General features: G+C 63.9%; 39 protein-coding genes (1 of these 39 running past the window's edge). 30 read left to right on the forward strand and 9 right to left on the reverse strand.

Annotation, left to right across the window (positions count from 1 at the left end; genetic code table 11):
* From IVA74_RS06680 to IVA74_RS06715, 8 genes are all read left to right on the forward strand, one after another.
* On the forward strand, nt 1-1,199 hold the 3' portion of the coding sequence (locus IVA74_RS06680; RefSeq protein WP_247340921.1) for a basic amino acid/polyamine antiporter. The gene continues 241 nt to the left of window position 1, outside the view; 1,199 of the gene's 1,440 nt are visible here — the last part of the coding sequence; its start codon lies off the left edge, out of view; its stop codon occupies nt 1,197-1,199.
* Between the two features lie 295 nt (nt 1,200-1,494).
* Entirely contained in the window at nt 1,495-2,607 is a 1,113-nt protein-coding gene (locus tag IVA74_RS06685; protein WP_247340922.1) for an AI-2E family transporter, read from the forward strand.
* Nucleotides 2,608-2,615: 8 nt separating this feature from the next.
* Entirely contained in the window at nt 2,616-3,215 is a 600-nt protein-coding gene (locus tag IVA74_RS06690) for a hypothetical protein (RefSeq protein ID WP_247340923.1), read from the forward strand.
* Entirely contained in the window at nt 3,216-3,701 is a 486-nt protein-coding gene (locus IVA74_RS06695; RefSeq protein WP_247340924.1) for a DUF992 domain-containing protein, read from the forward strand.
* Nucleotides 3,702-3,736: 35 nt separating this feature from the next.
* Nucleotides 3,737-4,981 (forward strand): efflux RND transporter periplasmic adaptor subunit, encoded by a 1,245-nt coding sequence (locus IVA74_RS06700; protein WP_247340925.1) that lies wholly within the window; start codon nt 3,737-3,739, stop codon nt 4,979-4,981.
* Complete coding sequence (locus IVA74_RS06705; RefSeq protein ID WP_247340926.1) at nt 4,978-8,106, forward strand: multidrug efflux RND transporter permease subunit; 3,129 nt, start codon at nt 4,978-4,980, stop codon at nt 8,104-8,106. Before IVA74_RS06700 ends, IVA74_RS06705 begins: the two co-directional genes overlap by 4 nt.
* A 137-nt stretch (nt 8,107-8,243) precedes the next feature.
* Entirely contained in the window at nt 8,244-8,828 is a 585-nt protein-coding gene (locus IVA74_RS06710; RefSeq protein ID WP_247340927.1) for an HdeD family acid-resistance protein, read from the forward strand.
* 23 nt (nt 8,829-8,851) lie between these two features.
* Nucleotides 8,852-9,118 carry a twin-arginine translocation signal domain-containing protein gene (locus IVA74_RS06715; protein WP_247340928.1) on the forward strand — a complete coding sequence of 89 codons (267 nt, stop codon included), beginning with the start codon at nt 8,852-8,854 and terminating at the stop codon, nt 9,116-9,118.
* Nucleotides 9,119-9,306: 188 nt separating this feature from the next.
* On the opposite strand, the gene IVA74_RS06720 is transcribed toward IVA74_RS06715, so the two are convergent.
* The 8 genes from IVA74_RS06720 to IVA74_RS06755 all read right to left on the reverse strand — a co-directional run bounded on the left by IVA74_RS06720 (nt 9,307) and on the right by IVA74_RS06755 (nt 17,647).
* On the reverse strand, nt 9,307-10,434 hold the full coding sequence (locus tag IVA74_RS06720; protein WP_247340929.1) for a mandelate racemase/muconate lactonizing enzyme family protein: 1,128 nt from the start codon (nt 10,432-10,434) through the stop codon (nt 9,307-9,309).
* 48 nt (nt 10,435-10,482) lie between these two features.
* Complete coding sequence (locus IVA74_RS06725; RefSeq protein WP_247340930.1) at nt 10,483-11,520, reverse strand: tagatose 1,6-diphosphate aldolase; 1,038 nt, start codon at nt 11,518-11,520, stop codon at nt 10,483-10,485.
* The gene (locus tag IVA74_RS06730; protein ID WP_247340931.1) at nt 11,517-12,476 is read right to left on the reverse strand and encodes a sugar kinase; all 960 of its coding nucleotides are present in this window, start codon (nt 12,474-12,476) and stop codon (nt 11,517-11,519) included. Before IVA74_RS06730 ends, IVA74_RS06725 begins: the two co-directional genes overlap by 4 nt.
* Complete coding sequence (gene ugpC / locus IVA74_RS06735) at nt 12,473-13,546, reverse strand: sn-glycerol-3-phosphate ABC transporter ATP-binding protein UgpC (RefSeq protein ID WP_247340932.1); 1,074 nt, start codon at nt 13,544-13,546, stop codon at nt 12,473-12,475. Before ugpC ends, IVA74_RS06730 begins: the two co-directional genes overlap by 4 nt.
* Nucleotides 13,547-13,552: 6 nt before the next feature.
* Complete coding sequence (locus tag IVA74_RS06740; protein ID WP_247340933.1) at nt 13,553-14,557, reverse strand: zinc-binding dehydrogenase; 1,005 nt, start codon at nt 14,555-14,557, stop codon at nt 13,553-13,555.
* Between the two features lie 7 nt (nt 14,558-14,564).
* On the reverse strand, nt 14,565-15,392 hold the full coding sequence (locus IVA74_RS06745; RefSeq protein WP_247340934.1) for a carbohydrate ABC transporter permease: 828 nt from the start codon (nt 15,390-15,392) through the stop codon (nt 14,565-14,567).
* A 4-nt stretch (nt 15,393-15,396) separates the two neighbouring features.
* Nucleotides 15,397-16,236: a sugar ABC transporter permease gene (locus tag IVA74_RS06750; protein ID WP_247340935.1), complete on the reverse strand. Its 840-nt coding sequence runs from the start codon at nt 16,234-16,236 to the stop codon at nt 15,397-15,399.
* Between the two features lie 109 nt (nt 16,237-16,345).
* Nucleotides 16,346-17,647 (reverse strand): sugar ABC transporter substrate-binding protein, encoded by a 1,302-nt coding sequence (locus IVA74_RS06755; RefSeq protein ID WP_247340936.1) that lies wholly within the window; start codon nt 17,645-17,647, stop codon nt 16,346-16,348.
* A 198-nt stretch (nt 17,648-17,845) separates the two neighbouring features.
* Here IVA74_RS06755 and IVA74_RS06760 point away from each other — a divergent pair, with 198 nt between their 5' ends.
* From IVA74_RS06760 to IVA74_RS06865, 22 genes are all read left to right on the forward strand, one after another.
* Entirely contained in the window at nt 17,846-18,880 is a 1,035-nt protein-coding gene (locus tag IVA74_RS06760; RefSeq protein WP_247340937.1) for a LacI family DNA-binding transcriptional regulator, read from the forward strand.
* A 15-nt stretch (nt 18,881-18,895) separates the two neighbouring features.
* Nucleotides 18,896-19,630, forward strand: a complete 735-nt coding sequence (locus IVA74_RS06765) for an SDR family oxidoreductase (RefSeq protein ID WP_247340938.1) — start codon at nt 18,896-18,898, stop codon at nt 19,628-19,630.
* A 312-nt stretch (nt 19,631-19,942) separates the two neighbouring features.
* Nucleotides 19,943-21,193: an ABC transporter substrate-binding protein gene (locus tag IVA74_RS06770; RefSeq protein WP_247340939.1), complete on the forward strand. Its 1,251-nt coding sequence runs from the start codon at nt 19,943-19,945 to the stop codon at nt 21,191-21,193.
* 130 nt (nt 21,194-21,323) lie between these two features.
* The gene (locus tag IVA74_RS06775) at nt 21,324-22,151 is read left to right on the forward strand and encodes an AraC family transcriptional regulator (protein WP_247340940.1); all 828 of its coding nucleotides are present in this window, start codon (nt 21,324-21,326) and stop codon (nt 22,149-22,151) included.
* Nucleotides 22,152-22,351: 200 nt separating this feature from the next.
* Nucleotides 22,352-23,362 (forward strand): branched-chain amino acid ABC transporter permease, encoded by a 1,011-nt coding sequence (locus IVA74_RS06780; RefSeq protein ID WP_247340941.1) that lies wholly within the window; start codon nt 22,352-22,354, stop codon nt 23,360-23,362.
* A 1-nt stretch (nt 23,363) separates the two neighbouring features.
* Nucleotides 23,364-24,485 carry a branched-chain amino acid ABC transporter permease gene (locus IVA74_RS06785; RefSeq protein ID WP_247340942.1) on the forward strand — a complete coding sequence of 374 codons (1,122 nt, stop codon included), beginning with the start codon at nt 23,364-23,366 and terminating at the stop codon, nt 24,483-24,485.
* The gene (locus IVA74_RS06790; RefSeq protein ID WP_247340943.1) at nt 24,478-25,260 is read left to right on the forward strand and encodes an ABC transporter ATP-binding protein; all 783 of its coding nucleotides are present in this window, start codon (nt 24,478-24,480) and stop codon (nt 25,258-25,260) included. The genes IVA74_RS06785 and IVA74_RS06790 overlap by 8 nt, the downstream gene beginning before the upstream one ends.
* Entirely contained in the window at nt 25,253-27,463 is a 2,211-nt protein-coding gene (locus IVA74_RS06795) for an ABC transporter permease (protein WP_247340945.1), read from the forward strand. Before IVA74_RS06790 ends, IVA74_RS06795 begins: the two co-directional genes overlap by 8 nt.
* A gap of 3 nt (nt 27,464-27,466) precedes the next feature.
* The gene (locus IVA74_RS06800; RefSeq protein ID WP_247340947.1) at nt 27,467-28,300 is read left to right on the forward strand and encodes a phosphoenolpyruvate hydrolase family protein; all 834 of its coding nucleotides are present in this window, start codon (nt 27,467-27,469) and stop codon (nt 28,298-28,300) included.
* Between the two features lie 25 nt (nt 28,301-28,325).
* Nucleotides 28,326-31,220, forward strand: coding sequence for a flotillin family protein (locus tag IVA74_RS06805; RefSeq protein WP_247340949.1), 2,895 nt, complete (start codon nt 28,326-28,328; stop codon nt 31,218-31,220).
* A gap of 9 nt (nt 31,221-31,229) precedes the next feature.
* Nucleotides 31,230-31,667, forward strand: coding sequence for an SRPBCC family protein (locus IVA74_RS06810; RefSeq protein ID WP_247340951.1), 438 nt, complete (start codon nt 31,230-31,232; stop codon nt 31,665-31,667).
* Between the two features lie 5 nt (nt 31,668-31,672).
* The gene (locus tag IVA74_RS06815; RefSeq protein ID WP_247340954.1) at nt 31,673-32,122 is read left to right on the forward strand and encodes an SRPBCC family protein; all 450 of its coding nucleotides are present in this window, start codon (nt 31,673-31,675) and stop codon (nt 32,120-32,122) included.
* Complete coding sequence (locus IVA74_RS06820) at nt 32,119-32,937, forward strand: FAD binding domain-containing protein (RefSeq protein WP_247340956.1); 819 nt, start codon at nt 32,119-32,121, stop codon at nt 32,935-32,937. The genes IVA74_RS06815 and IVA74_RS06820 overlap by 4 nt, the downstream gene beginning before the upstream one ends.
* 5 nt (nt 32,938-32,942) lie before the next feature.
* The gene (locus tag IVA74_RS06825; protein ID WP_247340958.1) at nt 32,943-33,419 is read left to right on the forward strand and encodes a (2Fe-2S)-binding protein; all 477 of its coding nucleotides are present in this window, start codon (nt 32,943-32,945) and stop codon (nt 33,417-33,419) included.
* An 11-nt stretch (nt 33,420-33,430) separates the two neighbouring features.
* Nucleotides 33,431-35,020: a molybdopterin cofactor-binding domain-containing protein gene (locus IVA74_RS06830; protein ID WP_247340961.1), complete on the forward strand. Its 1,590-nt coding sequence runs from the start codon at nt 33,431-33,433 to the stop codon at nt 35,018-35,020.
* Nucleotide 35,021: 1 nt separating this feature from the next.
* Complete coding sequence (locus IVA74_RS06835; RefSeq protein WP_247340963.1) at nt 35,022-36,044, forward strand: molybdopterin cofactor-binding domain-containing protein; 1,023 nt, start codon at nt 35,022-35,024, stop codon at nt 36,042-36,044.
* A 7-nt stretch (nt 36,045-36,051) separates the two neighbouring features.
* Nucleotides 36,052-36,933, forward strand: a complete 882-nt coding sequence (locus IVA74_RS06840; RefSeq protein WP_247340965.1) for a MoxR family ATPase — start codon at nt 36,052-36,054, stop codon at nt 36,931-36,933.
* Nucleotides 36,930-38,051, forward strand: a complete 1,122-nt coding sequence (locus tag IVA74_RS06845) for a VWA domain-containing protein (protein WP_247340967.1) — start codon at nt 36,930-36,932, stop codon at nt 38,049-38,051. Before IVA74_RS06840 ends, IVA74_RS06845 begins: the two co-directional genes overlap by 4 nt.
* Entirely contained in the window at nt 38,048-38,932 is an 885-nt protein-coding gene (locus tag IVA74_RS06850) for an amidohydrolase family protein (RefSeq protein ID WP_247340970.1), read from the forward strand. Before IVA74_RS06845 ends, IVA74_RS06850 begins: the two co-directional genes overlap by 4 nt.
* Before the next feature lie 42 nt (nt 38,933-38,974).
* Entirely contained in the window at nt 38,975-39,823 is an 849-nt protein-coding gene (locus IVA74_RS06855) for an MBL fold metallo-hydrolase (protein ID WP_247340972.1), read from the forward strand.
* Between the two features lie 17 nt (nt 39,824-39,840).
* Nucleotides 39,841-41,415, forward strand: a complete 1,575-nt coding sequence (locus IVA74_RS06860) for an isochorismatase family protein (RefSeq protein WP_247340974.1) — start codon at nt 39,841-39,843, stop codon at nt 41,413-41,415.
* Between the two features lie 3 nt (nt 41,416-41,418).
* On the forward strand, nt 41,419-42,045 hold the full coding sequence (locus IVA74_RS06865) for an NAD(P)H-dependent oxidoreductase (RefSeq protein WP_247340976.1): 627 nt from the start codon (nt 41,419-41,421) through the stop codon (nt 42,043-42,045).
* A gap of 174 nt (nt 42,046-42,219) precedes the next feature.
* Here the strand turns inward: IVA74_RS06865 and IVA74_RS06870 are convergent, their stop codons facing one another.
* Nucleotides 42,220-43,368 (reverse strand): ABC transporter substrate-binding protein, encoded by a 1,149-nt coding sequence (locus tag IVA74_RS06870; RefSeq protein WP_247340996.1) that lies wholly within the window; start codon nt 43,366-43,368, stop codon nt 42,220-42,222.
* Nucleotides 43,369-43,746: the final 378 nt, after the last annotated feature.

Here is a 43,746-nt window from a genome sequence, read left to right on the forward strand (position 1 = left end):
ATGCCAAGGCTGGCTTCGGCGACTATATCGGCTTCGCCTCGGCGGCCGGCTATTGGATCGGATGCTGCCTCGCCGACGTCGCCTGCCTCATCCTGATCAAGGCGACAATCGGTCAGTTTTTTCCGATCTTCGGCGACGGCACGACGCCGGCGGCGATCGCGGCGGCATCCCTCCTGCTATGGAGCGTCCATTTTCTTGTACTGCGTGGCATCAAGGAGGCCGCCGCCCTCAACACGATCGCGACCTACGCCAAGATCATCCCGATCATGCTTTTCATCGGCGTAGCGTTCATCGTCCTCGATTTCGACCTGATCTCCCGGAATTTCTGGGGGACCGAGCAGCCGGGCGCGGTAGCGGTGTTCTCGCAGGTTCGAAGCACGATGCTACTCACGGTGTTCGTCTTTGTCGGAATCGAGGGCGCCAGCGTGTACTCGCGCTACGCCCGTGATCGCTCCGACATCGGATTTGCGACCGTCGCCGGATTCCTGTCCGTTCTCTGCCTTCTCGTCCTCGTGACGATACTATCCTATGGAGTCCTTCCGCGACAGCAACTCGCGGGCCTGCCGACACCCTCGATGGCCGGCGTGATGGAAGCGATGGTCGGGCGATGGGGCGGCATTTTCATCAGCCTGGCGCTGCTGGTCTCGATTCTGGGCAATTACCTGTCGTGGTCGCTGCTCGCGGCCGAGGTGCTGCATTCCGCGGCCATCAACCGCACCATGCCCTCCTTTCTCGCGGTCGTGAACAAACACGAAGTCCCTGTCGGAGCACTGTGGCTCACCAATTGCGTCATCCAGGCCTTCGTTCTGATTACATGGTTCGCAGAGTATGCGTTCACGCTCGCCTTGAAGATGACAAGCGCGATGACGTTGATCCCCTATTTTCTGGTGGCCGCCTACGGCCTCAAGCTGACGTATCTCGGCATCTCCTACCATGCCGGGGAACGCGCCCGCACCGTCGACGGGATCCGCTCGGCGATCGCAACGCTCTACGCAATCGGCATGCTCTACGCGGGCGGTCCAACGTTTCTTCTGCTGTCGTCGATACTCTACGCGCCGGGAACGGTTCTGTTCGTTCTGGCCAAGCGCGAGCGCAAGGAATCCGTCTTCAAGCCGTTCGAGGCGATCATCTTTGCCGCGATCACGCTCGCTGCTTGTGCCGGAGTTTATGCGCTGGCCGTGGGTGCGATCTCGATCTGAGGTGTTGGGACCAAATGGAGGCGAACATGAACGTCCGGCAGGTTTACGGCGCTCTGATCCTAATCGGGTCGATCGCGGCCGCGCAGCCGAGTTTCTCCCAAGCGCAATCGACCGCGTCGACGCCGAAACCCGCAGCGACAGCGCCCGCAGCCGCCACACCAAATACGAATACGAACCCGACCAAGCATCGCCATTGGCGCCATCGCGGCGGCTCGCATCCTCACTATGGCAGCCGCCGTGTTCGTACCTGATGGGCGGATGCGACGGTCCCAGCTGCAATCCCCGAGTTCCCCCGATGAGCGACGTGACGTCCGGACAAGAGCAACTCCACGAGAGCGCGATCCGCAGGACGCCGGCGATCGAACACGGCCCGCGCAGCGTTCTCGCGACGGGTCTCGCTCTGCTCGGCGTAAGCGTGGCCCTCTTTTTGATCTGGAAAACCGTCTCGAGCCTGCTCATCATCTTCGCGGGCGTGCTGTTTGCAGCCCTTCTGGATGCCGCCGCAAGGGCGATTGCGCCTGTCGTCCGCCTCGGTCGCATCTGGCGGCTGACTTTGGTGCTGCTGCTGCTCACTGCAACGGTCGGACTTGGCCTCGTGTGGGGAGCCGGCAAGCTTCCGGAGCAAACTCGTCTTCTGCTGAAGGTCATGGACACCCAATTTGACGTCCTGCAGCAGCATCTTCTGACCTATGGCGTCGATCTGCTCGGTCCCGAATGGGGTCGGGATTTCACGCAATGGCTGGTCTCCGACCAAGGCCGGTTCTTCAGCCACGCCCAATTCGTCCTTGGCGGGGCGTCGAGCTTCCTGACTGGCGTGCTGGTGATCCTGTTCCTGGGCATCCTCTTCGCCTTCGATCCCGATAGCCACCGCGAAAGTCTCGTCATACTCGCGAAGCCGTCCTATCGCGCACGGATGCGCGGCGTGATGGACCAGATGGGAAGCGTCCTGCGGCTCTGGTTCGTAGGACAACTTATCCGCATTGTCCTGATGACGCTGTGCGTCTGGATCGCGCTCTACTGGATCGGGCTGCCTGGTCCCTTCCTGCTTGGTTTGCAGGCGGGCTTATCGAACTTCGTCCCGTATCTCGGGCCGATCGTCGCCGCAATTCCGATCGCGCTCGTCGCTATGCCGCTCGGAGGATCGCCGCTGATCTGGGCCGTCGTCGTGTATACCCTGATCCAGTCGATCGAAGGATACGTGATCGGCCCCCTGATCCAGCGCCAAGCCGTCGAAATCCCCCCGGCCTGGACTTTGGTGGCGATCGTGCTGCTGGGCGCCATGTTCGGCGTCATGGGCATCGCGCTCGCCATGCCACTCGTCGCGGTCGGCCGGGTCGCGATCATCAGGTTCTACGTCGAGGACTATCTCGGCGATCCCCCGCTGATGGTCAACAAGGGACGATCCTGAGGTGCCGCATGAGCGAGCTCGAAGCTGAACGGAACGCCGCAACGGGTCCGCCGTCAATACATCCGGGGATGACCCGCTTGCTGTGGCAGCAGCTGCCCTACATCGCCGCGCTTGTGCTCGCCATTGCGGGCGTCGCCTACACCAATGCTTCGCATCAGCCTCTCGTCGGCTATTGGGAATTCCTTGCCCTTGCCATCGGCGTAGTCTGCGTCATCAACAAGTGGCCCGAGGTCGACGGCAGGGAGGAGCGCTGGCGGCTAATCTGGACCCAGGCGCTGCATTGGGTCGCCGTTCTGGTCGCGATGAACATCATGCTGGTATCCGGAGTTCAGCAGTTGCTGCCGACGCCGGCGACAAGCCTGGTTCTCCTTACCTTGCTCGCGCTCGGGACATTCCTCGCCGGCGTCAGTCTCCAGTCCGCCCAGATCGCCTTCCTCGGCCTTGCGATGGGCATCACGGTTCCGGCGATATCCTGGTTGCAGCAATCCATCATCTTCTTCCTGTTGGGCGCCGTCCTGCTGATTGGCCTCGGTATCACGTTCTGGCTTCGTCAGGACCGCACCCCAGCGAGCTTGCCCGACAACACTGGAAGCCAAACGGAGGCCTGAATGCGCATTAACCTGCTTCTCGCAATCATCTGCGGATTCGCTTTGATGTGCGCCGATGCCCTGCCCGCGCGCGCGGAAACGTTCAGAGTCGGCCGGCTTATATGCGCCAGCACACCACGCGTTGGGCTGGTGCTTGGCTCCGCGCAGGAGCTTCGTTGCGTATTCACGACGACACGCCCGACTCGGCAGTACGTCTACGACGGGCGGATCAGGCGGGTTGGTCTCGACATCGGCGTGACCAGCGCCGGAAGCCTCTCATGGGCCGTCTTCGCCAGGAACTCGCGCGTCGGCCCCGGCACGCTGCGGGGGAGCTACGTGGGCGCGAGCGGCAATGTCGCGTTCGGTCCCGGGCTCGGAGCAAACGTTCTCATTGGAGGCTCTCGCCGGACGATTGCGCTCCAGCCCCTGTCGATCGAGCGATCAATCGGATTGAACCTTGCGGCGGGGATTGCGAACCTGACACTCGGCCCGCGCGGACACCGTTAGCAGCTTGTCCCAAGCCCTGGAGCCGGGAGCGGACAATGGACCTTGCGGAAATTTCGGTCAGGATGCTGGCGGCGAGTTTCCTGACATTCATCGCTGGCGGCATGGCCTTAGCACAGCCAGCCTCCAGCGCTCCGCCTGCTGTCGGCATCGTCGAAGCGATCAAGCGACCGATCACCGAGAGCAGCGAATTTCTCGGGCGGATCGAGGCGGTCAATCGGGTCAATATCGTGGCTCGCGTCACCGCGTTTCTGGAACAGCGACTGTTCGTCGAGGGTGCCGAGCTCAAAAAGGGCGCCCCGCTCTACCGGCTCGAGCGCGGCCCGTTCGAGGCCGATCTTGCGTCAAAGCAGGCGCAGGTGGCCCAGCTCCAGGCGATGCTCGAGAACGCCAAGCTGACGACCGAGCGCGCGCGTACGCTGCTCAGTGGGCCAGCCGGTCAGCAATCGACCTACGACGCAGCGATCGCCAACGAGCGCAGCCTGGAAGCCCAGGTCCAGGCCGCACAAGCACAAGTCAATGCGTCCCAGATCAACCTCGACTACACCATGATCAGCGCGCCGATCGACGGCAAGATCGGACGCACAGCCGTGACTGAAGGCAATGTCGTCGGTCCAAGCTCGGGCGTGCTGACCACGATCGTCAGCCAGGATCCGATGTACGTCACCTTCCCGGTGCCGCTGCGTCAGGCACTCGAACTGCGCGAACCTTATGGACCGCAAGGGGGTCTGGAAGCCGTGGTGATCCGGCTGCGACTGCCCAATGGCCGCATGTATGGCCAATCCGGCAAGCTGAACTTTGTCGACAACACGATCGCCCAGAATACCGACACGATCACGGTGCGCGGCGAGATCGACAACCCGATCCTGCGCGCGCCGTCCGTCGCGGGCGTGACCGTCCACGAACTGACCGACGGCGAATTCGTTACGGTCGTGCTGGAAGGTATCCAGCCCATCGAGGTGTTGGCGGTCCCGCGTTCGGCGGTGCTGTCCGATCAGCAGGGCGACTACGTTCTCATTGTCGGCACCGGCGACAAGGCCGAACAACGCCGTATCCAGCTTGGGCAGTCGACGCCCACCATCGCTTCCGTCATCAATGGCCTCGCCGCCGGCGACAAGGTCATCGTCGAAGGCCTGCAAAGGGCTCGTGCGGGCCAGGCGGTTTCGCCGGGTCCGGCCAGTGCGCTGATCCAGTCGAGCATGAAGGCCGGCGCAAGCGACGCACCCTCGTTGCCAGACCGTGGCGCCTCGACCGCCACGCGCCCGGAGGACAAAAAACCATGATGTCCGCCGTCTTCATTGATCGCCCGCGACTTGCGATGGTCGTTGCCTTCATCATCACCATCGCAGGCGCGCTCGCGCTGACGCGGATCCCGGTAGCGCAGTTCCCGGACATCGTGCCGCCGCAGGTCACGGTCGCCGGCACCTTTCCCGGCGCGTCTGCCGAGGTCGTGGAGACCAGCGTCGCTCAGCCCCTCGAAGCGCAAGTGATCGGTGTCGATCGTGCGCTCTACATGAAATCGACCAGCGGCAATGACGGCAGCTACACCCTGACGGTGTCGTTTGCGCTCGGCACCGACCCCGATATCAACACCGTCAACGTCAACAACCGGGTGCAGAGCGCGCTGTCGCAATTGCCCACTGAGGTACAGCAGCAGGGCGTGACGGTGCAGAAGAAATCGTCGGCGATCCTGCAATTTCTGGTGCTGTACAGCGCCGAAGGTCAGCAGGACCCGCTGTTCATCACCAATTACGCGATCATCAACGTGCTCGACGCGATCTCCAGCACACCCGGCGTCGGCCAGGCTCACCTGTTCGCCAAGATGAATTACTCGATGCGGATCTGGTTCGATACGCAGCGGCTGACCAGCCTCAATCTCACGCCCTCGGACGTGATCGCAGCAATTCGCACGCAGAGCGTCCAGGCGCCGGTCGGCCGCATCGGTGCGCGTCCGATCAGCGACGACCAGCAATTCCAGTTCAACGTGCAGACCCTGGGGCGGCTCGCAACGGTCGACCAGTTCGCCAATATCGTGCTGCGCGCCAACCCGGACGGTTCGACGCTGCTCGTCAAGGACGTCGCCCGGGTCGAGATGGGCGCGCAGAACCTTGACAGCGAAGCGAGGATCGACGGGCGCGCCGCGGTGCCTCTCGCGATCTATCTGGCGCCGGGCGCCAATGCCGTAACGACCGCGCAGGCGGTCGCAGCCACGATGCAGCGGCTGTCCAAGCGATTCCCGACGGGGTTGAGCTATCTCGTGCAGTACGATTCCACGAGCTTCGTACGAGATACGATCTCGGAAGTTCTGCGGACGCTGGGCGAGGCATTCGTCCTTGTCGTGATCGTGGTTTATCTGTTCCTCGGCAATCTTCGCGCGACGGTGATACCGGCCGTTGCCGTGCCGGTCAGCCTGGTCGGCACCTTTGCCGTGTTGCTGATGCTCGGCTATTCAGCGAATACGGTGTCGCTGCTCGCAATGGTGCTCGCCATCGGCATCGTCGTGGATGACGCCATCGTCGTCGTGGAGAACGTCGAGCGTGTGATGGAGGAAGAACCGGATATTTCACCGACCGAGGCCAGCAAGAAGGCCATGAGGCAGATCACGGCGCCGATTGTTGCGATCACGCTGGTGCTGCTCTCCGTCTTCGTTCCGATCGCCTTCATTCCCGGCATTTCCGGCACGTTGTTTCGGCAGTTTGCGGTGACGATCAGCGCCGCCATGATAATCTCGGCGCTCAATGCGCTGACCCTCTCGCCCGCTTTGTGTGCGCTCATCCTACGGCATACCGGACCGCGGCGCGGCATGATCGGACGCGTTCTTGACGGCATCGACTGGATTCGCGACCGCTACAGCGGCGGTGTACGACGTCTGCTGCGCGTGGCGAGCCTCTCGCTCATATTCGCCGCAATGTTCGCGGCCGGCATTTTCGGGATGTCGCACCTGACTCCGACGGGGTTCCTTCCCGAGGAAGACCAGGGCGCCTTCTTCACCTCGATACAGCTGCCGGACGGCGCGTCTGTCGCGCGGACCAGCGAGGTCACCGGACAGATCGAGCGCGTCCTGACGCAGATGCCTGCGGTCGACCACGTCTTGGCCATCATAGGTTTCTCCCTGCTCGACGGGGCGTCCGAGCCCAACAGTGCGCTGGTGGTGACGCGCCTCAAGCCGTTTGCCGATCGCAAGGCGGCCGCGGATTCGGTGCAGGCGTTGATCCGGCAGACTTACGCAGCCGGCGCGCAAATCCGGCAGGCCAATGTGCTACCGTTCAATATGCCGCCGATCATCGGACTCTCGACCTCAGGCGGGTTCGAATACCAGCTCCAGGCGCTGGAAGGACAGGACCCAGCCGCGATTTCCAGTGTCACGAGTGCGTTGATCGAAGCGGCCAATGCCGATCCACGACTGACGCGCGTGTTCTCGACCTTCACCGCGACCAATCCATCGATCTATCTCGACATTGATCGCCGCAAGGCGCAGGCGCTCGGCGTGACCATCAGCGATATCTTCACCGCCCTTCAGGCGACGCTGGGCGGCATCTACGTCAACAACTTCAACCTCTTTGGACGCACCTGGCAGGTCAACGTGCAGGGCGAGGCGCTCGACCGCGCCGACATTTCCGATATCTGGCGCATCTATGTGCGCAACAATACCGGTCAGATGGTTCCGATGCGGTCGCTCGCCGGCATCAAGATCGTAACCGGACCTCAGGTCATCACCCGCTACAACAATTATCGCTCAGTGACGGTGAATGGCAGCCCGGCGCCAGGCGTCTCGTCGGGCACCGCGATAGCGGCCATGGCGGAGGTCTCCAATGCCGTACTGCCCGCGGGCTACAGTTTCGAGTGGACCGGCACCGCCTATCAGGAGCAACAGGCTTCAGGACAAACCGGAGCGGTGCTCGCGCTGGCCGTGCTGTTCGCCTATCTGTTCCTGGTGGCGCTCTATGAGAGCACGGTGATCCCGATCCCGGTGCTGCTGTCCGTCGTTGTCGGCGTGCTCGGCTCTTATATCGGGATCAAAATCGCCGGCCTCGATCTCGATCTGTATGGCCAGATTGGCCTCGTGGTGCTGATCGCGCTTGCCGCCAAGAACGGCATCCTGATCGTGGAATTCGCGAAGGAACGACGAGAAGCCGGGACGGAACTTGCGGAGGCCGCGATCGAGGGGGCGCATATGCGGTTCCGCGCGGTCATGATGACTTCGGTTGCCTTCATTCTCGGGCTGCTGCCGCTGGTGCTCGCAACCGGCGCCGCTGAACTGAGCCGCAGGGCGGTCGGGACCGCCGTCTTTGCCGGCATGCTCGGCGCAAGCTCGATCGGAATCTTTATGGTGCCAATGCTCTATGTGACATTCCAGCGCCTGCGCGAGCGCCTGAAGGCACGATCGGTTCCGGCGCGAACCACCTGACCCGCGCGTCCAGAACGCCGGGAAGCACTTTCCGGCAGGCTTCGGGACACGGCGAATATTCCCGCCGACACATTCAGGGTTTCATCGGATGTCGATGTTGCGCGGCGGCGACTAGCGTTTCCGTGGCGCCAACTTGATTGGCCGCCGGAATGCGGGAGGATGACGTGGCCACCTACGATAGCAGCCCCCAGGTAAAGACCTTTAGTTCTCCATCCCGGTGGACATGCGCGCTCCTTGGCGTCGTGATGATCGCGGCCGGCATCTTGGCGCTGGGCGACATCGTCTTCGCAACGATCATCAGCGTCAAGCTGATCGGGCTTACCGCAATTCTTGCCGGTGCATTCGAGATCATCCACGCCTTCTGGACGAAGGGATGGGGCGGATTCCTGTGGCAGATCCTGCTCGGCGCGCTCTATCTCGCGTTCGGGTTGCTGCTGCTCATGCAGCCGGCGGCCGGTGCCCTCATCCTGACCTCCCTGCTGGGCGCGGTTCTGTTGGCATCGGGCATCATCCGGTGCGTGCTGAGCTTTGCACATTGGCGACAGGGTGGCTGGCTGATGCTGGTTTCTGGCGTCATCGGACTGCTCGCCGGCTTCCTGATCGTGTTTGGCTTCCCGTCCATCAGCGTCTGGGCGCTTGGATTCCTGCTGGGAGTCGATCTGATTTCGCACGGGCTCGCTTGGCTGCTCTACGCGCTGCAATCCCCGCGGAGAGCCGCTTAACCTAACCCGAAGAGGAGAAAACCATGAACGCTCCCACCCGTCGCGATTTCCTCGGTCTCGCCCAGAACGCCGTCGCCGCTGGCGCGGTTGGCGCGATTGCACTTCGCTTCATCGGCACAGCGGAGGCGATGCCGGTCGCGTCCAACCCCGGACCTGCCGATAAGCGGCCCAACTTCGTGACTGAAGCACAGTGGGGTCCCGGTTGGGGGCCTCCGCCGCGCCGGCGTCGGCGCCGATGGGTTTGCTGGTGGCATCGCGGCCGCCGTGTTTGCGGCTGGCGCTGGTTCTAATCGGATCGACCGGTCCGCAAGCATCGAGCATCTGCGCCTATGAGCACCGGCCGTGAGGATCGCCTACTCACCTGGAAGCCCCTGGGCCTCATTGCTCGCTTTCCACGCCTCGAAATCGTGGCCAAAGAAATCGAGCTCAATCAAGAGTGATCCACAGTGGCCAGAAGGCCGACAGATCGCCCGCAAGTCTAACTGCTGCGATAGCGTTCGATATATGAAAGTTCAGGCACTATTCCGAGCCCCGGATCCTGGTCCAATTCAACCGTGCCCTCCCTCACATTGAGGATCGGGCCACAAAACAGATCGCGCAACGGATTGTCATTGGCATCGACTTCCAGCCAGCCGTCGCCACCGATACCGGCGAGAACATGCGCGGACGCAAGCAAGCCGAGGCCGCCGCCGAGATAGTGCGGACAGAAGGCCTTGCCCGCCTTCAGAATGTCGCGAGCCAGTCCAGCGCAGGCGCTGAGCCCGCCCCACTTCGCGATATCGGGTTGGACCACGCCGAGCACGTCTTCGGCCAGGGCTTCCTTGAAGCCTTCGACGCTCGAAATGTTTTCGCCGGCGGCAATCGGCATCTTCGCCTCGGCGCGCAGCTTGTGCCACTCCTCGCGCGGCCGATCGGCCCTGATGGGCTCTTCCAACCAACGCAAATCAAATTCGGCAAGGCGCGGCATCATCTCCAGCGCCTGCGTGACTGACCAGCCTTGATTGGCATCTGTGGCGAGCATGTCGGCACCAACGATCGCGCGCAGTGCAGCCAGATTGGCGAGATCGGTCTCGGCTCCGAACCCGACCTTCAGCTTCAACGCGCGATGGCCGCGCTTGAGCGCGGCTTCGGCTGTTTGCGCGGCGCCGCCGGGATTGATGCCGCTGGCATAGACCTTGATCCTGCGCGACTGCCCGCCGAGAAGCCGCCACAGTGGCAAGCGCTGCCGACGCGCGGAGAGATCCCACAGAGCGAGATCGATGCCCGAAATCGCCTGCGCGAACGGGCCGGGCTCGCCGCATTGAAGCGCAAGCACCTCGGTGCCCTTGGTCAGGACCTCGAATGCCAGCGCGGGACTATCGAACTTGCGCCCTACGAGGCCGGGCGCGAGCACCTCGTTGACGAGCCGTGCGCGATGCTCCGCCCCCGGTGCGGGGAAGTTGGACCAGGCTTCGCCCCACCCCTCGACGCCGTCTTCGTCGACAGCACGAACGAAGACGGCGGGGCGGTTGAGCATTTTTCCGAACGACGTCACCACCGGCGTCGCCAACGGATAGCGATAGCAGAACGCCTCGATCGAGCGGATGGTGAAGCTGTCAGTCGTCATGTTGCAGATCCTGCGAGCGAGATCGGACCACGCTGAACTGCCACCCTCTCAATAGGCGCGCGCGAAGTCACCTTCCTGCTTGATATCAGTGAACACAGGAAAGCGCGCCTTCCACGGCGTGCCTTTGGCCGTGGTCAGTTCGCTGAGCCGTTCGAGCACGTTGAGGCCATCGTTGCGCAGGCTTGCCGACACCGCCGCGCGGTCCGGAAAATTCTTCAGGACGGCATCGAGCCAGATGGTGCGGCCGGCGAGGAAGCCGCCGGCGCCCGCAGCATAGGCGAAGTCGAGGACGCGCTCGAACTTTTCGGGCGCAGCGCCACCCGACAGCAGCACCCAGGGGATGTTGCGCTCGCGGCAGAGATCGCCAATCGAATCGAATTCCTTCTGCGCGGCTTTCGCTTGCGCACTGCCGTCGCGGGCCGGCAGGCTATTGGCCGCCAGCGGGCTCTCCAGCTTGAGGAGATCGACGCAGTATTCCGGCTTGGCAAACTCGCGGACGCTGTCGATGACGAGGCCCGGCAGCTTGCCCGGCGACTCCACGTAATCAGCGCTGTGATTGGCGCTGCCGAGGAACGGATAGACAAGCAGCTCGAGGACATAGGGAATGTCCTGGCGGGCGCAGTTCTCGCCGATCTCGCGGACAAACCGCTTCTGATGTTCGTTCACCGCGGCATCGGCATCCGGCCGGTACCAGGCCAGCACCTTGACGGCATCGCTCCCCATGGCACGGATTTTCTCCACGCTCCAGTTGGTGATTGCGCGTGACTTGCGACCGCCTGCGGTTTCTTCGACGCGATGCTCTTCCAGCGTCATGATCAGGCCGCAGCGCGGCGGCAGCAGATCGATCGCGGCAGGCACCGCGAAATTTGGGTCGAACAGCATCGAGCTGCAATGCGGCGCGAGGTTCTCGACCAGGAGACGCTTGGCCGCCGTCACGTCGGAATATTCGACCTGATCCCGCGCGATGCCTCTTGCTTTCGCGATAGCATCGAAAAGTGGCGGCCGCTGATCCAGCGCGACCATGCGAAAGTGGCCATCCGCGTCTGCGAGCCGTGCCAGGCCGCGGTTCTTTCCAATCGTTCTCATGGCTTCGTCCTCATGAATGCAAGACACTCGTTGATGGTGGGGATTCCGTTGCGGCCGCCGGCGTGGCGGCATTTCATCGCAGCTGTCGCTGCCGAAAACGCCATGGCGGCGCGCACATCGAGGCCGACGCCGATCGCAAGCGCATAGGCGCCGTGGAAGACGTCGCCCGCGCCGGTGGTGTCGACGACATCGACCGCAAACGCGGCCTGCTGGTGCAGTTGGCCATTCTCGTACCAGCTCACGCCCGCATCACCGCGCGTGACGGCGATGACACGGCAGCCGAAGCGCGCGAGCGAGGCAAGAGATTCATCTCTAGCCGAGCCGGCAAAGGATGTGAGCGCGGGTTCGGAGAAGATCGCGTGGTCGGTCAAGGGCAGCAGCCGCTCGAATACGTCGGCATCGGCCACGTCGCCGTCAAGCACCGCGGGAATGCCGCGCGCGCGGGCTTCACGGAACAACGTCGCGGCACCTTCGACCCAGCGCGGATCGGCCAGCACGGAGGATGCGCGGGCGACCGCTTCGAGCGGAAGCCAATCCGCAGCTTCCGGGAACAGGCCACGGAAGTTGACGATCTGCCGCTCACCCGAGCGATCGACGATGATTCCGGAGACGGAGGAGCGGCCATTGGGAAACAGCCGGAAATTATCGACATCGACGCCTTCGGCAACAAAGGCCGAGCGCATCTCCGCGCCCGCGGCATCATTGCCTGCCCGGCCCCAGAACGCGACGGAAGCGCCGAGCTTTGCCACCGCGACTGACGCATTGGCAGCCATGCCTCCGCCAAGCGCGCCGTAGCCGGCGGCCTTGATCTTCTCGCTTCCACCCACGAACAGACGATCGACGCGCCAGACCTGGTCAAGCGCGGACAATCCCAGGCAGACCACCTGCACAGGCCGGGCCCCGGACGCCACGTCCGCCAGCGCCGACATATCTCCGATGTTCGCCGACGCGCTCACCGTAAGACCTGCCCGTTGGTCGCATCGAACAAATGGGTCTTGCCCGCCTGCGGACGCAGGCCGAGACGATCGCCGACCTTTGGCCGCAGGGACGGATCGACCCGCGCGATCGACGACACGCCGGCGAGATCGAAATGGATCAGCGTATCCGAGCCGAGCGGCTCGACGAGCTTGACGTCGATGGCGATGCCGTCGGCGGCATCGGGAGCAATGGCAAAATGTTCAGGGCGAACACCGACGACAGCGCTGCCGGCCTGCCGCAGGCGGCCCGCGGTCTCACCATCCAACGGCAGCGTTGCTCCTCCTTGCGAAAGGATCGCACGCTCCTCGAGCCATTCTACGGCGAAGAAATTCATGGCGGGCGAGCCGATGAAGCCGGCCACGAACTGGTTGGCCGGCCGCTCGTAGACCGTCTCCGGCGTGTCATATTGCTGGATCGTGCCGCTCTGGAGCACGACGATCCGGTCCGCCATGGTCATGGCTTCGATCTGGTCATGGGTCACGAAGACCATGGTGGTCTTGAGCTCCTGCGACAGCGCCTTGATCTCCGCCCGCACCTGCCCGCGCAGTTTTGCGTCGAGATTGGACAGCGGTTCGTCGAACAGGAACGCCTTGGGATTGCGCACGATCGCGCGGCCCATGGCGACCCGCTGGCGCTGACCACCGGAGAGCTCTTTCGGCTTGCGGTCGAGATAGGGCTCGATGTGCAAAAGCGCGGCGGCGCGCTTCACCCGCGCATCGATCTCCGCCTTCGGCGTCCCCCGCAACTCCAGCGCAAACGACATATTGTCGTAGACGCGCATGTGCGGATAGAGCGCGTAGTCCTGGAACACCATCGCAATGTCGCGCCGCGCGGCCTGGACGCCGTTGACGCGCTTGTCGCCGATATAAAGGTCTCCCGATGAAATCGGCTCGAGGCCCGCAATGATGCGCAGCAGGGTCGACTTGCCGCAGCCGGACGGGCCGACGAACACTACGAATTCGTGGTCAGCGATCTCCAGATTGAGATCGGGGATCACGGTGAAATTGCCGTAGCGCTTGACGAGGTTACGGATCGATATCGAGGCCATGATCGTTTAATCCAGCGCCAGAACTGGCTTGATCAACTCGCCCTTGGCGAACCGCGCGAAATTCTCGGGCAGAGCCGACAGGCCGAACTCGCCATCGACGAGCACGCGGTACTCGTCCTTGTACTTGCGCAGCAACTCGACATTCGGCTCGAAGTCCGAGACCGGGAAATAGAAGGTCCGGATCATGTAAAAATCCTTGCGGCGGAACACCTTGCCTTCCTCGATAGTCCAGGGCGCGGCGTTCTCGCCGACCAACACCAGCGCGCCCCGCGGCAGCACGAGTTCGATCCCGAGGTTGCGCGCGGCATGCGCGCCGGAGCATTCCATGATGAGGGCAAAGCGTTTTGACGCATCGCCCTCCGGATGCGCCTTCGCACCGAACGATTGCGCGATCTTCAGGCGCGCCGCGTTCGGATCGGCGACGTGGATGTCGTCGTAGCCGAGCGCACGGAGCGCCAGTACGACGCCGAGACCGACAGGCCCTGCTCCCATCACGAGAACCGGCCCCGCCTCGCCCGGCGGCACCACGCGGCTGACAAAGCGCACGGCGTGGCCGGACGTGCCGATGGTGTCGAGCAGGAGCGGCGCGAGGCTGTCCTCGATATCGTCGGGCACCGGAAGCAGGCAATTTTCCGGCACCGGCACATATTCGGCATAGCCGCCGGGCCTGTTCCAACCGATCAGGCTGGAGACTTCGAGGCACATCTGGGTATCGCCGCGCTTGCAGGCGGCACAGTGATCGCAATGCAAGGGAATATAGACGGCGCAACGGCGGCCATGCAGGCGGTGACCGGGCTGCTCGACGACGCCGAAAATCTCGTGGCCAGCGGTGAACTCGGCGCCCTTGTGCCAGAGCTTGAAGTCCGAACCACACAGCGCGGTGCGCGAGACACGCACGAGGAGCTCGCCTGCCCCGACGTCAGGCATCGCCACACGCTCGATGGTGATGCGGTCGTGGCCATGAAAGACCGCCGCCTGCATGATCGAATTCGGTCGTGGTGATAAATTCATCAGATACCTAGCCTTTCACCGCACCGAGCGTCAGCCCGGACACCAGCCAGCGCTGAACCAGGGCGGCCAGCACCAGCGGCGGCAATGCGATCAACGTCGCCGCGGCCATGAGGGCGCCCCATTGCGTCGAGCCTTCGCCGATGAAGTTGAAGGCCGCCGCGATCAGCGTCTTGGTGTCGCCATTCGAGAGCACCAGCGCAAACAGGAAGTAGTTCCACGAGAATACGAAGGCGAGGATCGCGGCGACGGCGACGCCGGATGCCACCAGCGGCAGCGCGATACGCCAAAGGATGCGCGTAACGCGGCATCCGTCGACCTGCGCCGCCTCGAAGATGCTGCGCGGGATACCATCGAACGACGGCAGCAGTACCCAGATCACGATCGGCAGCGTGATGACGGCGTGGCTGAGGATCAGCGCCGTGTACGATCCGATCATGCCGACCTGCCTGAACATGACGTACCACGGCAGCAGGAACAGCGTGCCGGGCGCCATGCGCGCCGCGAGCGTCAGGATCGCCGGCCACGTAATCCGCGTCCAGGACACGGCGAAAGCGGCGGGAATTCCGAACAGCAGCCCGAGCGCAGTCGAGCCGACGGTGACGATGAGGCTGTTGAGGGCATAGCTCAGGAACGGCGTGGTCTTCGTCAGCTCGACATAGTTATCCAGCGTCGGCGTAAAGACCAGCGTCGGCGGATAGGCCGTCACCTCGAACGATGGCTTGAACGAGGACAGCACCATCCAGACCGTGGGCGCCATGATGATGATTCCGGCCAGCACGAGCTGCACCAGATTGAGCCGCCGGATCCAGCGATCGGTGTTGACTGCGTCCGTCATGGTGTCACCATGCCACGGCGCCGCGAAGGCGGTTGAAGGCGAGCACGGCGCCGAACACGATCGCTGTCAGCGTCAGCATCAGCGCGCTGGCATAGCCGATGTTGAAGAATTCGAAGCCGACCCGGAAGCCATAGATGTTGAGCGTGTTCGAGGCGTTGCCCGGGCCGCCCTGGGTGGTGATGTAGATGATGTCGAAGAAGCGCAGGAGATCGACGCTGCGCAGGATCGCCGCGGTGACGATCGTCGGCAGCAGCAGCGGCAGCGTGATGCGCGGGAACGTCTTGAATGGAGTTGCGCCGTCGATTTGCGCGGCTTCGTAGACGCTCGGTGGCAGGGATTGCAGGCCACCCAGCACGATCAAAGCGACATAAGGAGTCCACTGCCAGCTGTCGATCAGTGCGATGGTCGGAATGACCAGTGACGGCGATGCCAGCCAGTCGGACGGCGGCAGGCCTAACGACTGGAGGATATAGTTGGCCGCACCCAGCGAAGGATCGAGGATCACCAGCCACATCATGCCGGCCACCACCGGCGGCATCATGAACGGCGAGATGAATAGCGAGCGCACGATTCCGGGCAGGCGCTTGGCGTGGAACAGCACCAGCGCGAGCCAGACCCCGAAGACGAGTTGGAGCACCAGCGACAGCACGAACAGCGCAATGGTGATCCACAGCCCGTGCCAGAATTCGTAGTCGGAGATCAGCTTGGAGTAATTGGCGAGGCCGGCAAAGGATTGCTTGCCGGTCGAGGAGAAAGTCTGGAAGCCGAGCCAGATCGTATAGACGACCGGAAACGCGATCATCGCGACCGTGAAGATCACGGCCGGCGCCGAGAGGGCCGACATTTCCAGTCTTTGCCGGTCCCGCGTTATTGTCGCAGCCGCATCAGACATGCGTCCGTGTCCTTGATCGGTTGAGATGCCGGCCGGCACGAAGCCGTCCGGCATCGGGCGTTTATTTCTGTGCGATCAGCGCGTCGAGCGCCTTGTCGGCGTCAGCACAAGCCTGGTCGATCGGCTTCTGCTTCAGGATCAGATCCTGCACGGCCTGGCCGATGAACTCGCGCGACTCGGGGTTGGCGACGATGGGATAGCCGACCTCGGAGGAGCCCTTGGTGGCGAGCACGTCGAGCGCGGCCTGCCATTCCTTGCGCACCGGTTCTTCGTCGATCCACTTGCGATATTCAGGATCCTTGGCGACGGACGGGCGCGGCGGAGCGATGCCCTGGAGCGCCATCTTCTTCTGCACCTCGGGGCTGGTCGCCCATTGCACGAAATACCAGGCTGCGTCCGGCTGCCTGCTGTGCGAGGACACTGCCATGCCCCAGCCGATCGTGGTTGGCACCTGCCCGGCCTCGCCCGCCGGGAACGGCAAGAGCCCCGTATCCTTGAGGCGCGCGCCGCCTTCCATCACCGTGCGCAACTCATTCGACGATTCAAACGCCATCGCAGCGCGGCCGCTGCGGTAGAGCGCGGAAATCTGCTGGAAGCTGTAGTTGACGACGCCGGGCGGTCCAAAGTCACGCAGCAACCGGCTATAGGTGTCGAGTGCCTCCTTGCCCTTGGCCGAGCAGAGGTTCGACTTGCCGGCGGCGATGTAGCTGCCGCCGACATTGTGCAGCACATTGCTGAAGGTGTAAGCGATCGCAGGCTTGAGGCCGCGCGAGACGAACGGCGTGACCGCGCTGTCGCAGGTCTTGATCTTCTCGGCCGCGGCCTCGACGTCCTTGATGGTTTTCGGCGCCTCGATGCCGCATTTCTTGAAGATGTCGGTGCGGTAATAGAAGATCGGACCTTCGATGTTCATGGGCATGCTGGTCAGCTTGCCGCCGAATGTCGCAGCCTTCAGGAGGGCCTGGCTCAGCCCGGCCGGGTCGTATTCCCTGGCGACATCGTTCTTGGCCATCGCGGTGAGATCCCCGTACCAACCGGCGGCGGCGAACTGTTCGCCTTCACGCGAGGGCAGCGTCATGAACACGTCGACCTCGTCGCTGTTCGCATTCATGACCGTGACCAGACGCTGGCGCATCTGCTGTTCCTGATAGCCGTCGACCTTTAGCGTCATGCCGGTCAGCTTTTCGAAATCGGCCTTGTAGGTCAGCAGCGCCTGCGAGACCGGATTGTTGTTGGCGAGAAAGGTGACCGTCTTGCCCTTGAATTTCATCCAGTCGAAATCGGCCGCGCGCGCCTGCGCACTGGCGGCAGCAATAGCGAGAACCGGCAACGCGACGTGCGTCACGAGCATCCTGGCCTTCATCGAACTCTCCTCCCGGTTGGCCCGCCTTAAACTGGCGGACCTTTTTGAACGCGATCTGTTTGAACATTGGCTGAAAACGGTTACATCCTAAGCATCACATCAGCCCTGTCAAGCGATGGACAAACCGCACAATCTAAGGCAGATTTACAATATTGCCGCTACCCAACGGCCGCCTGATGTCAATGTAACGTTACATTTATGAGACTGACGAACGCCAAATCTATGAAGCAGGGCATCCGCGCCGTTGCGGCCCGCGCCGGCGTCTCGACCGCGTCGGTCTCGCGCGTTCTCAACAATCCCGACGCGGTAAGTCCCTCTTTACGCGCGCGCATCACGCAGGCCATCGAGGCACTCGGCTACATCCCGCATGCGCCGGCGCGCATCCTGTCGTCGCGGCGCTCGCGCACGCTGGGCGCGATCGTGCCGACGATCGACAATACGATGTTCGCGCGCGGTATCGCTTCGCTTCAGCAGTATCTCTCCTCGGTTGGATACATGTTGTTTCTCACCACCAGCGGCTATGATCTCGATGTCGAATTACAGCAGGCGCGCAACCTGATCAGCCGCGGTGTCGATGGCCTCGTGCTTCGCGGCGACTGCCATCATGACGGGTTGCGCAAGCTGCTCGCGGACAATGCAGTGCCCTTCATCAATGTCGGCATCTATCAGCCGGACCGGCCCTACCCCTGTGTCGGAACCGACAACGAAGCTGCCGCGCACCGCGCAGCCACGCATGTCATCGAACTCGGCCATCGCCGCATCGGAATCGTCTCGGCCCTCCAGCGCAACAACGACCGCGCCAGCGCCCGCGTCGCCGGCTTTCACCGCGCGCTCACGGAAAACGGCCTCGAACGCCCCCCGCAATGGCACGTCGAGGTGCCCTATACGCTGGACGACGCGCGCGAGGCGGCGCGCTATCTCCTCAATCTGAGTGATCGTCCAACGGCCGTGGTGTGCGGCAACGACGTTATCGCCTACGGCGTCCTGCTCGAGGCTGAACGCAGCGGTTTTTCGGTGCCGCGAGATCTATCAGTCGTCGGCTTCGACGACCTCGACTGGAGCCGCCATTTGCGACCTAGCTTGACCACGATCCATGTTCCGACCGGAGAAACCTGGCAGCGCGCAGGAGAATATCTGGTGCGCAGCCTCGCTGGCGAGCAAACCATCATGCATCGAGAGATCGATTTTTCGCTGGTAGTCCGCGAATCGACAGCTTCGCCTCCCAAATCCTGAAGTGAGATCCTTGCGATGAGCTCAATCTTTTCTCTTGCCCCCGGCTTTCATGCCGTGGTGATCGGCGGGGCCGGCGACATCGGCGCCGCAATCAGCAACCAGTTTCGCGACCTCGGCGCAACCGTGACTGCAACAGGTGCCAACGAGACCGATCTTGCGCGCACCCTGCTGAAATCGCGTACCGGGCTCACGCTCGCATCGCTCGACGTCACGAACGACGACGCTGTCACCTCTTTCTCCCGACAGCACGAGCGCGTCGACGCGCTGATCAACTGCGCCGGAATTCTCGCGCGCGACAAGGAATTCGAAATCGAGACCTTCATGAAGGTGCTCGACGTCAATCTCACCGGCACGTTCCGAACCTGCATGGCGTTCCGTCCGCTGCTCGCCGAGAGAGGAGGGTCGATCGTCAACATCGCCTCGATGAATGCCACGCTGGCGCTGCCGCGGATTCCCGCCTACTGCGCCAGCAAAGGCGGCGTCGTGATGCTGACCAAGGCGCTCGCCTTGAAATGGGCCGAGGAAGGTATCCGCGTCAATGCCGTGGCGCCCGGCTATATCGAAACGGCGATCAACGCGGCCGGCCGCACCGATCTCGCACATTATCAGCGCATCGCCGACCGCACCGCGTTCAAGCGCTGGGGGCAACCGGAAGACATTGCAGGCGCCGTTGCCTTCCTCTGCATGCCGGCCTCGCAGTACGCGACCGGAACAGTTGTCGCCGTAGACGGCGGTTTCTTGGCGGGATGATTGACCCGACGCTCCCGGCCACAAGGGCTTCGCATTAGCCAGAACTGACGCGTCCGAGCCTGCAACAAGCACGCTGCTCGTTCATCTCTTTGCCGAAGACATGCGCGAGAGTGCACCGCAGAACGATTTGCGCCGCAACATTCAAAATGAGACTGGCCGTTAAGCCGCGCACGGCTCCGACACGTGCGCTGCATCCGAGTTCGGTTAGCTTCCATTTCAAGAACCGCCAGCCTCGCCAAAACGCCGCACCTCGCGGCGGACGCGCGAGGGTGCGGTAAAAAATTGCGACAAGAACGCCCAGGGAGGGGAGCAATGTTGAGAAGCAGTCTAGGACTGATCGCGTTGAGCAGCCTGTTACTTTCGGGCACCGCCTTCGCACAGGAGAAGATCAAGGTCGGCGTCACCGCGACGCTCGAAGGCACCTACACCGTGCTCGGCGAGGACGGTATCCGCGGCTTCCAGACGGCCCTCAACGTGCTCGGCAAGAAGGTCGGCGACAAGGAACTCGAATTTGTCATCGCCTCGACCGACGCGACGCCCGACTCCGCGGTCCGCGCCGTACGAAAACTGATCGAGCAGGACAAGGTGCAGATTCTGCTGTCGCCGCTGTCCGGAGACGAAGGCATCGCGGTCAAGAATTTTGCAAAGACCCATCCCGAGCTGACCTTCATCAACGCCGCCTCCGGCGCCCAGGAAACGACCTATGTCGATCCGGCTCCAAATTTCTTCCGCTACAACATGGACGGCGCGCAATGGCAGGTCGGCCTCGGAAAATACGCCTTTGAGGAAAAGAAGTATCGCAAGATCGCCACCGTCGGCGAAGACTACTCCTTCATCTACACCCAGGTGTTCGGCCTCGTGCTCGAGTTCTGCGGTGCCGGCGGACAGGTCACCAACCGGCAATGGGTGCCGCTTGGCACCAAGGACTTTGCCTCGGTCATCGCCGCGCTGCCCGACGACGTCGATGCAATCTATCTCGGCCTCGGCGGCGCCGACGCCGTCAACTTCCTCAATCAGTACCAACAGGCCGGCGGCAAGGCGCATCTGATGGGCGGCTCGATCATGATCGACCAGACCATCCTGTCGTCCAAGGGCAACGCCAAGAACGCGCTGGTCGGCACGCTGGCCGCGAGCGGCCAGGCCGACACCTGGGAAAACCCCGGTTGGCAGAAGTTCGTGAAGGACTATCAGGACGCCTTCCCGCCCAACAAGCGCTTCCCGAGCCCATCGCTGCTCGCCACCAACTATTACGGCTCGACCATGGCGCTGATCCTGGCGCTGCGTCAGGTCAACGGCGATCTCTCCAACAACCAGGCCAAGTACAAGGAAGCACTCGCCAAGATCGAGCTCGATGCCCCCAACGGCAAGATCAAGCTGGACTCCAACCGCCAGGCGATCGGCACCAACTTCGTCACCGAGGTCGTCGACGACGGCAAGGGAGCGCTGTTTTCAAAGGTCGTGAAGGTGATTCCGAACGTCAACCAGACGCTCGGCTATGATCCCGCGGTGTTCGCCAAGATCGGTTTGCCAAGCCGTACAGTGCCGGAATGTAAGAAATACTGACGTAGTCTCGTTCGCGAGCGATGACTAACCGGGGAGAGATTCGCAAGGCGCGGACATCGTGCGCCCTTGCATTCTCGCCCCGGTTGTTGAACGCTACCAAAAAACGACAAGAGCTTTTGGGAGGGAAGGCATGAGCCGGGCGCTCGCCGTCTTCCACGGCCGCTTTGGCCGGGCGACGGTCTATCAGTTGAACCGCCCTTTCAACATCCACGCACATCGCGAAGGTCACTTGATCTTCCATGTCGGGGGACGTCCCGCTTGCATTGATGTCAGCGATGGACACTACGAGCTCACCGAAGGTTCCGTCGTCGCGGTCAATCCATGGGAGCCGCATAATTTTCTGCCGTCCGATCTCGAAGGCGGCGCCGTTTTCTTCGTTCTCTATGTCAATGCGGAGTGGTTCGCGCCAGATGCGCCCGGCGCCGACCGCCTGCGCTTCGGCCGTACCCAGTTCACGCGGTCGGTTGCGCTGGACAAGCAGATCAGGCACGCAGCCGCCCTCGTGTGCGGCGCACCCTCGCTCAACAGCCTCGATGGCGAGCTGAGAGGTCTGATCGATATCTGTTACGACGAAAGCTGGCAGCAGGCCGCGACCGCGCGTGATCCGCGCGCAAATGGCTCCGTCACAGATTTTCGCGTGCGCAAGTGCATCAAGATGATGTCGGAAAGTCCCGGCGCCGAGATCGAGCTCGACACTATCGCGCGCGAATCCGGCCTGTCGCGGCCGCATTTCTATCGGCTATTCCGCACCCAGACCGGCGTCACGCCACACCTCTATCTCAACACGCTGATGATGGAGCAGGCGCTGGAGGCGCTGGTGGCGAGCGAAGCGCCGATCGCCGATATCGGCTTCGACCTCGGCTTCTCATCGCAGAGCGGATTCACCCGCTTCTTCGCCGCCAATGTCGGCATGGCGCCGACCGATTATCGCCGCGCGGCCAAGGTTTTGCGCACCTGACGGCACGCGAAAAGATACTCACGATCAAGTGCCTCCCTTATGGCCGCATTAGGATGCGCCAAACGCGGTCCCGAAAAGAGGATCGCACTCGATAGGGAGCGCACGTTCATGGCAGGGCTTGCGGCCGGCAACGGTCTGCGTGCCCCTTCGCCCCGCTTGCGGGGTGAGAGTTGGGGTGACGTGAAGACGGAGCGGCGATCATGACCCGCTTTGTCGAACGCCATCCCGCCTGGGCACTGATTGTCATCATCGCGATCGCGGTGGCGCTTTGGCTGATTTTCGCGGTGTGGCCGCAGGGCCTTGAAGAAGCGATCGGCCGCAAGCGCGTCTTCCTCAACGCCGTCTTCAACGGCATCACGCTCGGCGGGCTCTACTTCCTCGTCGCCAGCGGTTTTACGCTGATTTTCGGCCTGATGCGCAACGTCAACCTCGCGCATGGCTCGCTCTATTTGTTCGGCGGCTATGTCGGCTACGCCATCAGCGCTTCGACCGGCTCATGGATCCTCAGCTTCATCGTCGCCTTCATCCTGACGGCACTGGTCGGCGTCCTGCTTCAGGTGCTCGTCTTCCGCCGCATGGAGGGCCAGGACCTGCGCCAGACCATGGTGACGATCGGCCTTTCGATCGTGTTCGCCGATTTGATGCTGTGGGCCTGCGGCGGCGATTTCTATCAGATTCAGACCCCGAACTGGCTGATCGGACCTGTGGAGCTGCCGCTGGTCACCGCGATCAAATCATCAGGCGAGCCGGTCTATCTGCGCTATCCCTTGGTCCGACTCGTGATCTTCGCCGCCTCCGTCGTGATCGGCGTGGCGATGTGGCTGGCGCTCAACCGCACGCGCATCGGCATGATCATCCGCGCCGGCGTTGACGATCGCGACATCCTGGCTGCGACCGGAGTGCGGATCCAGCTCGTCTTCGTGGTGGTGTTTGCGCTCGGCGCCGGGCTCGCCGGCATCGCCGGCGTCGTCGGCGGGACTTTCCAGTCGCTCTCTCCCGGCGAGGATATCCGCTTCCTGCTCGCCTCCCTCGTTGTCGTGATCGTCGGGGGCATGGGCTCGATCCCGGGAGCCGCGCTGGGCGCGCTCATCATCGGCCTCGCCGAGCAGCTCGGCTCGGTCTACATCCCGACCTACGCTATCGTCGTGACCTTCCTGATCATGGTGCTGGTGCTGGCAATTCGGCCGCAGGGCCTGTTGGCGAGGCGCTGACATGTCCCTCGCTCACGACGCCCACGTCACGGTTCGTCCCACGGCTGCGGTTCAGGGCTCCAAATTGCGCGGATGGCCGGAGATCGACAATCCAGCGGCCTGGACCGTCGCGGCCATTCTCCTGATCATGCCGCTGATCGCCAACGGCTTCTTCCTGATCGAGATCTTCGCCACCGCGCTGATTCTCGGAATCATGGCGCTGAGTCTGATGTTTCTTGCCGGCTATGGCGGCATGGTCAGCCTGATGCAGCTCACCATCGCGGGTTTCTCCGCCTATATGGTCGCGGTGTTCGGCGTCAGCGGCAACGCCAATATCAGCCTGGGCTGGCCGTGGTGGCTCGCGGTTCCGATGGCACTCGCGCTGGCGACCATGTTCGGCACGCTTGGCGGCGCGCTGGCCGTGCGCACTGAAGGTATCTACACCATCATGATCACGCTCGCGATCGGCGCGGCGTTCTATTATTTCACCAACCAGAACTGGGCGATCTTCAACGGGCATACCGGCATCAACACCGTTGCCACGCCGCATTTCTGGGGCGTCAACTGGCGCGCCGACATTCCCTACTACTATATCGTCCTCGCGGTTGCCGCACTCTGCTACTTCGCCGTCGACTACATCTCTCGCGCCCCGTTCGGCCTGGCGCTGCAAGGTGTGCGCGACAATCCCCGCCGCATGGCGGCACTCGGCTTCCACGTCAATGCGCACCGCGTCGCGGCTTACGCCTTCGCGTCCTTTGTCGCGGCGCTGGCCGGGGTGCTCCAAGTCTGGAACTACGGACAGATCTCGCCGGGATCCGTGAGCGTTGCAGCCTGCATCGATATCCTCATCATCGCAGTGGTCGGCGGCATCACGCGGCCCATCGGTCCCTTTATCGGTGCGCTGATCTTCGTGCTGCTGCGCACCTTCGCCCTCGACTTCCTGGTCAAGCTGGGGCTCGACGGCAACCGCTTCCGGCTCCTGATCGGCCTTGGCTTCCTCGCCATCGTGTTCTGGTCCTCGGACGGCGTCATCGGGCTCTGGCAGAGCTGGCGGCAGCGCCAACGTTCCGGCGCGGTCAGTTCAAGCGGCCGACGTGGCCGAGTATCTGGCCGAGGATCTGGCCAAGGATCCAGCCATGGATAGCGTCGCGCAACGCCTCTCTGCCGTCGGTGCCGGCGCAGCGCTGGAGCTTCGCGGCGTGACGCGCATGTTCGGCGCGCTCGCGGCGCTCACCGACGTCACCATTACCGTCCGCCCCGGCGAACGGCGCGCCGTGCTCGGCTCCAATGGCGCCGGCAAGACCACGCTGTTCAACTGCATCACCGGCGACTTCCCGCCTTCTTCCGGCACCATCCGCTTCTTCGGCGAGGACGTCACGCAGTTCCCGCCCTATGAGCGAATCCGCCGCGGCCTGCGCCGGACTTACCAGATCTCCGCGCTGTTCCCCGGCCTCACCGTCCAGGACAATGTCTATCTCGCTTGCCGCGGCGTCTCACGGGGGCGTTTCTCGTTTCTCCGCCCCGGCCAGAACGACGCGCTGATGCACGCGGCCGAAAATCTCGTGCAGGCCGTCCATCTCATGGGCGTGAAGGATCAGCACGTTGCCGAGCTCGCACATGGCCAGCAGCGCCAGCTCGAGATCGCACTGGCGCTTGCCGGCGCGCCTCGCTTCGTCCTGTTCGATGAACCGGCCGCAGGACTGTCGCCGACCGAGCGTGCCGAGCTGATCGAGATATTGACCTCGCTGCCGGCGCATATCGGCTACATCATCATCGAGCACGACATGGACGTGGCCCTGCGCGTCGTCGAGAGCGTCACGATGATGCACAACGGGCGCATCTTCAAGGAAGGCCGTCCGCAGGAGATCGAGTCCGATCCCGAGGTGCAGGAGCTTTACCTCGGAGGCGGCCATGAGTGAGGCCCGCCGATCCGCAGCCGCGCTCGAAGTCCGCGGCCTGGACGTCTACTACGGCCATTCGCATGCGCTGCAGGGCGTGGACCTGACGCTCGAGGCCGGCGTGTTCTCGGTCGTCGGCCGCAACGGCATGGGCAAGACCACTCTGTGCAAGGCCATCATGGGGCTGGCGCCGGTCAGCGGCGGCTCGATCCGCGTCCGCGGCGATGACATTACCCGGCGGCCGCCCGCCCACATAGCCCGACTCGGCGTCGGCTACGTCCCGCAAGGACGGCGGCTGTGGCGTTCGCTCAGCGTCGACGAGCATCTGCAGCTTGCTGCAGGCTTGCGCCGCGGCGCCTGGACGGTCGAGCGCATCTACGAGACATTTCCGCGATTGGCCGAGCGCAAGAGTCACGGCGGCGGCCAGCTCTCCGGCGGCGAGCAACAGATGCTCGCGATCTCGCGCGCATTGCTCACCAACCCGCGGCTCCTGATCATGGACGAGCCCACCGAGGGGCTTGCGCCTGTTATCGTCGCCCAGGTCGAGGAGATGCTGCTACAGCTTGGCGAGGACGGCGACATGTCCGTCCTCGTGATCGAGCAGAATATTGGCGTGGCGACCGCCGTGTCGCGCAACGTCGCCATCATGGTCAACGGTCGCGTCAACCGCATCATCGATTCGGCGCGGCTGGCCGCCGACCGCGAACTGCAGCAGCGCCTGCTCGGCGTCGGATTGCACGCCGAGCTCGAGCTCGACCTCGACTTGCCCGCGGGTACGGAGGCGAAGCCTGCCCCGCGGCAAGCGCGCCCAGGCGGCGCGATCCGCATCTACATGTCGAACCCGACGCCGCCGACGCGCTGGTCGCAGCCGGTGCCGATCGCTCGCATCGAGGCCGCCGCCCGTACGTTCTCGGCACAGGCGATGCGTCTCGACGAGACGGCACGGCGCAGGCGCGAACCGGTCGCGGCGCAAACGCAGGGCCACCCGGTCGTGCTCGTCGTCGGTACGCTCGACACCAAGGGCACGGAGCTCCGCTTCATCCGCGACATCATCACCGGAGCCGGTCTGCGCACGCGATTGGTCGATGTCTCCACCAGCGGCAGGCACGCGGCCAGCGACGTCTCCGCTCAGGAGATCGCCTTGAACCACGGTCGGGGCGGATCGGCGGTGTTCGGACCCGACCGCGGCGCCGCCGTCACCGCGATGGCCGAGGCGTTCGCCAGCTGGCTGCGGCGCCAGAGCAATGTTGCCGGCGTGATTTCGGCGGGCGGCTCGGGCGCGGCCTCACTGGTCGCACCGGGTATGCGGACCCTTCCTGTCGGGGTGCCGAAGCTGATCATCTCGTCCGTCGCCTCCGGCGACGTCGGGCCCTATGTCGGCGCCGCGGACATCACCATGATGCATTCGGTCGCCGACGTGCAGGGCCTCAACTCGATTTCACGCGCCGTGCTCGCCAATGGCGCCAACGCGCTGGCCGGCATGGTCAAGGCGCGCCTCGAACAGCATGCACGCAAGGATCGCGGCGACAGCGGATTGCCGTCGGTCGGCATCACCATGTTCGGTGTCACGACGCCGGCGGTACAGAAGATCGCGGCCGGCCTCGGCGGGGATTTCGAGTGCATCGTCTTCCACGCCACCGGCGTTGGCGGCCGCTCAATGGAGAAGCTCGTCGATTCCGGACAGCTCGCGGGCGTCATCGACCTCACGACCACGGAGGTCGGCGATCTCCTGATGGGCGGCGTGTTCCCGGCAACCGACGACCGCTTTGGCGCCATCATCCGCAGCCGGGTGCCTTTCATCGGCTCGGTTGGCGCACTGGACATGGTGAATTTCGGTGCCCCCGAGACCATCCCGGAGCGCTACCGCGGCAGGAAATTCCACGTCCACAACCCGCAGGTCACCCTGATGCGGACCACGGCGGAGGAGAACGAGCGCATGGGGCAATGGGTCGCCGATCGGCTCAACCGGATGGACGGCCCGGTGCGCTTCTTCCTGCCCGAGGGCGGCGTCTCCGCGCTCGACGCGAGAGGACAGCCATTCTGGGATCCGGACGCCGATGCGGCGCTGTTCCGCGCGCTGGAGCGGAACGTGCGGCAGACCGCCAACCGTCAGCTCATCCGCGTCTCCAAAAACATCAACGATCCCGAGTTCGCCTCCACCATTGTCGGCGCGTTCCGAACATTGTTCGGCCGCACCGGGGCGCGCCGGAGACTAGCGAGGTGACCGATGGCCCGGTTTGAACGCGCAGCACTGTTGAAACGATTCCGCGACATGGCCAGGCGCGGCGAGCCCATCGTCGGCGGCGGCGCAGGCACCGGCCTGTCGGCCAAATGCGAGGAGGCCGGCGGTGTCGACCTCATCGTCATCTACAATTCCGGTCGCTACCGCATGGCCGGCCGCGGCTCGCTCGCGGGATTGATGGCTTACGGCGACGCCAACGCAATCGTGCTGGAAATGGCCGGCGAAGTGCTGCCCGTCGTAACCAGGACGCCAGTGCTCGCAGGCGTCAACGGAACCGATCCGTTCCGCGACATGGATCTTTTCCTGGATCAGTTGAAGGCGCTCGGCTTCGCTGGCGTGCAGAACTTTCCGACCGTCGGCCTTATCGACGGGGTGTTCCGCGCCAACCTCGAAGAGACCGGCATGTCCTATGCGCTGGAGATCGACATGATCGCAAAGGCGCGCGAGAAGGACCTGCTGACGACGCCCTACGTCTTCAGCGAGAAGGAAGCCGCGGCGATGGCTATCGCAGGCGCGGATATCATCGTCTGTCATCTAGGCCTGACGACCGGGGGCACCATCGGCGCGCAGACCGCGCTCAAGCTGAAGGATTGCCCAGCGCACATCGACACCTGGGCCTCCGCCGCGCTCAGCGTCAATCCAGACATTCTGGTGCTCGCTCATGGCGGACCGATTGCCGATCCGGACGATGCCGATTTCATCATGAGGAACACGCGCCACTGCCACGGCTTCTATGGCGCCTCCTCGATGGAGCGGCTGCCGGTCGAGCGGGCGCTGACGGATCAGGTGCGCAAATTCAAGGCGATCGGCGCGCGATAACGCCGGAAGGACGAGGGAGAGAAACATGTCAGGGACTTTAGTCGGTGAATTGATCCTCTGGCTGATCGTCGCCGTCGTGGTGATCGTGGTCGGCGTTTATATCGTGAACTGGCTCTATCACCGCTCATCCAAGGAGACCTCATTCGTCCGGACCGGCCTGCTCGGTGAGCGCGTCGTGATCAACGGCGGCGCGTTCGTGCTGCCTTTCATTCACGACTACACGCCGGTCAACATGAACGTGCAGCCGATGGGCATCGTGCGCTCCCGGCAGGACGCCGTGATCACCCGTGACCGCATGCGCGTCGACATCGAGGCCGATTTCTATGTCCGCGTCCAGGCGACCCGCGAAGCCGTGTCCATCGCGGCCGCCACGCTCGGCCGCCGCACCATGGAGCCCGAACAGCTCCACGCCCTCCTTGCCGGAAAATTCATCTCAGCTATTCGTTCCGTTGCCTCGGAGATGACCCTCGAGCAGATGCACGAGCAGCGCGGTGAGTACGTCGCCCGCCTCAAGGCGAACGCGGCAGAGGCCCTCGCCCAGAACGGACTCGAGCTGGAATCGGTCGCGATCACCGATCTCGACCAGACCGATCTCGAATTCTTCAACCCCTCGAACCGCTTCGACGCCGAAGGTCTGACACGCCTGATGGAGGACATCGAGGCGAAGCGCAAGCTGCGCAACGACATCGAGCAGGATTCGATGATCAAGATCCGCTCCCGAAATTTGGAGGCAGAGCGGCAGGCTCTTGAGATCGAGCGCGAAAGCGAAACGGCGCGCCTCGAGCAGGAGCGCGACATCGAGATGCGCCGCGCCCTGCAACGCACCGAGGTCGCGCGTGAGCGGGCCCTGCGCGAGACCGAAGCCGAGCAGGCGCAGATTTCCGCCCGCGAGACTATCGAGAAGGCGCGCATCGCCAACGACCAGGCGATCGCCGAAGCCCGCATCGCCTCGGAGCGTGAGACCCGTCAGCGGGAGATCGAGCGCACCCGCACCATCGAGGAGAAGGAGCTGCTCGCACGGGAGGAGATCGAGAAGACCCGGATCGCCAACCAGCGCTCGATCGATACCAGCCGCATCACCTCCGAGCGCGAGGTGCGCCAGCGCGAAATCGAGCGGATGCGGACCATCGAGGAAGCCGAGATAGCCGCCCGCGAGGCGATCGAGAAAGCGCGTATCCAGCAGGACCGCGTGGTGACCGACGCCCGCATCGCCAACGAAGAGGAGACCCGGCGCCGCGAGATCGAGCGGACCCGCGCCGTGGACGAAGCCGAGATCGCGGCCCGCGAGGCGACCGAAAAGGCCCGCATCGCCCAGACCATGATCGTCAATGTCGAGCGTATCGCATCTGATGAGCGCACCCGCGCGTTGGAGATCCAGCAGGTGCGTATCATCCAGGAAGCCGAGATTGAGGCGCAGCGCGCCGTCGAGAGCGCGCGCATCACCCGTGAGCACAGGCTCGCCGCCGAGCGCATCGCCGCCGAGCAGAATACCCGTCAGTTGGAGATCGAACGCAACCAGACGCTGGAAGTCGCAGGGGTCGCAGCGCGCGAAGCGACGGAAGCCGCCCGCATCACCCAGGAAGAACGTGTTCGTTCCCTGGAAATCGCCCGCAACCGCGTCGTCGAGGAAGCCGACATTGCCTCCCGCGAAGCCATCGAGGCCGCCCGGATTGCGCAGGAGAAGTCCGTTGCAGCCGAGCGTATTCAGGCCGAGCGTGACACGCGCACGCTCGAGATCGAGCGCACCGCCGTGCTCGAGGCCGCCGAGTTGAAGCGTCGCGACGCCATCGAGCGACAGCGCATCGGCGTCGATCTCGCGCTCGAAGCCGAGCGGATCACTTCCTCCAGGAAACGCGAGGTGCTCAATATCGAGCATAAGAAGGCGATCGAGATCGCGGATGAGGACCGCGTCATTGCGCTCTCGACCAAGAAGTCCGAGCGCATCGACGCCGACCGCCAAGTTAAGCAGGCCGAGATCGTCGCACGCAAGGAGCTCGAGACCACGGACGTCTCGCGCGAGCAAGCGCTGGAGGCGGCGCGGATCGAACGCCGCCGTTCGATCGAACAACTCGAGGTCGCCCGCGTCCAGTCGCTCCAGGAGTCCGAGATTGCCGCGCGCGAAGAGGTCGAGCGCGCCCGCATCGCATCCGATCGCGGGCTGGACGAGGCCCGCATCGGCCGCGAGCGCGAGCTGCGCAAACTCGAAATCAATCGCGAGAAGGAGGTCGAGACCGTTTTGATGGAGAAGGCGATTGCGATCCACCTGAAGTCGTTGGAGGAATCCGCGGCCAAAACCTCGGCCGAGGAGGCGCGTGTGCATGCGACCGAAGCCACCGAGCGCGTCATCACCGCGCGCGAGAGCGAGATCGCGAAGCGCCGGAAGACCGTGGAGATCCTGATCGCCGAGAAGCAGGCTGAGGAAACGCGAATTGCCGCGGAAGCCGAGCGCGTCCGCGCCGCGGTCGAGGCCGAGGCGCAGCGCATGCTCAATGAGGCCGAAAATGTACTGACCGACCAGGCACGCTACTCGCTGTTCCGCAGAAAGCTGCTCGACCGCATCGAGGGCATCGTCCGCGAGAGTGTCAAGCCGATGGAGAAGATCGAGGGCATCCGCATCCTTCAGGTCGATGGCCTCAACGGCAATGGCCATGGCGGCAATGGCGGCCGCAGCGCCACCGACGAGGTGATCGACTCGGCGCTGCGTTATCGCGTCCAGGCGCCGCTGATCGACTCGCTTCTGGCGGACATCGGCGTCGAAGGCGGCAGCCTCGCCAAGATGCCGGGCCTGATCCGGGAGGCCCGCGACATGCAGGGCATCAAGGAGTCCGCGCGCAAAGGCGGCGGCGAGAAGCCGGCTGCTGCGCCCTCGCCTTCCGACGGCGAGCCGCCCGCGGAGCGTAGCCCCCGGAAGAAGGGCTGAGGTCGCACCATGGCCCGCGTCTACATCTCAACCGTCGTCAACGCGCGCAACGACCGCGTCTGGGCGCGGGTGCGCGACTTCAACGGTCTGCCGAACTGGCATCCCGCGATTGCGGAAAGCCGCATCGAGGGCGGCGAGCCCTCCGACAAGATCGGCTGCGTCAGGGATTTTCGCCTGCGCAACGGCGATCGTATCCGGGAAAAGCTGCTCGGCCTGTCCGATTACGACATGTTCTGCACCTACTCGATCCTCGAATCCCCGATGGGGGTCGAGAACTACGTCGCGACGCTACGGCTGACGCCGGTCACGGATGGCGACCAGACCTTCATGGAATGGACCGCAGAGTTCGACTGCGCACCCGAACGGGAGGCGGAACTGGTCGGAAATATCGGCGGCGGCGTGTTCCAGGGCGGCTTCGACGCCCTCAAGCGCCAGTTCGGAGGGTGAGCGCCGTGCCGCATGTCGTCAAGAGCACGATCCTGGATGCGCCGACCGGTTCCGTGTGGGCCGTGCTGCGCGATTTCAACGGGCACGATCGCTGGCATCCGGCGGTCGCAGCCTCCACGATCGAGCGTGCGCAGGCCTCGGACAAGATCGGCTGTGTCAGGCGCTTCAAGCTGCAGGACGGCTCGGAGCTGCGCGAGCAGTTGCTGACGCTGTCGGATCTGGAGCAGACCTTCAGCTATTGCCTGCTCGATACGCCGATCCCGATGTTCAACTACGTGGCCCATGTCCGCCTGCTGCCCGTGACGGACGGCGACCGCACCTTCTGGCACTGGGAATCCCGCTTCTCGACGCGGCCGGAAGACAAGGACCGCATCACCCACATGGTCGCGGAAGACATCTACCAGGCGGGATTCGAAGCGATCCGCCGACACCTCAAGGAGGCTGTGTCAACATGACTGTGACGGTGAAGACCTTCACGAGTTCAAGCGAGGCCGCCGCCGCGCTGTCGTCCGATCGCAACGCGCGCTATCTCGGCGGCGGCACGCTCGTGATGCGCGCACTGAACGAAGGCGACATCTCGCTCTCGACCGTCGTGCGCGCCAATGACCAAGCCTTGACGCGCATCGACCCATCCGGCCCGCGGATCACCCTGGGTGCTGGCGTAACTTTCGCCCGGATTCTGGGCGAGCGCGACCTCGCTTTCCTACACGCCCCTGCCCGCTCGATTGGTGGCCCGGCGGTCCGCAACATGGGTACGGTGGGTGGCAATCTGTTCGCGCCCAATCCCTATGGTGATTTCACCGTCGCCCTGCTTGCACTCGATGCCACGGTGGCCCTGCAAGGCGGCTTTGGGTCGCGCGACATTCCGATTGAGGAGTTTTTGCAATCGCGCGAGAGGCAGGCGGGCACGCTCGTCTTGTCGGTATCCTGCACGCGGCCGACAAGCGCAGAAGCTTTTCACTACCGCAAGATCGCACGGATCAAGCCCAAAGGCGGCTCGGTCATCACGCTCGCCGCACATCTGCCGATCAGTGGCGGACGGATCGCCGGGGCGCGCATTGCATTGGGATCGATGGCGCCGACGCAAATACGTGCGCGGGCGGCCGAACGCGCGCTGGAAGGCCGCTCGCTCGACGCTGCGACCGTCGAGGCCGCAGCCGCGGCAGCCGCGGAAGGAACATCGCCGTCTGACAACGCGCTCAGTAGCGCCTGGTACCGCCGCGAGATCGTCGGCGTGCATCTGCGCCGTCTTCTCTTGGGTCAGGAATAGATCGTATGGCCAAGACTGCCCTGCAATTTCGTCACAACAGCAGCGATGTCGCCATTTTCGTTGATGGCGGAACCAACCTGCTCGTGGCGCTTCGCGAATTGATCGGCGACATGACGCCGAAGTTCGGCTGCGGACAAGGGGGCTGCGGCACGTGCAGTGTCCTGATCGACGGCGAACTCCATCTCTCCTGTCTGACGCTGGCCGAGACCGTCGCCGGCCGCTCCGTCGAGACGCTGGATAGCCTGAAGCAGGGACCCAACCTCCATCCGCTGCAACGCGCCTTCGCCGAGAATTTTGCCGCCCAGTGCGGCTATTGCACGCCGGGCATGCTGATGGCGGCCAAGGCGTTGCTCGACCGCAATCCCTCTCCGAGTCGCGCCGAAGTCGTCGAGGCGATCTCCGGCAACATCTGCCGCTGCACCGGCTACGAGCCGATCATCAACGCCATCCTCGCCGCCTCCGGCGACCGGGCAAGCGCCTAAGGGACCAAACCATGCTGGAATTGCGCAAGGACATTTTCGCCGACGAGCGCGACGACAATCTCAAGGAGATCGGCAAGGGCACCCAGCGCCAGGACATGCTCGGCCATGTCACGGGCACGTCGAGCTATTTCAACGACCACAAGCTCCAGGGCATGCTGCACCTGAAAGTCGTCCGCTCGACCCATTCGCATGCAAGAATCCGGCGGATCGACACCGCGGACGCCGAGCGCTCAGCCGGCGTGCGCCGGATCATCCGCGGCTCCGACGTGCCCCGCAATCTCAACACGCTCTTGAGCCTGATCAATTTCGGCAAGGACGACGAACCGTCGCTGGCCGTCGACAAGGTCCGCTACAAGGGTGAACCGATCCTGGCCATCGTCGCCGACAGCGAGCGCGAGGCCTTCGAGGCGATCGCGAAGGTGCGGATCGACTATGAACCCCTGCCGGCCGTGTTCGACGTCGAAGATGCGCTGAAGGCCGGCGCGCCGATCGTCAACGATACTTATCCGAAGAATGCCTTCATTTACCACGACGTTTATGACCACCAGAAACTCCGCTTCGGCGACGCCGATGCGGCCCTCGCGACCGCCGATCACGTGCTCGAACAGCGCTACCAGATGTCGCCTATCGAGCACGCGCCGACCGAAACCAACGGATCGATCGCGGCGCCCGACACCAACGGCCGCTATGTCGTCTATACGTCGACGCAGGCGCTGTTCTTCTCAGTTGACACCTGCGCCAAGATCCTCGACGTCCCCTCCAACACTTTTCATTTCATTGGCGGCACCGTCGGCGGCGGCTTTGGCGGCAAGGTGGACACGCTGACCGAACCTTTATGCATCCTGGGCGCGATGCTGACGGGACGTCCCGTGCGCTACGTGTTCGGACGCGAAGAAGAGATGCAATACGGCCCTCCGCGCGGCGCCGAGCGAATCTACATCAAGGACGGCGTGATGCGCGACGGCCGTGTCGTCGCTCGCAAGGTCCGCGCATATTTCGACAGCGGCGCATATACGCGGCTCTCGAGCTATGCCGCGGTGAAATGCGCAGCCCACCTGCCCGGCCCCTACACCATCCCTAACGTCTATGGCGACGTCTACTGCGTCTTCACTAACCGCACGCCGGCGACCGCAATGCGCGGCTTCGGCGTCACTGCAATGGATTTTGCGATCGAGTGCCAGATGGACAAGCTGGCGCATCTCGTCAGCATGGATCCGATGGAGTTCCGCATCCTCAATGCCTATCGCGACGGCGACATGAAGGCCCATCGGCGCGAGGCCAAGAACACAGCGCTGATCGAGTGCGTCCAGGTCGCGGCCGAGAAAGCCAAATGGCCGATCCGCGACGAGTTCAAGCGCGCCTCCTCCCGCAAGGACGGTGGCGGCAGCCGGGCCGCCATCCCGCGGACGCCTGCCGACACCAACGCGGGGACAACCGCGCCGGCGCAGCAGCGCACGAGCTATGATCGCCTGCCGACGGCCGCGGCGCGCGAACCACCGCGCGAGCCGCCACCACCCGCACCGCCGCCGTCACCGCGACCGGCGTCGCCCTCGCATGGGGCGGGCCGCTTCTCATCCGTGTTCGGCACCAGGAGACGTTGAGATGACCCGACATCGCGGACGCGGCATCGCATCGATCAATTATCCCATCGGCATGAACCTCGGTGGCGATCCCAGCCAGGCCCTGGTCCATTCCAATCCAAGCGGCAAGTTCACCGTGGCGCTGTCGTCGATCGACCTCGGCCAGGGCATGAAGTCGGTAACGCGGCAGATCTGCGCAGAGACGCTCGGCGTGCCCGTCGAGGACGTCTATGTCGACACCGCCGATTCCGACACGGGCCCGCATTGCATGGGCTCGTTCGCCTCGCGCGGCACCCATCGCGTCGGCAATGCCGTGATGGCGGCGGCGCGCGAGGCGCGCGGCGTGATGATGGAGGCCGCCGCCGAGGAGCTCGAGGTCAATGCCGCCGATCTCGAAACCGACGGGCGTGGCAACATCCACGTCAAGGGCGCACCGCACCGCTCGATCTCCACCAAGGACGTCGCCATCGCCGCGCAGTTCAAACAGGGCAAGACTATCGCGGGCCGCGGCATCTTCCTGGTGCCGCTATCCAACGTCGATCCCGAGACTGGCGAGATGTCGCCGGCGACCTGCTACGCCCATGCCTGTCTTGTCGCCGAGGTCGAGGTCGACGACGAGACTGGCGAGGTCACGATGATCCGCATGGATTCTGCCTACGAACTCGGCCGTGCGCTCAATCCGCGCCTGGTCGAGCAACAGCTCGTCGGTGGCGCCTGGATGGGCGTCAGTCACGCGCTCTACGAGACGCCCGAACCCTATTATCCCGACCCAATCCACGGCCCTCGCGACTTCGTCGAATATGTCATGCCTGGCCCCGGCGACGTCTGCCCGCACGACATCGCCGTGTTGGAACGCCCCGCTCCCGATGGCCCTTTCGGCGCCAAGGGCCCCGGCGAAATGTGCGCGAATCCCGTATTGCCGGCCGTCGCGAACGCCATCTTCAACGCCGTCGGCGTCCGCATCGACGACCTGCCGATTACGCCGGAAAAAGTGCTGCGCGCGATCAAGGCCGAGGGCGGCGCACGCCCTCAGGCGCGGCGCTGAGGTTTCGATGGCCGTCCGCAGCAACATCGTCGGCATCGATAGCCCCGAGGCACTGGAGAAGGCGCTTCGGGCGGCCTATTACCTCGCCGACGAGGGACTGGCGACCGCAGCCTATCTCGGTCTGGCACTCGGCAAGCCATTACTGCTCGAAGGTGCGCCGGGCGTCGGCAAGACCGAGGCCGCCAAAGCCATTGCCGCTGTCCTCGGCCGCCGGCTGATCCGCCTGCAATGCTACGAAGGCATCGACGCGTCCGCCGCGCTGTACGAATGGAACTATCCGCGCCAGATGCTCGCCATCCGCCAGGCCGGCGATGAGAGCATCGATATCTACGGCGAAGCGTTTCTGATCGAGCGGCCGATGCTGGCGACGCTGCGCGCGCCCGACTCGACCGTGCTATTGATCGACGAGATCGATCGCGCCGACCAGGAGTTCGAAGCGTTCCTGCTCGAGTTTCTGTCCGACTTCCAGATCTCGATCCCGGAGCGCGGTACGGTACGCGCCTCGGAGCGCCCGGTCGTCGTCCTAACCTCAAACCGCACGCGGGATCTTCATGAAGCGTTGCGGAGGCGCTGCGTCTATCACTGGATCGGCTATCCTTCCGCCGAGCGCGAAGCACGCATCGTGATGATGCGGGCCTCCAGCGTCGCCGAGGGGACCGCGCGGGCCGTCGTCGCGGCCGTCGAGAAGCTGCGACGCGAGCCGCTCAGCAAGGCGCCGGGGATCGCCGAAGCCGTCGACTGGGCTGAAGCCGCCACGCTGCTGCACAAGGGCGGCGCGCGCTGGCCCGATGCCTTCAGGCGTTCGATCGGCCTTGCGCTGAAAGACGAGGAGGATCTGCACTTCATTTCGCCGCGCCTCGACGCCCTGCTGGCGGAGGCCTCTGCATGAGCACCGAACCCGAACTGCCGCGCGCTGCGCGTGTCTTCATCTCCTTCGTAGGGCTGTTGCGAACGAACAGGTTTGCCGTCGCACCGGAACAGACGACCTCGTTCCTGGCCGCGATCCAGCTGCTCGGCCCACGCAGCCTCGAAGACATTCGGCAGGCAGCCCTCGCAACACTGGCGCCTCCGCCGGAGCGTCGTGCCACGTTCGACCGGCTTTTCGATCTGCACTTTCGCGGAAACGAGGCAATCGAGCGCGTCGACGACGGGGAGGACGACGAGACTGTTCGGCTGCAAGAGGAGGCCCGCGGAGACGATGAGCCGTTGTTGTCGGACGAGGCCAACGAGTCCGGTCTCGCAGCAGCGCGCGCGGAAGCCCTGGTCGAGCGCCGCTTTGCGCAGCTCTCGACCACTGATGCGCTGCGCCGGCTGTCCCGTGAGGCGCCCAGGCGCCTGCCGAAGCGGCGCGGCCATCGCCGCATGCGAGCCCGCCGGGGGCCCTACGCCGATTTGCGCCGCACCCTGCGTGACTCTGTTCGCAGCGACGGCGAAATCCTTCGGCTGGGACGCTTGAAGCGTCGGCAGCGCCCACGCAAGGTGCTGCTCCTGATCGACGTCTCCGGCTCGATGAAGACCCGCACCGAAGAGAATATGAAGCTCGCGCACACGCTGGTGCAGGCGGCGCCCAATGTCGAGGTCTTCACCTTCGGCACGCGGCTGACCCGTATCACCCGCCCGTTACGTCTCAGGCGCCGCGAGCAGGCGCTCAACGCCGCAGCCTATCTGGTCAGCGACTGGGACGGCGGCACCCGAATCGGCGACGCGCTTCAGGCCTTTCTCGCCATACCCCGCTTCGGCGGATATGCGCGCGGCGCCGCCGTGATCATCGTTTCCGACGGTCTGGAGCGAGGCGAACCCGATGCGCTGCGCGATGCGGTAGCGAAACTGTCGCGCCGCGCGTGGCGCGTGAGCTGGCTGACGCCGCTCGCGGCCGGTCCCGGCTTTCGTCCGCAGACCGAAGCGCTGGTCGCAATCGAACGGTTCGTCGACGACCTCGTCGACGGCGGATCGAGCGCGTCAATCGTCGCGCATGTGCTGGCGCTGGGACAAAGGAGAGTTGCGTGACCGACATCGTCGATGGGCACCATCATATCTGGCGCCAGGCCGACCTGCCCTGGCTGGTCGGCTCGATGCAGCCGCGCATCTTCGGTCCATACGAGCCGATCCGACGCGATTACCCGATCGAGGAATATCTCGGCGACCTCAAAGGCAGCGGCGTCACCCGCTCGGTCTATGTCCAGACCAACTGGACGAATGACCGCTTCGAGGACGAGGCCGCTTGGGTGCAGCAGACCGCCGAGGCGCACGGCTGGCCGCATGCCATCGTGGCTTACGCCGATTTCTCAGTGGACGACGTGCGTCCGCAACTCGACCGCCTGAAGCGCTATTCCCTCGTACGCGGCGTCCGCATGCAACTTCATTGGCACGAGAACCCGCTTTATCGCTTTGCGGCCCGCCCCGATCTCTGCACCGATCCCGTGGTACGGCGCAACATCGCCCGCCTTGCGGACTATGCCTTGAGTTTTGACCTCCAGGTGTTCACGCCGCAGATGCCGGACGCCGCACACCTTGCGGAAGCCTGTCCCAAAGTGACCTTTATTCTCCAGCACGCCGGCATGCTGGAGGACCTTTCACCCTCAGGTCGCGCGGCGTGGCGCGCCGGGATGGCCCGCCTCGCCGCCTGCCCGAACGTCGTGTCGAAACTGTCGGGGCTCGGAACCTTCATCCACCGCAACGACCCCGCACATATCGCATCCGTCCTGACCGACACGATTGCGATCTTCGGCGCCGAACGCTGCCTGTTCGGCTCTAATTTTCCAATCGAGAAATTGTGGACCAGTTATCGCGAGCTGATCGATGCGTTCCGTGCCGCCGCAGCGCCGCTGCGAGATGATCAGCGCGAAGCCATTTTCAAGACCACCGCCGTGCGCGTCTATCGGCTCTGAGCGCTGAGGAAACGAACGAGAACGGACACAGGGAGGGACGGAATGCCGCTGGAAATCAAGATCCTGGACTATGGCGATATCGAGCTGGAATCGAGCTTTCTGGTTCTCGGCCACGACTGCGGCCGCACCCGCCGTGTCCTCACCCTCGGCTTCCTGATCCTCGGCGGCAAATATCCGGTCGTGGTAGATACGGGTTACCGCTCCAACCAGATCATGGAAACGCTGGGGATGCGCGGCCTGCAGTATCACGAGCACATGATCGAGAACCAGCTTGCGCGGCACGGCGTGCGCATGGGCGATGTGCGCTTCGTCTGCCACACCCATCTGCATATCGACCACGCCGGCAAGGACGATCTGTTTCCGATGAACACGACCGTCGTCGTCAACCGCCGCGAGCTCGAGTATTCCGTGTCCGGCCTGATGCATCCGCAATATCCGGCGCCGGATATCAAGCATCTGATCGACCGGCTGCACACCAAGAGCGCGCTGCGCTTTCTCGACCTCGAGATCACGGGTCCCATCGAGCTGATGCCGGGCGTCTACTGCGACGCAGCCAATGCGCACACCGAAGGCTCGATGAACATCATCGTCGAGACCGCCGACGGCATTGCTACCATCTGCGGCGACGTCATCTATGACTTCAACGACCAGATCGTGACGCCCTTCAACGAGATCCACGACTGGGAGCCGCGCACCACCGGCAACCACGGCACCACCAAGCGCGCCGAGAAGGCCGCCATCAAAAAGCTGCTCAGCAATTCGCGCTATCTGCTGCCGGTCCACGACCGTCCCGCCAAGATCGAGGGCGGCAACGTCGTCGGCCGGCTGCACGACCAGGTCCCCGGACCGATCGTGCAGTCTGTGCCCCAGCGCAACTGGTTTCCGGCCTAGACACCAGAGGATGGACGATGACGCACGTCACCTTGCGCTCCGAATTCGAGACCCTGATCGACCCCTACGCGCCGGTCGCGCAGGTCGGCACCGGTTTTGACTTCACGGAGGGACCGGTCTGGCATCCGGTCGATCATTATCTGCTGTTCTCGGACATGCCGGGCGACGTGCGCCGGCGCTGGGATGCGCGGCGCGGCATCGCCGAAGTCAAACGGCCGTCGAACAAATGCAACGGCATGACCTATGACGCCGAGCTCAATTTGATCGTTTGCGAGCACGCGACATCGTCGTTGATCCGCGAGCGGCCGGACGGACGGCGCGAGGTGCTGGCCTCGCACTTTGGGGGACAGGAGCTCAACAGCCCCAACGACGTCTGCGTGCACTCCTCCGGCGCGATCTATTTCTCGGATCCCTGGTATGGCCGCATGCCGGTCTATGGCGTCGAGCGGCCGAGGCAGCTCGGCTTCCAGGGCGTTTATCGCGTCGTGCCCGGCGCCGACCCGAAGTTGGTCGTTGACCGCAATCTATTCGACCAGCCGAACGGGCTGTGCTTCTCGCCCGACGAGAAACTGCTCTATGTCAACGACACCGTGCAGGCACTGATCCGCGTATTCGACGTCAACGGCGACGGCTCGCTGTCTGGTGCGCGTGTGTTCGCGAGCGGCATCCGCTCCGAGCTCGAGCCCGGCTTGCCCGACGGCATGAAGTGCGACCAGCACGGCAATGTCTGGGTCACTGCACCCGGCGGGATCTGGGTCTATTCGCCGCGGAGCGAGCTGCTCGGCAAGCTCCGCGTGCCTGAACTGGTCGCCAACCTCGCCTGGGGCGGGCCGGATTTCCGCACCCTCTATCTGACTTCGACGCATTCGGTCTACGCGATCCCGACCAAGGTCGGCCCGCGTCATGAGCCCTATATGAGCGGACGGCGGAGTGGCAGCGGTACAGGCACTGGCACCGCGCCAGCAGCGCCGATCGTGGCCGACAGCGAGATGCAGCTCGACCCGCGACGCTGTGCCATGATCATCCAGGATCTCCAGAACGACGTCATCATGGACGGCGGCGCATTCGCCGATTCCGGCGCACCAGGTCACGCGAAGCAGCAGCAAGTCGTCGAAAACGTCCGGCGTCTTGCGGAAGCTGCGCGGGCCCGCGGCGTCGCTATCATCCATGTCTGGTTCGTGGTCGAAGCCGGCGCGCCCGGCGTGACGCTGAATGCGCCGCTGTTCGAGGGTCTCGTCGACAGCAAGGCGATGGTGCGCGGAAGCTGGGGGGCCGCGCCGGTGTCAGGTCTCGAGCCACGGCCCGGCGATTTCGTGGTCGAGAAGGTGCGAATGAGCGCCTGGGAGGGCACGCGGCTCGAAACGATCCTGAAAGCCACCGGCCGCGACATGATCATCAACACCGGCGCCTGGACCAACATGTCGGTCGAGCACACGGCACGGACCGGTGCCGACAAGGGTTACTTCATGGTAGTTCCTGAGGATTGCTGCTCCACCATGAACGCCGACTGGCACGCTGCATCGATCAACTTCGCCATGCAAAACGTTGCCGTCGTGACCAAGGCCGATGCAGTCATCAAAGCGCTGGGATGAGCGGTGGCAAAGCTCCTGCACCTGTCCTGCTCGCCCCGCAGCGACTCCTGGTCGAGCGCCAGCGCACACGTCTTCCTTGACGGCTTTCGCCGGGTCCGGCCCGATTGGGACGTGGATGTCATGGATCTCTGGCGGGAGCGCCTGCCGGAATTTTCGGGCCCTATCGTCGAGGCCAAATATGCACGGATGAAGGCGGAAGCCTTCAACGACGCGCAACGGGACAGCTTTGCGGAGGCCGAGCGTGTGGCGCTCCGCTTGGCACTTGCCGATCGGGTGCTGATCTCGACTCCCATGTGGAACTTCAGCATTCCCTATAAGCTCAAGCAATGGTTCGACGTTATCGTCCAGCCCGGGCTCACCTTCCGGTTCGACCCATCCCTGGGATATGTCCCGTTGCTGAAGGACCGGCCGACCATCGTCATCATCGCCAGTGGCAGCGATTTCGCCACCGGAATGAACCGCGGTCGCATCGACATGGCAACGCCGTACCTGCGCGAAATTTTGCGTTTTGTCGGGATCAGCGATGTCCGTTTCGTACCGATCGGACCAACCATCGGACCGCTACAGCCCATCGAGGCTTCCCGCGAACGAGCCCATCAACGCCTGGCCGCAATGGCCGCGAGCTTCTGATGCACTCCGCAAGCGACTCTAAGTCAGGGCAGATTGTCGCGCAGGAAAATATCGATGCGGATACGCTCCTGATCGGGGCTGATGTTCATTAGTGCGACCGCCAAATGGCGAAAGATCATCAAGGCCGCCAGAATCGAGCCGCAATAATCCGGCGAAGGTTCCGTCCGGGCGCCGCTACTTTGCCAGCCGGAATTTCCCGCCTTCGACCTTGATCAGAAAGGCGGAGCGTTCGTCGTAGCCGTTGTGATCGGCCTTGCTCATGTTCGACAGCCCATTGTTGAGATAGATGTTCTGCCCGCGCTCGAGCGCGTCCCGCAGAGCCGCGCGAAATTCGGTTGTGCCGGGCTTTGCCGTCTTCAGCGCATCCGGTGCAGCTCTTCCAATCAGCGCGACGACATCCCAAAGGTGGGCAGCGAACATGTTGGGCTTTTGCCCGTTCGCCGCTTCATACGCGGTCACGAATTCCTCCGTCGAGCGACGGAACGGATCTCCTGTGGGAAGATCGGCGGCAATGGTAAAGGCCTCGCCTGCAAATACGGCACCTTCGACGTTCGCGCCCCCGAGCTTGATGAACTCCTCACTGGCCACGCCGTGTGTTTGAAATATCTTCCCAGCGTATCCGCGCTCGCGGAGCGCCTGCTGCGGCAAGACCGCCGGAGTTCCTGCGGAAGCAATGAAGACGGCATCGGGATTGGTCGACATCACCTTGAGCGCCTGACCGGTGACGCTCGTGTCTGCGCGCGCATAGACCTCATGTGTGGTCACGGTCAGACCCAGAGCGGGCGCGAGGCGGCTCACCTCCTTGTAGTAGCCTTCGCCGTACCCATCCGAAACGCCGATATAGCCGAGCGTCTTCACGCCTGATTTCGCGATATGCTTGAGGATGGCGGCCGCCATGAGGTCATCATTGGGAACGACCTTGAAGGCCCAGGCGCGCTTCTCGTCCATCGGTTGAACTATCGCGGTAGCGGCGGCGAGCGACAGCAGCGGCGTCTTCGATTCGAGCGCGATATCCAGCATCGGCATGGTCACCGGGGTCAGCGAGGAGCCGACCAGCACGTCGACCTTGTCCTGGATCACGAGGCGGCGTGCGTTCTGAACCCCTTTGGTCGAATCTGATTCGTCGTCCAGGGTGATATAGGTGACCTTCTCTCCAGCGATCTCTTTCGGAAGAGCTGCAACCGTCTTGAGCTGCGGCTGCCCCAGCGCGGATCCCGGGCCGCTTGCCGAGATCACAACTCCAATTTTAATCTCCGCGTTCGCCGTATTTCCATAAAGGACGCATGCCACAAGAATCGAAGCTCGCGCGAAACCGATCTTCATGTCCTGTTTCCTCCTCGTCCGCTTTCGTCCGACATACGCGCTTGCTCCTGCGGTCCTGAGCAACCGGGCGGACCACCGTAAGCGGACCGGAGGAACGTGTCTGTCCCTAGCGTTAGGGACAAGACATCGGTGCCCGAGCGTCTGCGCAGGCTTCGGACGCACGACCGCGCTCTCGCGACGCATGGCGCCCGAGCTTTGCTTCATCGCTTCACCCTCTTGTCCAGGAGGGCGCAGGGAAGGCCGGGTGCCGGCTGGCACCCGCGGTCCGCTGCGCGAAAGTGTAGCGCAAGGAAACCGCACAGCAGCATACAGGTGTAGCCAAATCACTCGGCCTTCCCTGCGCAGTGGCTTTACGGCGTATGCCGTGCTCTCCCGGGA

The organism is Bradyrhizobium sp. 132 (assembly GCF_023074185.1).
GTDB lineage: Bacteria > Pseudomonadota > Alphaproteobacteria > Rhizobiales > Xanthobacteraceae > Bradyrhizobium.

Bases quoted from the DNA above. Each gene is read 5' to 3' on its own strand.
- IVA74_RS06765 (WP_247340938.1), top strand. From the start codon at position 18,896: ATGAGCTCAATCTTTTCTCTTGCCCCCGGCTTTCATGCCGTGGTGATC.
- IVA74_RS06690 (WP_247340923.1), top strand. From the start codon at position 2,616: ATGAGCGAGCTCGAAGCTGAACGGAACGCCGCAACGGGTCCGCCGTCA.
- IVA74_RS06720 (WP_247340929.1), bottom strand. From the start codon at position 10,434: ATGACGACTGACAGCTTCACCATCCGCTCGATCGAGGCGTTCTGCTAT.
- IVA74_RS06685 (WP_247340922.1), top strand. From the start codon at position 1,495: ATGAGCGACGTGACGTCCGGACAAGAGCAACTCCACGAGAGCGCGATC.
- IVA74_RS06805 (WP_247340949.1), top strand. From the start codon at position 28,326: ATGTCAGGGACTTTAGTCGGTGAATTGATCCTCTGGCTGATCGTCGCC.
- IVA74_RS06695 (WP_247340924.1), top strand. From the start codon at position 3,216: ATGCGCATTAACCTGCTTCTCGCAATCATCTGCGGATTCGCTTTGATG.
- IVA74_RS06800 (WP_247340947.1), top strand. From the start codon at position 27,467: ATGGCCCGGTTTGAACGCGCAGCACTGTTGAAACGATTCCGCGACATG.
- IVA74_RS06825 (WP_247340958.1), top strand. From the start codon at position 32,943: ATGGCCAAGACTGCCCTGCAATTTCGTCACAACAGCAGCGATGTCGCC.
- IVA74_RS06855 (WP_247340972.1), top strand. From the start codon at position 38,975: ATGCCGCTGGAAATCAAGATCCTGGACTATGGCGATATCGAGCTGGAA.
- IVA74_RS06860 (WP_247340974.1), top strand. From the start codon at position 39,841: ATGACGCACGTCACCTTGCGCTCCGAATTCGAGACCCTGATCGACCCC.
- IVA74_RS06790 (WP_247340943.1), top strand. From the start codon at position 24,478: ATGGATAGCGTCGCGCAACGCCTCTCTGCCGTCGGTGCCGGCGCAGCG.
- IVA74_RS06845 (WP_247340967.1), top strand. From the start codon at position 36,930: ATGAGCACCGAACCCGAACTGCCGCGCGCTGCGCGTGTCTTCATCTCC.
- IVA74_RS06755 (WP_247340936.1), bottom strand. From the start codon at position 17,647: ATGAAGGCCAGGATGCTCGTGACGCACGTCGCGTTGCCGGTTCTCGCT.
- ugpC (WP_247340932.1), bottom strand. From the start codon at position 13,546: ATGGCCTCGATATCGATCCGTAACCTCGTCAAGCGCTACGGCAATTTC.
- IVA74_RS06830 (WP_247340961.1), top strand. From the start codon at position 33,431: ATGCTGGAATTGCGCAAGGACATTTTCGCCGACGAGCGCGACGACAAT.
- IVA74_RS06760 (WP_247340937.1), top strand. From the start codon at position 17,846: ATGAGACTGACGAACGCCAAATCTATGAAGCAGGGCATCCGCGCCGTT.
- IVA74_RS06705 (WP_247340926.1), top strand. From the start codon at position 4,978: ATGATGTCCGCCGTCTTCATTGATCGCCCGCGACTTGCGATGGTCGTT.
- IVA74_RS06810 (WP_247340951.1), top strand. From the start codon at position 31,230: ATGGCCCGCGTCTACATCTCAACCGTCGTCAACGCGCGCAACGACCGC.
- IVA74_RS06745 (WP_247340934.1), bottom strand. From the start codon at position 15,392: ATGACGGACGCAGTCAACACCGATCGCTGGATCCGGCGGCTCAATCTG.
- IVA74_RS06750 (WP_247340935.1), bottom strand. From the start codon at position 16,236: ATGTCGGCCCTCTCGGCGCCGGCCGTGATCTTCACGGTCGCGATGATC.
- IVA74_RS06715 (WP_247340928.1), top strand. From the start codon at position 8,852: ATGAACGCTCCCACCCGTCGCGATTTCCTCGGTCTCGCCCAGAACGCC.
- IVA74_RS06820 (WP_247340956.1), top strand. From the start codon at position 32,119: ATGACTGTGACGGTGAAGACCTTCACGAGTTCAAGCGAGGCCGCCGCC.
- IVA74_RS06700 (WP_247340925.1), top strand. From the start codon at position 3,737: ATGGACCTTGCGGAAATTTCGGTCAGGATGCTGGCGGCGAGTTTCCTG.
- IVA74_RS06780 (WP_247340941.1), top strand. From the start codon at position 22,352: ATGACCCGCTTTGTCGAACGCCATCCCGCCTGGGCACTGATTGTCATC.
- IVA74_RS06770 (WP_247340939.1), top strand. From the start codon at position 19,943: ATGTTGAGAAGCAGTCTAGGACTGATCGCGTTGAGCAGCCTGTTACTT.
- IVA74_RS06785 (WP_247340942.1), top strand. From the start codon at position 23,364: ATGTCCCTCGCTCACGACGCCCACGTCACGGTTCGTCCCACGGCTGCG.
- IVA74_RS06725 (WP_247340930.1), bottom strand. From the start codon at position 11,520: ATGAGAACGATTGGAAAGAACCGCGGCCTGGCACGGCTCGCAGACGCG.
- IVA74_RS06740 (WP_247340933.1), bottom strand. From the start codon at position 14,557: ATGAATTTATCACCACGACCGAATTCGATCATGCAGGCGGCGGTCTTT.
- IVA74_RS06870 (WP_247340996.1), bottom strand. From the start codon at position 43,368: ATGAAGATCGGTTTCGCGCGAGCTTCGATTCTTGTGGCATGCGTCCTT.
- IVA74_RS06795 (WP_247340945.1), top strand. From the start codon at position 25,253: ATGAGTGAGGCCCGCCGATCCGCAGCCGCGCTCGAAGTCCGCGGCCTG.
- IVA74_RS06840 (WP_247340965.1), top strand. From the start codon at position 36,052: ATGGCCGTCCGCAGCAACATCGTCGGCATCGATAGCCCCGAGGCACTG.
- IVA74_RS06835 (WP_247340963.1), top strand. From the start codon at position 35,022: ATGACCCGACATCGCGGACGCGGCATCGCATCGATCAATTATCCCATC.
- IVA74_RS06775 (WP_247340940.1), top strand. From the start codon at position 21,324: ATGAGCCGGGCGCTCGCCGTCTTCCACGGCCGCTTTGGCCGGGCGACG.